The organism is Cuspidothrix issatschenkoi CHARLIE-1, from assembly GCF_002934005.1.
Lineage (GTDB): Bacteria > Cyanobacteriota > Cyanobacteriia > Cyanobacteriales > Nostocaceae > Cuspidothrix > Cuspidothrix issatschenkoi.
The window spans coordinates 1-44,065 of the sequence record NZ_PGEM01000066.1; the positions used below are offsets into that span (position 1 = coordinate 1).

Annotated in this window: 34 protein-coding genes; 19 read left to right on the forward strand and 15 right to left on the reverse strand. The window is 34.7% G+C overall.

The genetic code is table 11. The features are described from left to right. The first annotated feature begins 477 nt into the window (after positions 1-477). The 3 genes from CUN59_RS09700 to CUN59_RS09710 are packed head-to-tail and all read left to right on the forward strand — an operon-like array spanning position 478 to position 1,788. Positions 478-972: a DUF4365 domain-containing protein gene (locus CUN59_RS09700; RefSeq protein ID WP_104387658.1), complete on the forward strand. Its 495-nt coding sequence runs from the start codon at positions 478-480 to the stop codon at positions 970-972. Further along, on the forward strand, positions 969-1,508 hold the full coding sequence (locus CUN59_RS09705; RefSeq protein ID WP_104387659.1) for a hypothetical protein: 540 nt from the start codon (positions 969-971) through the stop codon (positions 1,506-1,508). Before CUN59_RS09700 ends, CUN59_RS09705 begins: the two co-directional genes overlap by 4 nt. Next, positions 1,501-1,788 carry a hypothetical protein gene (locus CUN59_RS09710; protein ID WP_104387660.1) on the forward strand — a complete coding sequence of 96 codons (288 nt, stop codon included), beginning with the start codon at positions 1,501-1,503 and terminating at the stop codon, positions 1,786-1,788. The genes CUN59_RS09705 and CUN59_RS09710 overlap by 8 nt, the downstream gene beginning before the upstream one ends. A 218-nt stretch (positions 1,789-2,006) precedes the next feature. Here the strand turns inward: CUN59_RS09710 and CUN59_RS09715 are convergent, their stop codons facing one another. After that, positions 2,007-3,344 (reverse strand): serine/threonine-protein kinase, encoded by a 1,338-nt coding sequence (locus CUN59_RS09715; RefSeq protein ID WP_104387661.1) that lies wholly within the window; start codon positions 3,342-3,344, stop codon positions 2,007-2,009. A 583-nt stretch (positions 3,345-3,927) separates the two neighbouring features. Between CUN59_RS09715 and murJ the strand changes: the two genes are divergently transcribed. Beyond that, complete coding sequence (gene murJ / locus CUN59_RS09720) at positions 3,928-5,538, forward strand: murein biosynthesis integral membrane protein MurJ (RefSeq protein ID WP_104387662.1); 1,611 nt, start codon at positions 3,928-3,930, stop codon at positions 5,536-5,538. A 162-nt stretch (positions 5,539-5,700) separates the two neighbouring features. Here murJ and frp read toward each other — a convergent pair whose 3' ends face one another. Next, positions 5,701-6,042, reverse strand: a complete 342-nt coding sequence (gene frp / locus CUN59_RS09725) for a fluorescence recovery protein (RefSeq protein WP_104387663.1) — start codon at positions 6,040-6,042, stop codon at positions 5,701-5,703. Between the two features lie 79 nt (positions 6,043-6,121). Then, positions 6,122-7,081, reverse strand: a complete 960-nt coding sequence (locus tag CUN59_RS09730) for an orange carotenoid-binding protein (protein ID WP_104387664.1) — start codon at positions 7,079-7,081, stop codon at positions 6,122-6,124. A 522-nt stretch (positions 7,082-7,603) separates the two neighbouring features. Between CUN59_RS09730 and mgtE the strand changes: the two genes are divergently transcribed. Then, the gene (gene mgtE, locus CUN59_RS09735; RefSeq protein WP_104387665.1) at positions 7,604-8,953 is read left to right on the forward strand and encodes a magnesium transporter; all 1,350 of its coding nucleotides are present in this window, start codon (positions 7,604-7,606) and stop codon (positions 8,951-8,953) included. A 304-nt stretch (positions 8,954-9,257) separates the two neighbouring features. Here the strand turns inward: mgtE and CUN59_RS09740 are convergent, their stop codons facing one another. The 5 genes from CUN59_RS09740 to CUN59_RS09760 form a co-directional block, all read right to left on the reverse strand. Then, positions 9,258-12,146, reverse strand: coding sequence for a type IIG restriction enzyme/methyltransferase (locus CUN59_RS09740; protein WP_104387666.1), 2,889 nt, complete (start codon positions 12,144-12,146; stop codon positions 9,258-9,260). A 147-nt stretch (positions 12,147-12,293) separates the two neighbouring features. Continuing rightward, complete coding sequence (locus tag CUN59_RS09745) at positions 12,294-13,220, reverse strand: Bpu10I family restriction endonuclease (RefSeq protein ID WP_104387667.1); 927 nt, start codon at positions 13,218-13,220, stop codon at positions 12,294-12,296. 21 nt (positions 13,221-13,241) lie between these two features. After that, the gene (locus tag CUN59_RS09750; RefSeq protein ID WP_104387668.1) at positions 13,242-14,519 is read right to left on the reverse strand and encodes a DNA methyltransferase; all 1,278 of its coding nucleotides are present in this window, start codon (positions 14,517-14,519) and stop codon (positions 13,242-13,244) included. Positions 14,520-14,701: 182 nt separating this feature from the next. Then, on the reverse strand, positions 14,702-17,830 hold the full coding sequence (locus CUN59_RS09755) for a type IIG restriction enzyme/methyltransferase (RefSeq protein WP_104387669.1): 3,129 nt from the start codon (positions 17,828-17,830) through the stop codon (positions 14,702-14,704). Positions 17,831-18,064: 234 nt separating this feature from the next. Then, positions 18,065-21,880 carry a DUF7149 domain-containing protein gene (locus tag CUN59_RS09760; protein ID WP_104387670.1) on the reverse strand — a complete coding sequence of 1,272 codons (3,816 nt, stop codon included), beginning with the start codon at positions 21,878-21,880 and terminating at the stop codon, positions 18,065-18,067. 158 nt (positions 21,881-22,038) lie between these two features. Here CUN59_RS09760 and CUN59_RS09765 point away from each other — a divergent pair, with 158 nt between their 5' ends. Next, on the forward strand, positions 22,039-22,617 hold the full coding sequence (locus tag CUN59_RS09765; protein WP_104387671.1) for a Uma2 family endonuclease: 579 nt from the start codon (positions 22,039-22,041) through the stop codon (positions 22,615-22,617). Here the strand turns inward: CUN59_RS09765 and CUN59_RS09770 are convergent. Then, positions 22,614-23,342, reverse strand: coding sequence for a Uma2 family endonuclease (locus CUN59_RS09770; protein ID WP_104387672.1), 729 nt, complete (start codon positions 23,340-23,342; stop codon positions 22,614-22,616). The two genes, CUN59_RS09765 and CUN59_RS09770, sit on opposite strands and share 4 nt — an antisense overlap. Before the next feature lie 222 nt (positions 23,343-23,564). Here CUN59_RS09770 and CUN59_RS09775 point away from each other — a divergent pair, with 222 nt between their 5' ends. After that, positions 23,565-24,011 (forward strand): DUF29 domain-containing protein, encoded by a 447-nt coding sequence (locus tag CUN59_RS09775; protein WP_104387673.1) that lies wholly within the window; start codon positions 23,565-23,567, stop codon positions 24,009-24,011. Between the two features lie 21 nt (positions 24,012-24,032). Here CUN59_RS09775 and CUN59_RS09780 read toward each other — a convergent pair whose 3' ends face one another. Next, positions 24,033-25,199 carry a cysteine desulfurase family protein gene (locus tag CUN59_RS09780; protein ID WP_104387674.1) on the reverse strand — a complete coding sequence of 389 codons (1,167 nt, stop codon included), beginning with the start codon at positions 25,197-25,199 and terminating at the stop codon, positions 24,033-24,035. Between the two features lie 110 nt (positions 25,200-25,309). Between CUN59_RS09780 and CUN59_RS09785 the strand changes: the two genes are divergently transcribed. The 7 genes from CUN59_RS09785 to ilvN all read left to right on the forward strand — a co-directional run bounded on the left by CUN59_RS09785 (position 25,310) and on the right by ilvN (position 34,840). Then, positions 25,310-26,950, forward strand: a complete 1,641-nt coding sequence (locus CUN59_RS09785) for a DUF655 domain-containing protein (protein WP_104387675.1) — start codon at positions 25,310-25,312, stop codon at positions 26,948-26,950. A gap of 29 nt (positions 26,951-26,979) precedes the next feature. Further along, the gene (locus CUN59_RS09790) at positions 26,980-28,428 is read left to right on the forward strand and encodes a bifunctional orotidine-5'-phosphate decarboxylase/orotate phosphoribosyltransferase (protein WP_104387691.1); all 1,449 of its coding nucleotides are present in this window, start codon (positions 26,980-26,982) and stop codon (positions 28,426-28,428) included. Between the two features lie 180 nt (positions 28,429-28,608). Continuing rightward, the gene (locus CUN59_RS09795; protein ID WP_104387676.1) at positions 28,609-29,181 is read left to right on the forward strand and encodes a GNAT family N-acetyltransferase; all 573 of its coding nucleotides are present in this window, start codon (positions 28,609-28,611) and stop codon (positions 29,179-29,181) included. Positions 29,182-29,221: 40 nt separating this feature from the next. Further along, positions 29,222-30,415, forward strand: a complete 1,194-nt coding sequence (locus CUN59_RS09800; RefSeq protein ID WP_104387677.1) for an NAD(P)/FAD-dependent oxidoreductase — start codon at positions 29,222-29,224, stop codon at positions 30,413-30,415. A 141-nt stretch (positions 30,416-30,556) separates the two neighbouring features. Beyond that, positions 30,557-31,210 carry an HAD-IA family hydrolase gene (locus tag CUN59_RS09805; RefSeq protein ID WP_104387678.1) on the forward strand — a complete coding sequence of 218 codons (654 nt, stop codon included), beginning with the start codon at positions 30,557-30,559 and terminating at the stop codon, positions 31,208-31,210. A 133-nt stretch (positions 31,211-31,343) separates the two neighbouring features. Continuing rightward, positions 31,344-34,118 carry a pentapeptide repeat-containing protein gene (locus CUN59_RS09810; protein WP_104387679.1) on the forward strand — a complete coding sequence of 925 codons (2,775 nt, stop codon included), beginning with the start codon at positions 31,344-31,346 and terminating at the stop codon, positions 34,116-34,118. Positions 34,119-34,321: 203 nt separating this feature from the next. Beyond that, complete coding sequence (gene ilvN, locus CUN59_RS09815) at positions 34,322-34,840, forward strand: acetolactate synthase small subunit (RefSeq protein WP_104387680.1); 519 nt, start codon at positions 34,322-34,324, stop codon at positions 34,838-34,840. A gap of 106 nt (positions 34,841-34,946) precedes the next feature. Here ilvN and hisA read toward each other — a convergent pair whose 3' ends face one another. The 3 genes from hisA to CUN59_RS09830 all read right to left on the reverse strand — a co-directional run bounded on the left by hisA (position 34,947) and on the right by CUN59_RS09830 (position 36,418). Continuing rightward, positions 34,947-35,720 carry a 1-(5-phosphoribosyl)-5-[(5-phosphoribosylamino)methylideneamino]imidazole-4-carboxamide isomerase gene (hisA, locus tag CUN59_RS09820; protein ID WP_104387681.1) on the reverse strand — a complete coding sequence of 258 codons (774 nt, stop codon included), beginning with the start codon at positions 35,718-35,720 and terminating at the stop codon, positions 34,947-34,949. A gap of 66 nt (positions 35,721-35,786) precedes the next feature. Beyond that, complete coding sequence (locus CUN59_RS09825; RefSeq protein ID WP_104387682.1) at positions 35,787-36,086, reverse strand: DUF3593 domain-containing protein; 300 nt, start codon at positions 36,084-36,086, stop codon at positions 35,787-35,789. Beyond that, entirely contained in the window at positions 36,083-36,418 is a 336-nt protein-coding gene (locus CUN59_RS09830) for a DUF2499 domain-containing protein (RefSeq protein WP_104387683.1), read from the reverse strand. The genes CUN59_RS09825 and CUN59_RS09830 overlap by 4 nt, the downstream gene beginning before the upstream one ends. Positions 36,419-36,512: 94 nt before the next feature. Between CUN59_RS09830 and csaB the strand changes: the two genes are divergently transcribed. Together csaB and CUN59_RS09840 are read left to right on the forward strand one after the other, a co-directional pair. Continuing rightward, on the forward strand, positions 36,513-37,562 hold the full coding sequence (gene csaB / locus CUN59_RS09835; protein ID WP_104387684.1) for a polysaccharide pyruvyl transferase CsaB: 1,050 nt from the start codon (positions 36,513-36,515) through the stop codon (positions 37,560-37,562). A gap of 565 nt (positions 37,563-38,127) precedes the next feature. Beyond that, positions 38,128-38,403 carry a TM2 domain-containing protein gene (locus CUN59_RS09840; protein ID WP_104387685.1) on the forward strand — a complete coding sequence of 92 codons (276 nt, stop codon included), beginning with the start codon at positions 38,128-38,130 and terminating at the stop codon, positions 38,401-38,403. Between the two features lie 297 nt (positions 38,404-38,700). Here the strand turns inward: CUN59_RS09840 and CUN59_RS09845 are convergent, their stop codons facing one another. Continuing rightward, complete coding sequence (locus tag CUN59_RS09845; protein ID WP_104387686.1) at positions 38,701-39,111, reverse strand: YggT family protein; 411 nt, start codon at positions 39,109-39,111, stop codon at positions 38,701-38,703. Positions 39,112-39,198: 87 nt separating this feature from the next. Beyond that, positions 39,199-39,354, reverse strand: a complete 156-nt coding sequence (locus CUN59_RS09850) for a lmo0937 family membrane protein (RefSeq protein WP_104387687.1) — start codon at positions 39,352-39,354, stop codon at positions 39,199-39,201. 234 nt (positions 39,355-39,588) lie between these two features. Between CUN59_RS09850 and CUN59_RS09855 the strand changes: the two genes are divergently transcribed. The 3 genes from CUN59_RS09855 (at position 39,589) to thyD (ending at position 43,474) form a co-directional block, all read left to right on the forward strand. Further along, on the forward strand, positions 39,589-39,861 hold the full coding sequence (locus tag CUN59_RS09855) for a hypothetical protein (RefSeq protein ID WP_104387688.1): 273 nt from the start codon (positions 39,589-39,591) through the stop codon (positions 39,859-39,861). 239 nt (positions 39,862-40,100) lie between these two features. Then, positions 40,101-42,521, forward strand: coding sequence for a heavy metal translocating P-type ATPase (locus tag CUN59_RS09860; RefSeq protein WP_104387689.1), 2,421 nt, complete (start codon positions 40,101-40,103; stop codon positions 42,519-42,521). Between the two features lie 35 nt (positions 42,522-42,556). Continuing rightward, positions 42,557-43,474 carry a thylakoid membrane protein ThyD gene (gene thyD, locus CUN59_RS09865; protein WP_104387690.1) on the forward strand — a complete coding sequence of 306 codons (918 nt, stop codon included), beginning with the start codon at positions 42,557-42,559 and terminating at the stop codon, positions 43,472-43,474. Positions 43,475-44,065 lie beyond the last annotated feature (591 nt).

Below are 44,065 nucleotides of genomic sequence, written 5' to 3' on the forward strand. Positions count from 1 at the left end.
GCCTTGTCACCCGTTAAGGTCTGAATCAGGATATCCAGGATTAAAGGATATCCAGGATGTTTAACTATGGTTGGGCTGATGAGTTTTTGGGGATGTTTGATATCTGTTTTTCTTTACTATATATGGCGACACAGATTCCCACTATAATTTAATGATAGGGTAAATTCAGAAATTTGTCAAGGGGTAGTTAAGGATAATCTTGACAATTTGGAGATTATAAAAATCCTGGACATCCTTAGAGGATGTCTGATAAGTGTCATATTTGATCGAGATCCCCCCTTACCCCCCTTAATAAGGGGGGAATAAATTTATCAAAGTCCCCCTTTATAAGGGGGATTTAGGGGGATCTACAAGTGTTGGATACCACATAAAAAAGTTTTCAGACATCCTCTTACATCCTGGGTATCCTGATTCTGACAAAAGAATTTTTGGGGTATTATTGGGAGTGTTTTAATTTGAGTTTAAATTTCTAATTTAATGGATATTAACCAACAAAAAGAACAATTTAGCATCACTTATGTTAGAGCGATTGCCGCTGTATCAGGTTATTCTATATACAGACCAGAAATAGACAATGATAGTGTAGATTTAGGTATACTTAGCAGAGGTGGAACAGGTAAAATCTTTTCTCCCAGACTGGAATTACAACTTAAATGTACTGCTAGAGATGTTCTTGAAGAAAACTCTATTAAATATCCCCTAATTATCAAAAATTATCATGATTTAAGAATAAATTCTCTTGTTCCGAGAATTTTAGTAGTTGTCTTAGTTCCTGAAAAAATCACAGACTGGATAAAACAAAAAGAAGGGGAACTGTGTCTGAGATATTGTGCTTACTGGGTTTCATTACACGGGATGCCAAATACCACAAATACAACAAATGTTACTATTGAAATACCTCGTAGTAATCAGTTTACACCAGATGCACTACAAACCATCATGCAACGGATTAGTTTTGGAGAATTGCCATGAAAGTTACCATCAAAGATAGTCAAACACTCAAAACAGTTCAACCTGATGTGATACAAGCACACCTCCAAGCTACAGGATGGCAGGAAACAGGAAGAATTTATAATGATGCTGGGGCAATTTGGCGTTTAAAAAAAGATACCGTAGATGAATATGAAATTTTGCTACCTCTTCAACATAATTTAGGAGATTATGCCCAAAGAATTAGCGATATTTTAAAAACATTAGAGATAGTAGAAAATAGAGATCAATTTGATATTTTAAGCGAATTTATCACTAATTATCCTAACTTTACTGTTCAAGGTGTTGTCATGCAAATCTCTACTCCAGAAATTGATAAACTGAGAGGAGAAATTACATTATTAGGTGCAGTGTTTGAGAAATTACAAGAGATTAAAACAGTTCTAGGTAATCAGGATTATATCTTAGCTATTAAGGCTTATCAAGAACGGTTGCAAATTCACTGTATGGGTGATTTAGTGAAAGAAGATAATCATTTTATTCTCAAAAATGCGAAGAATTTACAAATTGATGGATGACACCAATCAAGAACTAGAAATAATCATCCTTTATGATATAGGACTTACGCAAAATAGAGCGAAAGTAGGGGTAATTCATGAATTACCCCTACGAAATAATCAGGGTTTCAGTTACATCTTGCGTAAGTCCTATGATACTGTAGAATCACTCACACTAACACCTGAAGAATTAGGTTATCCGGCTGATTTTTTCCGAGAAACCGCAGGAAAATGGGAAGGAGAACCTTTAATTAGAGGAGAGCAAGGTGTGTGTGATCATAGAAATTGGGATTTATTATGATTTATTTACTGGATACTAATACCTATTTAATTTGTATAATTATTGCGGGCAAGACTTGTACTGAGTTTGCCGTTCGCGTAGCGTGGCGTTAGCCATAGTATGCCCGCACTACAAAAAATAACAATATTAGGATTATTGGATCTAGCTGCGTAACAGCTTATTTAGAAATTCCCTAAGATCCCCGACTTCTCTAAGAAGTCGGGGATCTGATTCTCAACTTACTTATTAATTTCTAATGATTTTATCATCTCTTCCACCGTTGGTAAAAACCGCTCATAATCTTTTTCTGATGTGGTGTAGGTAATGCGATAGGCAGTAGTTCCTCTTAACGTTAGTAAATACATATTTTTGATTTTTTCACCATCATCTTTTTTAGCAGTAACAACGATGATTTTACCTGGTTTATTGGCAATAATAGTATCATCTTGTTTAATTATATCTGCCATATCTAAGGATACTTCCAAATCCTTAACTTCTGATGTTTGGTAATTATCTAAATTCTGTAAATATTCAAAAACATTAATAATCAACTTGGCCTTTTGATCAGGTTGAATAAATGTTACTATTTTACCGTAAGGATCTTCTGAATCATCCCGTCTCCAACATTGAGGATATGCAATATTTACTTGATGTCCCTCATGAGAATATGGTGATGTTGATCCTCCACATTCAGGAAGAGGACGTTTAATAAACAAAAATATTGCTAATCCTGTAACTAGTAAAAAACTACCTATAATTATCCACCATAAATTTAATTTATTACCACCACCTCTTAAATCTTTTAAGACTTCTTGTACTGTTTGATAACGTTCCGTAGGATCATCACTGACCATTTTATCTAAAATATTGGCCAATTTATGACTAACTTTGTCACTACTTCGCCAAATTATTTTTTTTGTAATACTATCTTTTTCTAAATTTGCAGCATTAATTCCTGTTAATGCTTGAATACCAATGATTCCTATAGAATAAATATCACTATTCAGTTGTGGTCTTTTTAGTAGTTGTTCTGGTGCCATGTATACAGGAGTACCGATAATTGTTTGTACTGGATCTCCTACTTGTTTAACAGCACCAAAATCAATAATCACAATTTTATTATCTTTGGTTCTTCTTCTAATATTACTAGGTTTTAAATCTCGATGAATGATATTATGTTGATGAATTATTGCTAATACTTCCAGAATATCTATTAATAATTGAATGACAAAATTTTCCTGAATGGGAACACCAGGATGTTTTGATAATTCCTCTGTTAAATCATGTCCTTCAATGTATTCTTGAATGATGAAAAAATCTTGATTTTCTTGAATATAGGCTAAAAGTGTGGGAATTTGATCATGTTTAGGAAACTTTTGTAATGTTTCAGCTTCTCTGGCAAATAACTCTGTAGCTTTTTTTAATACTTCTGAATTTGTACTTGATGGGGTAAAACGCTTAACTATGCAACGATATCCGGGTAAGTCGTTATCTTTTGCTAAATAAGTAGTACCAAATGCACCTTGCCCTAAAAGGCTGATAATTTGATAGCGTCCTTTAATGATTTTGCCGATCACTGTGTTAACCCTGCTAACCTGTGTTGGATGTCTTTAATATCAGGACTTACGCAAAACATCACGAAAGTAGGGGTAATTCATGAATTACCCCTACGAAAGAATCAGGTTTTTGATTGCTTTGTGCGTAAGTCCTAAATATATCTTTGGATTAAGGTTATTGGTAAATCAAGCAAATATTTTAATATTTGTGTATTTCAGATGACTTCCTCTACTCAGGGTGATATAGCAGTCGCCAGGAAGGTTAGGACATAAATTTAGGGGATGGGCGAAGCATTCGGGCAAAAAATATCAGGGTAAGAGCCATAAATTATCTGCCCGAATGCTTCGCCCCTACTGTCCTAACCGATGTGGCGGTTGCTATAATTGCTGTTTATTGACAATAAGTTTTGAGTCCATTTTTAAGAAATTACCCAATAGTCGTAGCCGTAGGGTGCGTCAGACATTATAAATTATGTAAATAACCAGATTGTTGATATCTGACACACCTTTTAAGAAATTACCCGATAGATGGTAGAATCTGTCGGTTAAATATTCTCAGACGTTTACTCTGCAAGGGTTAATTAACGGTTTATAGGTATTATTCGTGACTGAACAAAAACAAGATCAAAAACCTGGTCGTTCTTTTGCTGGCATTGCTGGTATTGTAGCCGCAGCAACATTAATTAGTAAAGTATTTGGTTTAATTAGACAGCAAATAATCGCGGCTGCCTTTGGTGTGGGTGCGGCGGCCACAGCTTATAGTTATGCTTATATTATTCCTGGATTTCTGTTGATTTTACTTGGTGGTGTCAATGGGCCTTTACATAGTGCCATTGTCAGTGTTTTGGCTAAACATAAGCAAGAAGAATCTGCACCTATTGTAGAAACAATTACAACTCTTGTCGGTGGGTTGTTGCTGGTGGTGACAGTTGCCCAAATTTTTTGTGCTGAGTATATTGTTGATATAGTTGGTCATGGCTTAGAAGCAACTACAAGAGCGATCGCTATCCGTCAAATCCAAATCATGTCCCCTTTAGCCTTATTTGCTGGTTTAATTGGGATTGGTTTTGGAACTTTAAATGCAGCAAATCAATATTGGTTGTTATCCATTAGTCCTTTATTATCAAGTATTACCGTTATCATCGGTATTGGTATTTTAGCCCTCCAATATGGTAAAGCAATTATTAGTCCTGAATATGCTTTCATCGGGGGTATGGTATTAGCTTGGGGGACATTAGCGGGGGGAATTTTGCAATGGTTAGTCCAGTCAATTGTCCAATGGCGCTTAGGTTTAGGAACATTACGGTTAAGATTTAATTTTAAATCTCCTGGAGTCCAAGAAGTAATTAAAATCATGACTCCAGCGACAATATCATCAGGAATGATGCCCATTAATGTTGCTACTGATCTTTATTTTGCCAGTCCTATTCCTGGGGCAGCCGCAGGTTTTAACTATGCCAATCTTTTAGTACAAACTCCCTTGGGTATTATTTCTAATATTATTTTACTGCCTTTATTACCCACATTTGCTAAACTTGCTGGTCCGGAAAATTGGGAAGAACTAAAATTACGTATTCGTCAAGGACTTTTATTAACTGCCGTTACCATGTTACCTTTAGGGGCTTTAATGGTATCTTTATCCGTGCCAATTGTGGAGATAGTTTATCAACGGGGGGCATTTAAACAAGAAGCCACTCAGTTAGTATCTTCTCTCCTAATTGCCTATGGAATTGGGATGTTTGTCTATTTAGGCAGGGATGTTTTAGTCAGGGTATTTTATGCTTTAGGTGATGGACAAACACCATTTAAAATTAGTACATTTAATATTGTTCTCAATGCTGTATTAGATTTATTATTGGTTGAACCTTTTGGTGCGCCTGGGTTAGTTTTAGCTACAGTTGGAGTTAATTGTAGTTCAATGTTGATGTTGTTATTCTTACTCAACCGCAAACTTAATGGTTTACCTTGGCGAGAATGGGTACTCCCAATTTTCGGTTTAACTATTGGTAGTATTGTCTCTGGTGTAGCTAGTTTTGGAACTTTAATGGTTTCCCAGCAAATGCTAGGTAAACAGAATTTAATTAGTTTACTAATAGAATTATCTATATCGGCTTTAGTAGGAATTGGGGTATTTGCCCTCCTTGCTTCCAAAATGAATATTCCAGAGGTGAATATGTTTGTGATGAAGATGGGACAAAAGTTTTTGAAGAAATAAATTACAGCAGGAGTTCAGGAACAAGAAAAATCCTCCTGCTTCTACTTCATCAAGTACCCAAAGCCCATCTATTGCAAATTGATCTACTACTAAAACATAGTAAATCTCATGGAGTCACAGGCAAGATGCCCACAAAATTGGATAATTTATTTTTTGTGTTCCCTAATTGAAGTTTTGCATACGTGCAAGAGCCTCTATTTTAATTAGTTTATCTTTGGCCAATCCTTCTAGTTCATTGATATGCAACCAACCCTCATTAAGCAATCTAGCAAAGACAAATATCAAAACTGAATAACGGTAATCATACTTACCATCTAATTCGTGCCTCCTGGCGCTCAAGAAATCGTGTAATTCCCATAGATGATTCAGATCGGAAATTACACTTGCTTGTTGACAAACTTCTTTAATTAAAGTATTGACTTCCCGAATATAAGCTTGATCAAATGCTTTCCTAGCTACATTTTTCTCTGTATTAGACCATTCTACTTCATTCACTTGTACCATTCTCCGATATTTACTGAAAACAAATAAGCGCTCTCCAATAAAGAGCGCTTAGATCATGATTTAGTTTTTCAAAAGCACTTTAGCGAATCAGATTTAACAGTTCTTTGGGAGATGCTAGTAAATCAATTGCTACAAAGAAAATTTTGCCTTCAGGATTGAGCAAAAATCTCCAAGCCATATTCATTCCTACCGCAGCACCAAACCAAGGAGTTTGTACTTTACCAGTGACTTTTATCTGAGTAAAACCCTCTTCTGCTGCTTCGGAAACTCCTCGTTCTGGAAGTAAATTAAGGTTCTGACATTCTTCTTTGAAAAATCTCAGAATTGCATCTTTACCAATGATTGGTTTTTGGAAAGGAGGTTGCAAAGCACCATCATTTGCGAATAACTGAATCAGACTACCAAAATCATTGGCATTCATGTTATTCATGTAACTTAATACTACTGGATTAGTAACACCTTCAATAGAAACCTGACTTCGTTGTGATATTTCCTTGGGTGCAACAATAGGTTCACTAACTCTAGTGTAGTCGCCTAACTTGTTGATGTCATAACCCATATCAACTACAGAACTGCGTAAAACAGTAATTTGTTGACCTTGATCTAGTTCTCTAACCGCTTGCAAAACTGCTTGAGCGTTAGCAGAAAGTTGATAATTCGCGGGGATGGGAGTAACGATACCTTGATCCATCCATTGTCCAAGTTGATACCAAAAGCCTAGTTTGATATTGGCAGACCAAGCAGCATAGGTGCGACAAATCCGGGTATCGGACTGATTAGCTAAATCACACATTACTTGTGATTGTTCATCAAAAGTCATATTCCGAATTTCATTTAATGTTGGTTCTGCAAATTGCATACTAGCAGCACCAGGAGCAGCTATGGTGATTGTTTTACCCATTTCTAGATAAGCAAACCAAGTCCATGCTAATTGATCCTCTACACTAAGCTGCTTAAATCTAGCAATAGTCGCGGGTACAGCGTCAGCAGATAAGGTTTTGGGGAAAATACTCCGGGCTGAGTCAATGGTAATGGACATTATGTGTAAACCTTCGGTGTTTAGATTAAATTTGTAACTGGCGAAAATATGGTAAGGTACGAAACCTGGATAATTAAGCTTTTGTGTACCCTGTTACAATATCACAAAAGTTTACAATAGTTAACAAATATTTTCATCATTAATTCTTATCAATACCATAATCAAACAAGAGTTACTAAGCGGAGTAATATACAATAGGGTTTGTTTATAACCTAAAAGCAAGTCAGGGATACTTATTATTAACGATTGTGAATAAATAATAAAACCCTCTCAGGGCTAAGGCCGTACTCGTCGTTGATTTTTCTGTCACAACTGGTGCAAGGGACAACAATATGACCCAGCATCTATCGGAAAACTCAATTCCGGGCTAAACTTATCATTTAGCAGTGCTTTTTCATTCCCATACTGATATCCAATTTTACAAAAGGTTATGGACAAAAGTCCAATAGATGGCAGTAGTATCCTCCTCTAAGCTGGTGAGAAAGCCTCCCAGCGCGGGGGAGACTTTAGGAGATTTTAATTATGCTTACCCAGGAAATTCGCAATTCCTTAGATATTGCTGACTTAAATCAGCTTAAATATAATCTTAATTGTTTGCAACCTGTAGATGTGGGGGAGTACATCAGCCAATTGCCTGAAAAACAAAGGGCGATCGCTTTTCGATTACTCAATAAAGATCAAGCAATAGATGTATTTGAATATTTACCCACAGAAGTACAGGAAGAACTGATTAATTCCCTCCATGATGCCCAGGTAGTCCATTTAGTTGAAGAAATGAGTCCCGATGAACGGGCGGAATTATTCGATGAACTGCCAGCAGGAGTAGTCAAACGCCTATTACAACAACTCAGCCCCGAACAAAGACAAGCCACATCCACCATTCTCGGCTATCCAGAAGGGACTGCGGGACGGGTAATGACCACAGAATACGTCCGGTTGCGGCGAGGCTTAACTGTAGGTGAAGCCCTCAGTAAAATCCGCCTACAGGATGAGGATAAGGAAACAATTTACTACGCCTATGTTACGGATGATAATCGCACTTTAGTCAGTGTTGTTTCTTTGCGTCAGCTATTATTTACCTTTCCCGATGTATTAATTAAAGATATTGCCAGTCCCCATGTTGTGAAGGTAAGAACAGAAACCCCACAGGAAGAAGTTGCCCGCATCATGCAGCGTTATGATTTAATCGCTATGCCTGTAGTGGATAGAGAAGATCGGTTAGTCGGTATTATTACGATTGATGATGTAGTAGATATTTTAGAAGAAGAAGCCACAGAAGATATCCAAAAATTGGCAGGGGTGAGTGGGGATGAAGAAGCTTTATCTCCTGCACATATCACCATTCGCAAACGCTTACCTTGGTTATTGGGGATTATGGGATTATATATTGGTGCGGCCAGTGCGATCGCTCCCTTTCAACAAGTCATCGCTGCTGTACCTGTCCTCGCTGTGATTATGCCCATATTTTCTAACACTGGGGGAACTGTAGGTATACAAGCCTTAACCGTAACTATTCGGAGTTTAGGCGTAGGGGAAGTTACACCGGGAGACACCGCAAAAATCCTCCGCAAAGAACTGTTAGCAGGTTTAGGTACAGCCTTAGCATTAGGAATGACAATGATCGCCCTTTCCTTAATTTGGGCTAAACCCCAGGAAAGATGGGTAGCTTTAATTGCCGGTGCAGTCATGGCTACTAATACAATGGTAGCGGTTACTTTAGGAACTTTGTTACCAATGGGTTTAAAACGGTGGAAATTAGATCCCGCTTTAATGAGTGGTCCGCTAGTCACAACCATGTTAGATACCATCGGTTTTTTAACCTTTCTGAGTATGATTTCTCTGGCGTTAAATGTATTTCATTTACAAACATGAAATATAATTTTCAGCATCAGATATTGGGTAGATGGGGTTAACGTTAGAGGGTGTCTGATAAGTGTCATATTTGATCGAGATCCCCCCTTACCCCCCTTAATAAGGGGGGAATAAATCTATCAAAGTCCCCCTTTATAAGGGGGATTTAGGGGGATCTACAAGTGTTGAATACCACAGAAAAAAGTTTTCAGACATCCTCTTAGGAAACCCAACATTTTCAAGCATTTGTTGGGTTGCGCTGTTGCTTAACCCAACCTACAAACCCTAATTAATATCAGAAGTTGGGGATATGGATAAAGCGATTTTATTGAGAACTTTCTATAATTTCAATTTCCTCTGCTGTTAAATTATATAGTTGATAAACCATTTGATCAATTTTTGTTTCTAATGCGGTTGTATCTGCATTGGGATCTGATTTTTTAACAGCAAGAATGTTATTAACTAATCCTGATAAAATTTCTTGTATATCTACATCAATAACTTTAGGAATAGGGATTCTGGAAGTTGTGGTATTATCAAAGTGCATAGTTCTGATAGATTTGGCAAAAATAAATCTATAAATATACCAATTAATGCAATTAGAATGCAGAATACTCCAAATTAACTCAGGATTGAAATTTCCATTTAACTGAATTTGATTAATAGTATCAGCTAAAATATAATCATTTCTGTTGGGAATGGCCGCAGTTATTTTGATATGATCATTAGGATTTTCAATATGGGCTATTATATTTTGTACTAATAGGGAATTTTGATGAATAAATGCTTTATTTTCATTGACATTTTCTAAATAGATCTTACCCTTAATACCTTTAATTCCATATTTTTGTACTTCAGCACCACCAATAACATCTCTATCACCCTGATCAGAAATTAAATTCTGAATCATAGCACCTCTTTGATTTGTAGATATATCATTTAAGGTTTGACAAGTTGCTAAAATTTTTAAACCTATATTTATTTCTTCTATACTTAATCCATTAGGTAAAAAATTAAATCTTTTAACTAAATCTTTATCTAAATAACATTGAAATATAATTTCACAATTAGCTGCTGTAACTTTATGTGAACTATAAGTTAGGGTTTCGGATATCTTAGTTAAAATGAAAATACATACTTCTAGTTTTACATCTGGCCAAACTTTACCCCCGTCAGCTAAACTAATTAAATTATTAACAGTAAATTGTCTAATTTTCTCATAATTAGAAGCAAATGTATATGATTTGGGAATTATATAGGATTGATATCCATGCTGGTGTAATAAATCCCATCCTTTTTTAATAAATAAAATCGCTGTTTCTGTGGTATTAAATTCATATATTTGATTTAAGATTGCTTTTTCTATTTTGCTCAATTGTACTCCATAGGGAGGATTACCAATAACCACATCAAAACCAACAAAAACACCCTCATCATTTAACACTTCAGGAAATTCAAAACGCCATTCAAAAGCATTTTCATAAATTTTACCACCTTCTATATCCTCAATCTCAACCCGTAACTTATCCATCTCATTATTTAACTTAGCAATTTTTTTCTCCCGCTTAGTTTTCTCAGCTTTAGTTTCTGGAATCAGAAAAGTTTGATTCTCCAAATTCTCAACCTCACCCTCTAGCTTTCTTAACTTAGTTTTATTTGGATCACTTAATCCCAATGTAGTTTTAAAATTACCCTTAATTTCCTGAATTAATCTTTCCATTTTCCGCTTTTGCTCCTTATTCTCAGCATTGCGGTAAGTTTTCACAGCATTTTTATAATCTTCTATAGTGTATTTCTTCTTACTTAAAGCAACTTGCAAATTAGCATCTAACGAAAAACGACTAATTAAAGAATTACCACATTTAATATTAATATCAATATTGGGTAAAGTCTCCAATTCAGTGTAATTACTATCGGTTTTATAATAAGCATTTTTTAAAAGTTCAATCCACAAACGCAACCGACAGATTTTTACAGAATTGGGGTTAATATCCACACCAAATAAACAACTTTCAATAATCGTTTGCTTCTCATGAAATAGAGTTTCCTGTACTCGTTGACTTTCCTGATTTTTCGGGTTATACTCAAATAATAAACCATCCTCATCAGTCACAACTAACTCATCATTAGCAACCTCAAAACTATATTCCTTTAATCTCTTACCTTGTCTATCCAGTAAAATTTTTAACTCACTTTTAATCGCAATAATTTCATTTAAAGCAGAAACTAAAAAATGTCCTGAACCCACAGCAGGATCACATATTTTCAAACCATTAATAATATCATTAGCTGCTTTTTTATCCTCTATTTTATCATATAAATTATCAATAGTTTCACAATTCCAACCTTTAACATCATTAAACTTTTGGATAACCGCTCTTCTAATGGTTTCCCGACACATATACATAGTAATAAAACCGGGAGTAAAGAAAGAACCATCTTTATAACCATTAATTTTCTCGAAAATCAAACCCAACACAGAAGCATTAATTAACCTTTTATTATCTTCCTGAATTTCTTCCCCGGTGTCACTACTAAAATTGTAAGCATTGAGAAAAGCGAACAGATATTCTAAGGTATTAATTTCTCCAGTCAGTTTTTTACCGTTATTGTCTTTTAAAATAGTACCAGTAAAAATGGGTAATTTCTCATTTCTCAAATTGCTAATACAAATAGTTTCTTGTTCAATGTCTGTCGGTTCAAACAAAGAACTATTCAAATAAGGAACATGAGCAAATCTTTCTTGTAATTTTTTTTGTAAATTCTGACTTCTTTCCTGTGGTTTACGAGCTAATACACTAAAAAATAGACTATTGAGATCATCATAATTTGTAACTTTTTGTAAATTCAAAAATCCCCAAGACGGATCATTTTTATGATATCTAATTAATTGAGCTTCTAATAATTTTAAAAACAATATTCTATTTATCCAAGTAATTGCTAATTCTAAACCTAGATTAAAAAGTTGTTCTTGATAAGTTTCTCCAAATAGTTCCGGTTTTTCTAAACGAGAGATTTTATCTAAACTATCAACTTGGGAAATAGCATTTTCTATTAATGAACCCATATTTCTATCATGTTCTTTTTGACGTTGAATCAGCTTTTTACCACCTTCCTTAGTTTCTACCAAACCGATAATATGTAGTAATTCACTGTAAAAACCTTTATCAAGAGTATTACTATCATTAGTAAAAGGTAATTTTAATAAGTTCATTTTTTCACACCTTGATATTGATGAAATTTAGCAATATAGGGAACAGAGAACAGAAAAGAAGAAATCAAGGTATACTGAGTTTGTTAAAAAATCAAATAGGAGTCCTATATCATAGATGAAAGTAATTTTTAATCACCGGGACTTTATTCAAAAATAACCAACCTCCAAAACATTACTCTCATCTAAACCTTCATTATTTAAAAGGTTACGAATATTATTAATAAGATGCTGAAAAACTTCAATTCTAAATGGATTATTTTCTAAGTATTGAATATAATAATCTCGATAATCTAAACGACCTTGATAAGTGGCGAAATGTGTTCTAATATTAGAATTAATTCTTTTGGCTTTTCTTAACAAAATGACTTCATCAATATCTGTGGGAGCAGTGCTAATGGGAGACATATCTAACCATTCACATACTAGAAAATATTTTGCTCCAGGAACTGCGGTTTTGACATCATGTGCGGTTGCACATCCTTCTTGAAACATGGTTTTATCAAGATTGGTTTTACATTCTACAGCAATATAAGCCAGATTAGTAATTATACTTTTTTCTTGTGTAAAATCTGGAAAATGAGATGCTTTTAAATAGAGTTTTCTAGTAATTGCAAAATCTTGGTTTTTGCTTCTAATACTTAAACCACCTCCTAAAGCTGGAATTGTTAAACTAGACTCAAAATAAACAGAAGAAAATGCTTTAATAGGTCCAACCTCGGCATCTAATTTTTCTATTTCTGGTATAATAATGGGATTAATCAGATATGGTAAAAATTCCTCAATTATCGTATTATCTAATTTTAATTGCCCCTTTTGTCTATATAAAAAATCATTAGGACTATCAAAAATTAATTTGATATCTATATAATTTTTGTAATCAATCAACAAGTTTAATAGAGTATTGAACATTTGTTCTGATGTCACTTGAGATATTATAGCTTGTCTTAAATTGTTAATCCATGTTTCATAAATGTCCATTGCTTCAGTAACTCTAGGTTTATCATTAACTGGAAGTTTAGAATTATCCAGTAAAGCTTTTAGTTTTTCAAAATGTGGGGTAGAATAAGTTTTCATAACTTAAAAAGTTAATCTTAGTTAATCTTGGGTAACGTTATTGTCAGCTTTAAATATAGGTGATTTTTGTACCAAATTAGCACGGTTTTTAGCATTAATTATTTCTTCATAAATATCTCCTTCTATATTTTCTAAAGCTGTTGTTAAAAACTCCTTTGCTAATTCTATCGCTAAAGTGTCATCTGCTATGTGAGGATTTTTTTCAGGGACTAAATGTAAAATATCTTCATAAATTATTTTACCAAATTTATTTTTAAATTTTCTTTCTTGAATTAAATCAATTTTAAAACCCGCACCTTGAACAGCTAAATTAGCTAATAATGTACCATTTTTAAAAGGTACACCACGTATATTTGATTCTCTGCCAATTACAATAATTACTCTACCATCTTGTTTAATTAATCTGTGAATTTCTTTCAACACATCCAGTATATCTAGAGCGTATTGAATAACAGTTAAAAACCTATTTTGACGATGTTTCCTATTAGCACCTATTTCTGATTTCGCTACTGTTAGTAAATTCCAACCTAACATTTCCATTGTTATACGATTGTTTTGATGATAATTAAATACATTAATATATGGAGGAGATGTGATCACGATATCTATGCTATTATCTGATAAAGGAATATTTCTAGCATCTTGATGAATAACTTGACAGGGATGAGGAGAATAGGGCAGAGATTTAATAATATTGATATGCTTTTGTAATGCTTTTTTAAAGGTGATTAATTCTCTTGGTTGATTTTGTTGATGGTAGTTAATAATTGCATTGATCAGTAAATTTTTTAATATCTGTTCATTATCACATTCTTGTAAGATTTTAATAATAAAATTTTCTTCGATTTCTTGTTTATCTAAAGATGTTTGTTTTTCAGAAAAGCCATAAAAAAATAAATCTCCTGCAAAGGGTAATAAATGTTTATCAATAATTTCCTCAGCTAATTTAATTAATTTTTGTCTTTTGGTGGGTTCTATATTGACAAAATGAGCAGTTTTAGCCATTTCTACAGCAGCAGGATTTATTTCAGTACCATAACAAGATAAACCTTGACGTGCAGCTTCAAATAAGGTTGTTCCACTACCTGCAAATGGGTCTAAGACGACATCATTAGGATGAGCATAAACTTTGAGAAATAGTTCTATTAACTCAGGTGAAAATTGACCTCTCCAGGGTAAAATACTTGTTCTATTTTTATTTTGCAAGTCTAATTGTTCTGGAGAAAGGGATTTACAATTATTAGAAATTGTTTGCACTTGACTAAAGATATCAATTATGGAAATGACTGATGTTAACAATGGTTTATTCTCCTATTTTATTCACTATTTGTTATCGAGGAAATATTTAATAAAATCCTGATTTATTTATTGTCAGAATCAGGATACCCAGGATTTAAGGATGTACAGGATATTATACCATTTTACGAACATCCTGATATTGATTAATTAATCCTAGGGGTAAGGTGCATTGCGCTTTACCCCTACCCGCTAGAACTTTCGATAATTTCAATTTCCTCTGCTGTTAAATTATATAGTTGATAAACCATTTGATCAATTTCTGCTTCTAATGCGGTTGTATCTGCATTGGGATCTGATTTTTTAGCGTTGAGGATTTGATTAACAAGTTGAATAAATGGTTTTTGTAAAGTTGAACTAACTATTTTAATTGGTAAGTTCTCAAAATATTGTTTCGTGCAGGTAATATATCCACCTCTAAATTTATTACTTTCTCTATATAAAACAAAAAATAGCATCTTTGAATTTAATAAAGATAGTAAAAATCTCTTATCAATAGATTGATTTTTAATAGAAATACTAAATCCACCACCAGCCATGAGAGTATATTTACCATCTTGAGGAGTTAACGTAAAAATACCTTTATCTGCTAATAATGGGATTAATATATCTGATTTATTGTGATTGTTGAGACTCCTAGCTGCGCTATAAGCATACCATTTTTTAATTTGTTTTCTTTCTTCAAGTTTTGTTTTATGATTAAGCAAATATTGATAAGTTTTTGGATATTCTTGTTTGAATGTATCTTCATCTAAAAGATGATACTTTTCAGTATTAGTAAAATAAGGAAAAATCAGATAAGTATTAATATTATTTCTAAATAGATAACGGCTAAAATGTGTTGCATAAATTGGTTTAATTAAAATATCATTTTCTAATTCAATATATTCTCCATACCCATTGATAAATCCCTCATTTTCTTGAGTTAAAGTAAATATATTATCATTACCTGTACTCGAACCTCTACAAATATCACAGGGTAAATCTTTGAGTTGAGCAGAATTATTTTTAATTTTTTCTACTAGTTTAATACTGGTATTACTGTCAAATACCCAAGTTTTACCAAGAAGATCAGAATAGGAAATATTATTTTTGACATATTCTTGATTAAGAACTTTAGATGGTTGAGTTCTGCAAAAAGACAATGATGATTTTTCAAATTTATTAATAAAAACTATACAGGTATAGGTTGTCGCAGTATCAAATACCTGATGATCTTCAAAATCAATAATTTCATAAATTAATTTATTTTCAAGTAAATACTGACGAATCAGTTTACCATAATCCGTTGTTAAAAATTTACTAGGTATAATAAAAGATGAATTTGAACAGCTACTTGTCAGCGAGTTAATTCTTTCTAGGAATAGAATATAAATATCAAATGTTCCCTGTTTGGCTGATTTAAAGTTATTACGATAATAGTCAACTACATTTTTATCGGTTTTGTTTAAATCTTGAATCGAAATATAAGGAGGATTTCCAATTATAACATCAAAACCAATAAAAGCACCTTGATCGTTCAACACTTCAGGGAACTCGAAACGCCATTCAAAAGCATTGTTGTAAATTTTACCAGTTTCTATTTCTGCAATTTCTATCTTTAATTTATGAATTTCATTCTTTAATTGAATAATCTTTATTTCCTTTTCTTTCTCATCTTTTTTTGTTTTCTCAAATAATTCTAACTCTTGTTGATTTTCTAGGCTATTTAGTTCTGCTTCTAACTTATCTAACTTTGTTTTTTTGGGTTTATAACCTATTTCTTTCAAAGAATCATTAAAATTTTTCTTGATTTTAATAACTTCTTGTTCTGCTATTTTCTTATCTTCCCTACTCTTTGCATTGAAATAATTTCGTACAGCACCTTTATATTTTTCAATATCAGATTGACTTTTCTTTGAGATTAAAATTGTTTTTAAATCTGTATCTACTCCAAAACGACTAATTAAAGAATTACCACATTTAATATTAATATCAATATTGGGTAAAGTCTCCAATTCAGTGTAATTACTATCGGTTTTATAATAAGCATTTTTTAAAAGTTCAATCCACAAACGCAACCGACAGATTTTTACAGAATTGGGGTTAATATCCACACCAAATAAACAACTTTCAATAATCGTTTGTTTCTCATGAAATAGAGTTTCCTGTACTCGTTGACTTTCCTGGTTTTTCGGGTTATACTCGAATAATAAACCATCCTCATCAGTCACAACTAACTCATCATTAGCAACCTCAAAACTATATTCCTTTAATCTCTTACCTTGTCTATCCAGTAAAATTTTTAACTCACTTTTAATCGCAATAATTTCATTTAAAGCAGAAACTAAAAAATGTCCTGAACCCACAGCAGGATCACATATTTTCAAACCATTAATAATATCATTAGCTGCTTTTTTATCCTCTATTTTATCATATAAATCATCAATAGTTTCACAATTCCAACCTTTAACATCATTAAACTTTTGGATAACTGCTCTTCTAATGGTTTCCCGACACATATACATAGTAATAAAACCGGGAGTAAAGAAAGAACCATCTTTATAACCATTAATTTTCTCAAAAATCAAACCCAATACAGAAGCATTAATTAACCTTTTATTCTCTTCCTGAATTTCTTCCCCGGTGTCACTACTAAAATTGTAAGCATTGAGAAAAGCGAACAGATATTCTAAGGTATTAATTTCTCCAGTCAGTTTTTTACCGTTATTGTCTTTTAAAATAGTACCAGTAAAAATGGGTAATTTCTCATTTCTCAAATTGCTAATACAAATAGTTTCTTGTTCAATGTCTGTCGGTTCAAACAAAGAACTATTCAAATAAGGAACATGAGCAAATCTTTCTTGTAATTTTTTTTGTAAATTCTGACTTCTTTCCTGTGGTTTACGAGCTAATACACTAAAAAATAGACTATTGAGATCATCATAATTTGTAACTTTTTGTAAATTCAAAAATCCCCAAGACGGATCATTTTTATGATATCTAATTAATTGAGCTTCTAATAATTTTAAAAACAATATTCTATTCATCCAAGTAATTGCTAATTCTAAACCTAAATTAAAAAGTTGCTCTTCATAGTTTTCTCCAAATAGTTCCGGTTTTTCCAACCGAGAAATTTTATCTAAACTATCAACTTGGGAAATGGCATTTTCTATTAATGAACCAATATTTCTATCATGTTCTTTTTGACGTTGAATCAGCTTTTTACCACCTTCCTTAGTTTCTACCAAACCGATAATATGTAGTAATTCACTGTAAAAACCCTTATCAAGAGTATTACTATCATTAGTAAAAGGTAATTTTAATAAGTTCATTTTTTCACACCTTGATATTGATTAAATTTAGTTTAACCAAAGCTAAATTATTCAGCAATATTTACAGATAAATTTAGCTTGTTTTTTTTACAAATCTTATAATTTGTTAGGACACCATTTAATTTTAGCCTTAAATTGTCAGAATCAGATATTGCGTAGGTTGGGTTGACGTTAGGAAACCCAACATTTTTAAACTAATAAATATCAGAAGTTAGGGATATGAATAAGGTGATATTATCTAGAACTTTCGATAATTTCAATTTCCTCTGCTGTTAAATTATATAGTTGATAAACCATTTGATCAATTTCTGTTTCTAATGCGGTTGTATCTGCATTGGGATCTGATTTTTTAGCGTTGAGGATTTGATTAACCAATGATTCAATATTTTTTTGATATTCTTCATCAGCAATTCTAATAGGTATTGGTGAAATAAACTGCTTATTTGCTTCAAAGAAACCATTATCTTTAGGTTTACCAATTAATTTAAAATAGAAATTTGCAAGCTTAGAATTTAAAATGCCTAATAAATATTTTATATTTACTTCATTTTCATTAATAGGTTTAATACCATTGACGCGCACATTATTTAAGAAAAATTTGCCATCTTCATCAAGGAAACATTGTAAATCTGATACTGTTTGTGCTATACCTATTTTTGATAATGTTTGCTTATCAAGGTTTTTAGGATAATTATATCCATACCATAAATCAGTATTCATTTTATTATTTTCTCGACTTCTTAAAATTGATTCATTTGTTTTTAGATACTCGAAAGCTTTGGGGTAATTACTTTTTAATATATCAAGATTAAGTAAGGTAAAATCATTAATTGTTTGATAAACATGAAGCAAGTATTTATCAGTATTAGGAATTTTATATCGTTTGGCTTCTGTTCCTGAAATAAGTGGTTTCATTATAGAATCTTCAATTTCAACTTCTCTATCTAGTATTTTTGAATAGTATATTCCTGATGAGATTTTTCTTAAATGATAAATATTATCAGCGCTAGTTTGAATCCCCACAAAAATTTGTGCTATTTCACCCAAAGATTTTGAGTTTGATTCTATTTTTCTTTTAATTTTTAAAATATTTTCTTCTCCTAAACTCCAATTGTTTTCATTTAATTGAGCAAATAAAATTCTTGACCATTCTTTAAACTGAAGAACTTGAAATTTATAAGATTCTATTTTTAAATATTGGAAATAATCCTTTTTTTGTTTACTAAATTGTTGACAGGCTGTATAAACAGTTGCGTCAAGAAAAACTTGACTAGAACCAAAATCTAAAAATCTTGATAAATACTTAGATTTAATAATTAAACTTCTTAATGGTTTTCCATACTCATTATAAATCCAAAGAGAAGGCATAATAAAATCAACTAAACCTGAAGAATTTAATAAATCTAATGCTTTTTCTACAAAAAGAAGATAAATATCAAAGTTTCCTTTTCCTGCTGTTTGATAATTTATAGAATAATAATTACAAACTAAGAAATTAGATTTTTTTAAATCCTGTATAGCAATATAAGGAGGATTACCAATAATCACATCAAAACCAACAAAAACACCCTCATCATTTAACACTTCAGGAAATTCAAAACGCCATTCAAAAGCATTTTCATAAATTTTACCACCTTCTATATCCTCAATCTCAACCCGTAACTTATCCATCTCATTATTTAACTTAGCAATTTTTTTCTCCCGCTTAGTTTTCTCGGCTTTAGTTTCTGGAATCAGAAAAGTTTGATTCTCCAAATTCTCAACCTCACCCTCTAGCTTTCTTAACTTAGTTTTATTTGGATCACTTAATCCCAATGTAGTTTTAAAATTACCTTTAATATCATTAATTAATCTTTCCATTTTCCGCTTTTGCTCCTTATTTTCAGCATTGCGGTAAGTTTTCACAGCATTTTTATAATCTTCTATAGTGTATTTCTTCTTACTTAAAGCAACTTGCAAATTAGCATCTAACGAAAAACGACTAATTAAAGAATTACCACATTTAATATTAATATCAATATTGGGTAAAGTCTCCAATTCAGTGTAATTACTATCGGTTTTATAATAAGCATTTTTTAAAAGTTCAATCCACAAACGCAACCGACAGATTTTTACAGAATTGGGGTTAATATCTACACCAAATAAACAACTTTCAATAATCGTTTGCTTCTCATGAAATAGAGTTTCTTGTACTCGTTGACTTTCCTGATTTTTCGGGTTATACTCAAATAATAAACCATCCTCATCAGTCACAACTAACTCATCATTAGCAACCTCAAAACTATATTCCTTTAATCTCTTACCTTGTCTATCCAGTAAAATTTTTAACTCACTTTTAATCGCAATAATTTCATTTAAAGCAGAAACTAAAAAATGTCCTGAACCCACAGCAGGATCACATATTTTCAAACCATTAATAATATCATTAGCTGCTTTTTTATCCTCTATTTTATCATATAAATTATCAATAGTTTCACAATTCCAACCTTTAACATCATTAAACTTTTGGATAACTGCTCTTCTAATGGTTTCCCGACACATATACATAGTAATAAAACCGGGAGTAAAGAAAGAACCATCTTTATAACCATTAATTTTCTCAAAGATTAAACCCAATACAGAAGCATTAATTAACCTTTTATTATCTTCCTGAATTTCTTCCCCGGTGTCACTACTAAAATTGTAAGCATTGAGAAAAGCGAACAGATATTCTAAGGTATTAATTTCTCCAGTCAGTTTTTTACCGTTATTGTCTTTTAAAATAGTACCAGTAAAAATGGGTAATTTCTCATTTCTCAAATTGCTAATACAAATAGTTTCTTGTTCAATGTCCGTCGGTTCAAACAAAGAACTATTCAAATAAGGAACATGAGCAAATCTTTCTTGTAATTTTTTTTGTAAATTCTGACTTCTTTCCTGTGGTTTACGAGCTAATACACTAAAAAATAGACTATTGAGATCATCATAATTATTAACTTTTTGTAAATTCAAAAATCCCCAAGACGGATCATTTTTATGATATCTAATTAATTGAGCTTCTAATAATTTTAAAAACAATATTCTATTCATCCAAGTAATTGCTAATTCTAAACTCAGATTAAAAAGTTGTTCTTCATAGGTTTCTCCAAATAGTTCCGGTTTTTCTAAACGAGAAATTTTATCTAAACTATCAACTTGGGAAATGGCATTTTCTATTAATGAACCAATATTTCTATCATGTTCTTTTTGACGTTGAATCAGCTTTTTACTACCTTCCTTAGTTTCTACCAAACCGATAATATGTAGTAATTCACTGTAAAAACCCTTATCAAGAGTATTACTATCATTAGTAAAAGGTAATTTTAATAAATGTTCTGGAGAAAATAGTTTAAACAGGGAAATTAACTTATGTTCCTCTGGATGTTTACCAGGGTTTAAATATTCCTGATAGTCTCGAATATCAAAATGGGTAAAGGTAATTTTATCAGCAATTTCAGAAATAGCAGGTTGGGCAATTTCCTTATAGAAAAATTCAGTTTTTTTGCTGGTTAATCTCCCTGCTTCAAAATCAGTAAATTGTTTAACTAAAGATTTATTTTCCATAAATAATTTCTCAAAACTCTGAGCATCAAAAATAAACCATTCATAAATATTAGTAGCGATTAAATATTTAATTTCTAAATTTTTTTCTAGAATACGTTCTCGCAAGAAATACAAAACTAATTCCTGAAATGCTTTAGTATTGAGATTATCAACCTTCAACATTTCCCCTTTATTATTTGGTTTTTTAAATTCTAAAATTACCCCCACACTACTTTTAGCATCTTTACCATTATGAATAACTAAATCATTGCGTCCCTTGGTATTAATAAAATTATTTGCACTATAAAAAGTATTTTTTAAAAAATCCACAATAAGATTTTTATGAAATTCCTCAGATTCCGATTTATTGATTTTATCAAGTAGATTTTGCAGATGAGTTTTAAAATTTTCAATGTCATTTCTAAAGGGGTTAATTTTCAGGAATGCTTTATTTAAAGCTACTCTAGGTTGTAATTTCTGTGGGTTCATTTTTTCACACCTTGATATTTATGGTAGTTTTTATTGATTTCTATTCGTCATAAGGATCTGATATTTTCCTATATCATCCCGCTTATGCAGAAACATTAAGTAACTTGAATAAAAAATATTATAATACAATGGAGGGTAAATATTTACTATAATTAACTATGCAAAGCACAGAGTCACCCTTACAATTGCGGCTGTGGACTGTTGAAGAATACCACAGAATAGCTGAAGCAGGAATATTTGATCCCAGTGAACGGGTCGAATTATTAGAAGGGAAAATAATTTGGATGGTTGCTAAAGGAACATCCCACCGTTCAGCAGTGGGAAGAACATATAAACTATTAGAACACAGAATAGGTCATAAGGCTTGTATAGCTATTCAAGACCCTGTAAAATTAAATGAAAGGTCTGAACCTGAACCAGATATTGCTGTAGTGAAAATAGATCCTTTAGACTATGCAGATCATCATCCTACCCCAACAGAAATTTATCTAATTATCGAAGTTGCAGATAGTAATCTAAAACTAGATACAGAAATTAAAGCTAAAGCTTATTCTCAAGGAGGAATTAAAGATTATTGGGTGTTAGATGTAGTCAAACGCGAATTAATTGTATTGAGAAATCCCACAACAGAAGGTTATCAAAATCAAGAAATTGTCACAGAACATCAAAAAATATCTCCTTTAGATTTTCCTGATTTAGAAATTGTAGTTACCCAGATGCTACCACTTATCTATTAAATATCAGGTTCAACACCCAGATTTCTTAACTGTTCTATCAACCTTTCCTTCTGTCGTCTTTCTTGTTCCGTTGGAGTTAAAACCCAATTACTAGAAGCATCATACCACCGTAACCAAGGCTGCTGAATATTATTATATGTTCCCTCCCAAACACCCAAACCTAATTCTATTTCTGGTATCCAAAAACGAGAATTTGATGATGATAAATCTATTTCTGCATAACGACCACCATCTAATTTAAACATTCTAAATTCATACTTGTAACGGGCAAAAATAGCATAATAGGGAATCCTTAAAATCTGTTCATATACTTCCCATTTTGTTGGCGGTTTTTCCACATCTCGTAAAGTCTGTCCTAAATCTTCCTTTTCTGTTCCTGGTGATAGTAACTCCACGATAATAAAGGGAGTAATTCCCTCTTGCCAAATTACATAACTTAAACGTAAATCGCCATTTTTATATAGGGGAGAAACACCCACAGAGACAAACCAATCTGGTCTTTTGTACCATGTTGGATGATTTGGATTATAATATAAATTCATATCACTAGCAGTAAATATTTTGTTGCTAGGATAGACAGGAGAATTAAAAGTTTCGTCTAATAAACGAGGTTGTAATAAATGAAATTGATCAGGCAAACCTTTTTCCTCTGGATCTTCACTTTTGAGATCATACATCGTTGGTAAAACTTCTTGGGGAGAACGGGGAGGATCAGTTTGATACATAGTAATAGTCCTCTTAAAAAACTCTTCTCTATTATATAGGACTTACGCAAGATGTAACTGAAACCCTGATTATTTCGTAGGGGTAATTCATGTATTTTGCGTAAGTCCTGTTATATTAGAAATTATGTAGGATAAATTACGCTGTCGCTAAAATGCTATATGGTCTTGATCAAATACCCAAACATCTTGTATCATAATAATAGAGCGTCAAAAATAAACACCATGACTAAATCACCAGTTCAAAATCTTTATCAAACAGACTTTGCACTGTGGATAGAGAAAACAGTCAATAGATTAAAATCTCAAGATTATAATCATGTAGATTGGGAAAATTTAATTGAGGAGATAGAAGCATTGGGGGGAAGAGATAGAAGAGAATTAGAAAGTCGGTTAATTACATTATTTGAACATCTTCTTAAACGTCATTATGTCAACTTACCCGAATGTTATCGTGGTTGGGAAGTAATAGTTAATAGTACCCAGCAGGAACTAAAACGTATTTTTCGAGACTCTCCAAGTTTACGTAATTATTATTTGACTATTAAAGATGAATGCTACCAAGATGCAGTTACCAACATGGGGAAAGAATATGATACTAAATTTCCTGAAGATTCTCCTTTTTCTCAAGATATAGATAGGCTATTAACTGAAAGTTTTGATCATCTTTAAACTATGTCTAGAGATGATAAATCATAAACTAATTACTAATCCTACATTAATTAACCTCTGCAAAACCTGTTTCAAAACCATTCCTGTCCAATCAATATCCGCTTCCGTTGTCTGTTTTCCTAAAGTTAATCTAATGCCACACAAAGCCGCTTTTTGAGAATATCCCATAGCTAATAAAATCGGACTGGGGTTTAATTTACCACTATTGCAAGCAGCACCAGCACTAATACCAATTCCCGCTAAATTTAACTGACGTACCAAAGTTTTACCAGTGATTTTTTCCCCGTCGGCAAATTCTAAATAAAAACTGAGATGATGGGGTAAACGGTGAATTCTGTCACCTGTGGGAATTAAACCAGGAACATCTGCTAAAATGGCAAAAAGGCGATCGCGCAATAATATCAATCTTTCTGTTTCCGTCTCTAATTCCTGTGCTGCTAACTGTGCAGCTACCCCAAACCCAGCAATAGCGGGTGTTGCTTGCGTCCCTGAACGCAGTCCGGCCTCCTGTCCACCCCCACCCAATAGCGGCATTAATTTCACCCCTGGACGCACATATAACGCCCCCGCACCCAAACCACCATATAATTTATGACTAGATAAACTCAATAAATCTACTGGTAAAGTCTGCACATCTATGGGTAAACGTCCAGCAACTTGCACTGCATCAGTATGAAATAAAGCACCATGATTTTGAGTAATTTTCCCTAATTCGGCAATGGGTTGGACTGTTCCCACTTCACTTTGTCCATAAATCACAGATACCAACACCGTGTTATGTCGCAAAGCTGCTTTTAAATCTTCGGGGTTGACTCTTCCTTGATGATTTACACCCAAACGGGTAACTTCCCAACCCCAACTTTCTAACATTTTCGCCGGTTCAGAAATAGCCGAATGTTCTACACAAGAAATGATGATATGTTGGGGGACAAGATAACATCGCGCTACCCCGATAATCGCTAAATTGTCCGCTTCCGTTCCCCCCGAAGTGAAAATAATTGATTCGGGAACAGCGTTAATTAACCCCGCAACTTGCATTCTCGCAGTTTCTACAACCAATGCGGCGCGGTTGCCCCATTCATGTAAACTGGAAGGATTACCCCACTGTTGAGTTAAGATTGTTTGGATAATTGCGATCGCTTCTGGACGAGTGGGAGTAGTTGCACTATAATCTAGATATACTTGCATAAAAATTAACAATTAAGTGGGCAAATATTTACTTTTCTACATAATTTAATAGGTCACATTTTGGGAATAATAGTTTATGTATAACCCTTATCTAATTTTATCAGATTACCGTGTTCATTTTCCCACAAATGCGCTATTTTTACTATATCTTTTTATTGCTATTCACTCTGACTAGTTGTGAACAAATTCAATCATCAAAACAACGTTTAGCACCATTACCCCAAGATTCTTTAATTCAAGTTTACTTCAATAATTCCGAATCTTCAGAATATCAAGAAACCTATCGTCAGCAAACCCGGTTAGGGGATGATTTAGAAAAGCAGATTATTGACACTATTTCCCAAGCTAAATCTTCTGTAGATGTAGCTGTACAAGAATTGCGTTTACCAAAAATTGCCCAGGCATTAGCAGAAAAACACAAAGCAGGGGTTAAGATCAGGTTAATCTTAGAAAGTAATTATTCTCGTCCTTGGAGTAGTTTTACTTCTACAGAAATAGCGAAGTTAAAAAAAAGAGAACAGGAACGATATAACGAATTTCGGAAATTTGTGGATAGCAATCAAGATAATCAAATCACACCAGAGGAAATTAGTCAACGGGATGCTTTAGCAATTATTCACAATGCCAAAATTCCTTGGATAGATGATACTGCCGATGGTTCAAAGGGTAGTAGTTTAATGCACCATAAATTTGTTGTTGTTGATAATCGTTTTATAATCATTACTTCTGCCAATTTTACCTTTAGTGATACGTCAGGTGATATTAGTAACCTTAGCAGTTTAGGCAATACAAATAATTTATTAAAAATAGATAGTTCTGAATTAGCAAATCTACTCACAGAAGAATTTAATATTATGTGGGGTGACGGAGTAGGAGGAAAACCAGATAGTAAATTTGGAGTTACAAAACCTGTTCGTAAACCACAAACAATTACATTAGATAATAGTAAAATCACAATTCATTTTTCTCCCACATCTCCTAGTCAACCTTGGAGTAATTCTACTAACGGGTTAATTGCCAAAACCTTATCTGCAAGTACAAAAACCGTAGATTTAGCATTATTTGTATTTTCAGATCAACAACTTGCCAATATTCTCGAAGAACGACATAATCAAAATGTGCAAATTCGGGCTTTAATTGAATCACAATTTGCCTATCATCCCTATAGCGAAGTTTTAGATATGATGGGATTTGCTTTAAGTGATAACTGTAAATATGAAGTTGATAATCGTCCTTGGAAAAATCCCATTTCTACCGTTGGAGTCCCAATGTTAGCTAAGGGTGATTCATTACATGATAAATTTGCTGTAATTGATAACCAGACGGTAATCACAGGTTCACATAATTGGTCACAAGCAGCTAATAATGGCAATGATGAAACATTAATAGTGATTGAAAATCCCGCAATAGCAGCACATTATCAACGGGAATTTAATCGCCTTTATGGTAAAATAAAACCCGGACTACCAGCAAATATTAAATCTAAAATTGATGCCGAAATTCAAAAATGTCCGCAAATCAAACAACCATCATCTTTGGTAAATCCAATTACTAGTAAAATTAATCTCAACACCGCAACTCAAGCAGAACTAGAAACTCTTCCTGGTGTGGGTAAAAAGTTAGCACAGAAGATAATTATAGCCCGTCAACAGCAAAAATTTACATCTTTACAAGATGTTGATAAAGTACCAGGAATTAGTGATAAAATATTGGCCAAATGGCAAGGAATGATCACATTAACCTCAGATTAACGCATATACGGATAATCATGTTACCATTAATGAAATTTTACGATAAATTGAATGGGGCGATCGCCCACAATCAGAGTTTACTATTTATAGGACTAGATCCTAATCCGGAAATGCTCCCTGAGCAATATTGCCAGAAATCACATCCCCAAAGTATGATTGATGGTCTGTGGGATTGGTTGGAATTTACTATCTCCCAAACCACTGATTTAGTATGTGCCTATAAACCAACCCTGGGATTTTACGCAGCTTTAGGTATTCCGGGATGGGAATTACTACAACGAACCTTAAAAGCTATTCCTGCCCACATTCCGATTATATTAGATGCTAAACATAGCGATCTTAATACTAGTACAATTCTCGCTAAAACTGTTTTTGAAGAATGGCAGATTGATGCAATTACATTGAGTCCTTATGCAGGACAAGATCACGTAGCACCCTTTTTAGTTTATCCCGATAAAGCCGTTTTTATTTTGTGTACAACTTCTAATCCATCTGCGGCAATTTTACAGCAATACCCTACAGCGGAATCACCTTTTTATTTACAAGTAGTCAAAGAAGCAAAAAACTGGGGAACACCTGAACAACTAGGTTTAGAAGTAGGAACTATTCAGCCAGATATTTTAGCAAAAATTCGCAAAGAAGCACCAGAAAGAGTAATTTTAGCCCGCAGCATCTGGTCTGAAGGTGGTAATCTTAAAAACTTGCTATCAGCGGGATTAAATTATAATGGTGATGGGTTACTTCTTCCCGTTTCTCAAGATATGTTAGGAAGTGAAAATCTATCTACACAACTGCAATCTTTAAGGGCGGAAATTAATCATCTCAGAACTGAAATTTCCCAAGAAAACTCCACCTGTTCCGTCTGGTTTCCTGATGTTTGTTTGTTAAATCAACACCCACTTTTAGATTTAATTCTACAACTTTATGACATTGGTTGTATCATGTTTGGTGAATTTGTCCAAGCTTCTGGAGCTACATTTCCCTATTATATAGACCTCCGCAAAATCATTTCCAATCCCCAAATATTTCATCAGATAGTAATTGCTTATGCAGAGATTCTTAAAGACCTAACTTATGATAGAATAGCCGGTATTCCTTATGGTTCCTTACCTACTGCTACCGGATTATCATTACATCTAAATTCCCCGATGATTTTTCCCCGCAAAGAAGTAAAAGCACACGGAACCCGTAAGGTAATAGAGGGTAACTTTAATCCTGGAGAAGTTGTTGTCGTTGTTGACGATATTCTGATCAGTGGTAAAAGCGTAATGGAAGGAGCAGAAAAGTTAAAATATGCAGGATTAAATGTCAATGATATTGTAGTATTTATGGATCATGAACAAGGTGTAAAAGACAGATTGCGAGAAAATGGTTATCAAGCACACGCAGTTTTAACAATTTCTGAAATTACAGAAACTTTATATGCAGCAGGACGTATTAGTGAGGAACAATTTAAAACTTTATCTGAAATAAATTAGACATTTATTCTCAAGATCAAAATGTGAATTAAATAAGGTATAAAAGTAGGGTATGTTAGCGACAGCGTAACGCACCATTCCAGGTGTTCTCTGTGTCTCTGTGGTTCGTTCCTTTCTAAAATTGGTGCATTTTTATACAGAATTGGTATTAATTTAGTATAACAAAAGTTACATTAAGGAATGTTGATTATCAAAAATGAAATTACTATTCGTCCCATGAAAGATAATATCCATGATTATCAATTAATGGAAAAATGGCGTAGTGATGAAAAAGTATTACAATTTTATGGTGGTAGAGATAACCCTTATGATTTAGAAAAAGTTATAGAAACCTATCAACCCAGAATAAAAGGAGAAGAAGCATTAATTTCCTGTATTTTTTCTTATCAAAATCAAGAAATTGGCTATTTACAATATTATGATTTGGATAAATTACCAGAAAATATCAGACAAATGTATTGTCTAGAAAAAACAGATCATGTTTATGGTGTTGACTTATTTATTGGGGAAACAGAATATTGGCATCAGGGAATTGGTACAAAAGTGCTTTTATCTGCCATAGACTATATTTTTAATCAACTGCAAGCTGGTAAAATTGTCATTGATCCTAATGTTAAAAATATCCCCGCTATTCGCTGTTATGAAAAATGTGGTTTTGTAAAAATCAAGCTTTTACCAGGTCATGATTTACATGAAGGTAAATATCAGGATTGTTGGTTAATGGTAATAAATCGTAATAATTCGTTAAACTAAGAATAAATTACCTGCTGGAATTTAGCTTGCTATAAAAACCATGACTCAACCAACTACAAAAATTTGTATACTAGGTGGTGGCTTTGGTGGACTTTACACCGCCCTCCGTTTAAGCCAATTACCCTGGGAATCTACACCCAAACCTGAGATTATTTTAGTAGATCAGAGCGATCGCTTTGTCTTTTCTCCCCTCCTTTACGAACTCCTCACCAGAGAACTCCAAACCTGGGAAATAGCACCACCCTACTCAGAATTACTCCAAGGAACAGGTATCCAATTTCACCAAGCGGCTGTTTCCGCAATAGACATTAACAAAAAAACAGTCCAATTAGCAGATAAATCAGAACTGAATTATGACCGTTTAGTATTAGCATTAGGTGGGGAAACACCCCTAGACCTAGTTCCCGGTGCTGCTTCCCACGCTTACCCCTTTCGTACTATTACTGACGCTTACCGATTAGAAGAACGTCTGAGGGTTCTCGAAGCAGCAAACCCCGAAAAAATCCGTGTCGCCATAGTTGGTGCAGGTTACAGTGGGGTAGAATTAGCCTGTAAACTAGCAGATAGAATTGGCGAAAAAGGACGTTTCCGCCTCATCGAAATCGGTGATCAAATTTTACGCACTTCCCCAGAATTTAACCGTGAAGCCGCTAAAAAAGCGTTAGATAGTAAAGGTGTATTTATTGACTTAGAAACCAAAGTAGCAGCAATTGATCAAGATAGCATCTCCCTAGAGTATAAAAATCAAATAGACACCATTCCTGTAGATTTAGTAATTTGGACAGTGGGAACAAAAGTTTCCCCAGTTGTCACAGTCCTACCCCTCAAGCAAAACCAACGCGGACAAATCACCACCACACCAACATTACAAGCCATAGAACATCCCGAAATCTTCGCTTTAGGCGATTTAGCCGACTCCATAGACGCAGAAGGAAAACAAGTACCCGCTACAGCCCAAGTTGCGTTTCAACAAGCTGATTATACCGCCTGGAATATTTGGGCTTCTCTTACCCATCGTCCTTTACTTCCTTTCCGTTATCAACCATTAGGCGAAATGATGGCTTTAGGAATAGATAACGCTACCCTCACCGGTTTAGGTGTGCAACTAGACGGTTCTTTTGCATACGTAGCCCGTCGTTTAGCCTATCTGTATCGTTTACCCACATTAAATCATCAGTTAAAAGTAGGTTTTAACTGGTTAGTTAGCCCTATCATAGAAGCCATTTCTAGGTAAGTTTCCTAGTAGGGGCGGGGTTTACCCGCCCAACTTTCTCCGTCTAAAATATTTGATGAGAAATTGCCATTGGGATTTTCACAAATTCAGATATGATTGCTATATATTTTCTGACTAGTGACTACTTAGATATTAATTTTTATGAAAAAACCCAAAGTTATTTTTTTGGATGCTGTAGGAACTTTGTTTGGTGTTAAAGGTAGTGTGGGTAAAGTTTACAGTCAAATAGCCCAGGATTTTGGTGTAAAAGTTTCCCCCCAAGTTTTAGATCAAAACTTTGCTAAAAGCTTTAAATCAGCACCACCTCCCATATTTATTGATGCACATATTAGAGACATTCCCCAACGTGAGTATGATTGGTGGCGGATAATTGTTTTAAATACCTTTGAAGGTGCAGGTGTTCTCCAGGAATTTTCTGATTTTTCGGCTTTCTTTAGCGAACTTTACATCCACTTTGGTACTCCTGAACCTTGGTATATTTATCCTGATGTGCCTTTAGCTTTAATGAACTGGCGACGCTTAGGAGTTAAACTAGGTATATTATCTAATTTTGATTCTCGTTTATATTTAGTTTTGCAAGGTTTAGGACTAAAGGAATATTTTACTTCTGTAACCATTTCTACCCATTGCCGTGTAGCTAAACCAGATCCAGAAATTTTTAAAATCGCCTTAAATAAGCATAAATGTTTACCTGAAGAAGCATGGCACATCGGCGACAGCATCAAAGAAGACTATGAAGCTGCCAAAGCCGTAGGAATGCGAGGAATTTGGATTAACCGAAATCCCAGTGTCTAATACCGTAATTATACTATCAATATAGATTTAGGGTGTAAACTTTTCTTGCAAAGATAACACATCTCGCCATATTCATAAGTTATCGCTGTTACCCTAGAAGTTAGATTCTTGATTAATTTGGGTAGTTCAATAAATGAAAAAATCTCTATCAGATATTTGGTATCAATTGCGTCCATCTTTATCATTCCTCAACAGTAGCAATACCACTCCCGAAACTAATAAAGCAGTTTTAGCAGCAGCAACCATTCCAGAAAATTCATCTTCTTTATTAGCTGTTTTATGTTCACCTTTAACCGAAATTATCAATGGTGAATTATCATTTTTATCCTTGGGATTAACTTTACTGCAAATTAACCGTGATATTTCCCAACCAGCGTTAAGTTTAGAAAACTACACAGCTATTATTAGTCAAGCTGCTTATTTAGAAAGTATCCGCGACATTTTATCTTTATATCCTGCTTTAAACTATAATCAACCTGGGGAAAATGAAGAATTAGCACCAATTTTAGATAATATCAATAATATTGAATTAGATGCACAAACAGCAATCCAAACTATTGAATGTTTTCATGAATCTCCATTAGCAACAGCATTCAATCACCTATTATCTACAAGATTAATTTCCCCCCATCTGAGTAATTATCCTGCGAGACTGTTAGCTAAAAGAATAGCTGTTAATACTCACCGCTATATTATTCAAGCTTTGATAGCTTTGGATGATGATATCCAAGCATTTATCCCAGATAGTCACCAGCAATGGCAAAAAGAAGCTGAAAATCTCGAAAATCTGCAAATTTATCTCAATAATCAAATTGGTAGTCAATTATCTAATCAGGTTTTTGATCAAACTTGTGTATTTAAAGATATTTATATTCCCCCTCAAGCTAAACCTGTAAATAAATATGGAGAAATAGATATTAATGCTGCTGCTTTTGATATAGAAGCATGGGTAAAGAAAAACATCTTAACGGAAAATAAATCAGAAAAAGTAATATTTATTCAAGGTAAAATTGGTAGAGGTAAAACAGTTTTTTGTCAAGTATTTGCCGATTGGGTTAGACACCATTTATATCCCTTATGGACACCAATTTTAATTAATGTTAAAGATATTAAAATTCTGTCACCTCGGTTAGAAGATACATTAAAAGCTAACCTAGATATAAGTTTTATCCAGAGTGATGATGACTGGTTAAAAAATAAAAATACCCGCTTTATTTTCATTTTTGATGGTTGGGATGAATTACCAGGTACAGTGAGAAATAAACATATTCTAGAAACATTCATTCAACAACTTGCCGAATTTCAGCAACGATGTCAAAATGATGAAAACATGAAACACAGGGTATTAATTACCAGTAATAATATCCCGCTATCAACTATTTCTAATTTACCGACCAATTTAGAAAAAGTAGAAATTCTGCCTTTTGATCAACAACAACAAATAAAATGGCTAGAAAAATGGCAATCTTTACCAGATAATCAAGGAGAAAAACCAAATTTACAGGAGTTATTAGCTAGTAATAAATGTCCAGCAATTGTTAAAGAATTAATTGGTGAACCTCTACTATTATACTTGATTGCCGGAATGTATAGAGATGATTACATAGTAATTGATGATTTAGTCGGTCATAATTATCGGACTGGAACAGCGTTTATTCATGAATCTGCCATCAATTGGTTAATTACTAAATTAGATCATAATTTTCATGATAAATCACCACATTTAAGATATATTATCACCCAAAATGCTGTTGATTTTGTCCAATCAGATGGACAATTTAACCCTAGTGCAATTAATGGGGAAAAGATCACCACACCTTGGGCAGATTTTTATATTGGTGCTACTCATGAATCAGATCATCAGATAAAATCTAACTATCAATGTTTAACTAATTTTCTGTTTGCAGAACAGTTAAAATTTAGTTTGATTAGTTGGACAGAATATCAAGAAACTGCAACTGGTAAAGAACTCATTACCACCGAAGCTGAAATGAATTGGCAAATTTATGATTTGCTGGGTTTCGGGATTCTTAGTAAAGATATAGTTGAATATTTGCTGGGTTTAATCATTGGGATTGCTGATTTTCGCTGGATACAATTATATAGACGGTTAGAGAACTTTTATAGTAGTTGGTGTCAAGGTAAATTTATTGATACTGCTGAAGAAACTTTAGCCCAAATCAAACTCAAATCATTACAAAATGCTGGTATTTATCAATTAGGTCAGCGTCAAGTAGATATTTATGCTGGGTTAAATGTGATGATTTTACTATTATCTATCCAGCGTTATGCCCAAGAACATGAGGTACTCAAAGAACATATAATTTTTTATCCCTCTGGTCAACTAGAAGGAAATAATTTCACCTACCAATTACAAAATATTATTCATTACAGTAATTGTTTAGATCATGAAAATTTCCGCAGTTTGGTGGGTCAATTTCTAAGTGGTACTCATTTACGGGGTGTAAGTTTATTACAAATAAATCTCAGTTATACAGACTTGACAGAAGCAGACCTCAGCCGTGCTAGTTTATATGGGGCAAATTTCAGCCATGCTAATCTACATTGTGCCTATTTCATTGGTACAGATTTAGAAAAGGCCAATTTTACAGCCGCAAATTTAAGTGAAACCTATCTTAGTGGTGCAAATCTCAGTGGGGCTAATCTACGTGATGCTAATCTTAAAGATGTAGATTTGAGTCGTGCAAATCTCAGTGGTGCGGACTTGCGAGGTGCAAACTGTGATGGTGCAAACTTTATGGGCGCTATCCTAAGTGATGATGTCTATGGTGATGTGCGTTGGGATAAGAAAACTAACTGGAAAAATACGGACGGTTTAGAAATTGCCAAAAACGTGCCACTAGCTTTAAAAAAACGACTGATGACGCTTAATGCTACTTCTGAGTAAAATATAAATTCTAGATCTCTAATCTCCATCTATCTACAAATAGAGATATAATTTCACTCGAAAAGTTTTTGGGTTTTGATTCTGTGGGTTTTCAGCCTACTTTCTTATAAAATAAAAATTCAGACCGACAATTTAGCGTGGTAGAAAATCGCTTCGCAGTCATAAATGCCGGTCTGCGTTTATACCATGCTCCTTGATCCAAGATGAAACATACGTTATCAGTTATTGTTGAAGATGAAGCGGGGGTTCTATCCCGCATTGCTAGTTTATTTGCGCGTCGAGGTTTTAATATAGAAAGTCTTGCGGTTGGACCGGCGGAGCAGGAAGGTGTATCCCGAATTACAATGGTTGTACCTGGTGATGATCGCATCATTGAGCAATTGACTAAACAACTATATAAGTTAGTTAATGTTCTCAAAGTCCAAGATATTACGGAAATTCCTTGTGTAGAAAGAGAATTGATGCTTTTGAAGGTAAATGCTACTAGCAGTAATCGTTCAGAAATTATTGAATTATCTCAGATTTTCCGAGCGCGAATTGTGGATGTGGCTGAAGATTCTTTAACGTTGGAAGTGGTGGGTGATCCTGGTAAAATGGTAGCCATTGTTCAAGTCCTACAAAAATTTGGACTGAAAGAAATTGCTCGCACAGGTAAAATATCTCTGACTCGTGAATCGGGTGTAAATACTGAATTATTGAAGTCTTTGCAAGCAAAATTATAACATGGTTTAACCCCGGTTATTAGGAAGTAATTCCCACAACGGAGAAAGTAGGTTGGGTTAAGCAGCAGCGCAACCCAACAACAGAATTATTTGATTGTCAGAAGTTTTAAGCAAAACTAGAAATACCAAAATCTGGTGGTATATCTTGCAGCCTTCCTGGTCCAATAGCTTGTAGTCCTTCTTTGAGGATAATATCACCCGTATACAAGGCTTTACCCACTATCACACCGGTGACACCTTGGGGTTCTAAAGCCAATAAACTTAACAAATCAGTGACCGAACTGACACCACCGGAAGCAATTACGGGTATGGAAATTGCCGCCGCGAGTTCTCGCAATGCGTCTAAATTAGGGCCTTGTAGTGTACCGTCACGGTTAATATCGGTGTAAATGATTGCTGCTGCACCTAATTCTTGCATTTGGGTCGCTAGTTGGGTGGCTAATACTGTTGATGTTTCTAACCAACCGCGAGTTGCAACTAAGCCGTTACGAGCATCTATACCAATAATAATTTGTTGAGGAAATTCTTCACAAAGTTCTTGGACTAACTGGGGTTGTTCTACAGCGACAGTTCCGAGAATTGCCCAATTGACACCCAGATTAAATAATTGTACAACACTGGAGCGATCGCGTAATCCTCCTCCCACTTCAATGGGTATCTCCAGATTATTTCTAATGGCTTCAATGGCGGCTAAGTTGACGATTTTACCAGCTTTCGCGCCATCCAAATCAACTAAATGTAATCTAGTTGCGCCTTGGTCTGCCCACATTTTCGCCATTTCCACGGGGTTTTCGCCAAATACTTGCGATCGCTCGTAGTCTCCTTTATATAGTCGCACACAGCGACCTTCTAATAAATCAATTGCGGGTATTACTTCCATAATTGTTGACTTTTGACGGTTGACTTTTGACGGTTGACTTTTGTACGGGCGAACGGCCGTTCACCCCTACTGCCTCTTAACTGTCACCTGTTCCTGTACTGCTTGGCGAAAACCTAAGACTAGCAAGATGTTAGCAAGGGTTAAAAAAACTTCCGCGCCACCATGTAACCAGTCTATATTGGCGAGTTGTTCTTGATAAGCGACTTTGGCATAAATGCCGGCGGGAATAGTGACAGCGACAAATACCAATGTGCCGTAAAATCCATATAAGGCTAAACGTGGCATTTGGGGAACGCGGCTGATAAACCACAAGAAACCCAAATAAGGAAACAGAGAGAGGGCAAAGAGGGTTTCTTTTGATATCATGATTCTGATTTAATAGGTTCTGGTTCAATGCTGCTTGCAGACTTTGTGGAACGCCAAATGAGATAAGCTGCCGCCCAAAGGGTAAAATTACCAATTAGTGTCATGGTAGCTTGTAGGGTTACTAACCATTCTAGAGATTCGGAATTGTCGAAATAATGCCAGGTACAAGCACACATTGCACTAATTAAAGCAGGTAACATACCAAAGGATAAGCCCCACCAACTACAATTTTTACTAAGTTCACCGTATATCCAGATTAGCCAAATTGCGGCTATCCACTCAATAACGCTAGAAATATGAATTATCCAGGTGGGAATTGAAAGGGCGTGCATAATTAATAGTCAGTTGTCGGTTGTCGGTTGTCAGTGGTAGATAATTTAGTTTAAAAAAAATTGGTAATCCAAAATCCAAAATCTAAAATTCAAAATGGGGAAAATGCGGGTTTTATTGTCTGGGTATTACGGTAAAGGTAATGGTGGTGATGAAGCCTTGTTAGCCACACTTCTGCAAATGCTACCATCTGATGTTACTCCTGTGGTGCTTTCTGGAAATCCTGAAGAAACTCATCGGCGTTATGGTGTGGAATGTTACAACCGTATGGCGTTTTTCCAGGTGATCAACGCTTTGCGTTCCTGTGATGCTTTTATTTGGGGTGGTGGCAGTTTAATTCAAGATGCGACTAGCACTATTAGCCCTTTTTATTATGGAGGATTAATGGCTTTAGCTCAAGTGATGGGTTTAAAAACGATTGCTTGGGGACAAGGTATCGGTCCATTGTTGCGTTCCCAAACTCGTTGGTTAGCAAAGAGTAATTTTGCAGGTTGTACTCAAGTCAGTGTACGCGATCGCTCTAGTTCTGGTTTATTATCACATTGGAGTATATCCCATATCCTTGCACCTGACCCGGTTTGGGCGTTGGAATCGAAACCAGTACCGGAATTAGTAGATTTACCAAAACCGAGAATTGCAGTTACTTTAAGAAATCATCCCCAATTAACAGAAAATAGGTTAACAACATTAACGCAAGCTTTAGTTAATTTGCAGAAAGAAACTCAGTCCTTTATTTTATTATTGCCATTTCAAAAAAGTGAAGATTTAGGAATTGCCGAAAAAATTCATACTCAATTAAAAGATGTGAGCAGAGTTATTTGTTCGGAAGATCCACAAGTTTTAAAAGGTGTATTTCGTAATGTGGAAATGTCCATAGGAATGCGTCTACATAGTTTAATTATGGCAGCAAGTGAAGGTTCTCTTTGTTTTGCTTTGAGTTATGACCCAAAAGTAACCCGATTAATGGAAGATTTAGAAATACCAGGTTGGGATTTAAAGGATTTACCAGATGATGTAGATGTAATTAGCAAAGCTTGGATTAATTATTATTACCATGGTGAATCTTTATCAGATGAGAAAATTCAATTCTTAGTAAATGAGGCTTATTTACATCGAGAGTTGTTGAAAACAGCTTTAAATATGTAAATTTAATTGTCATAGACAATAAAAAGGCAAAATCAATATAGGAAAATCCCCTTGGTTGTAGGTTAGTTAGAATGATGTGAGGCGATAATATCCCCAGCTTTTTTTATTTATTATCTCCATAAGTAGAACGTAATAATACCATATCTGGATGAAGTTGTAGAGACGTTCCAGTGGAACGTCTATAGCAAATTTATTTGGTGCAGCCTCACATAAAATTGGTATAAATAATTCAAAATTTGTAGTCAGGAATTTATTCCTCCTTTGAGGACTGATATCCTGACTACGAAATGATCTCCAGGTTTTTTTTACAATAAAAGCGTTATTAAGGGAATGTGAATTTCCAAAATATCCGGATCTGAGAATAATAAATCTGTAGAAAAGTTAATGTCATACTATTTTGACCAATCTTCATGTCAGTTGTATCTCACAATTGACAAAGATTATCCATGATATTTTTTGGCAACATTTTCTATATCTTATAACACCTAACCAGTATATAACCATCCTATCTAACAAATCAGTACCTAAAATTATATCTTTTAGATATCAAGGAGTATCAATAAATATGACTAATATCAATCCATCTCATACTACTAAACAATTATTAGCAGGTTATGCAGGAATTATATTTGGTGGATTTGGAATACATAAATTTATTCTTGGTTACACTTCAGAAGGTTTTATTATGTTGTCTATTTCCATAATTGGTGGTTCTTTTACCTACGGATTTACATTAATAATTATGCAGCTTGTGGGTTTAATTGAAGCGATGATTTATTTGAATAAACCCCATGAAGATTTTGTCAATACATATTTTGTGAATAAACAAGGTTGGTTTTAGGCTTTTGATTAAGCAAGACGAATATGCAAATTCTCAAACATAAACAGATACACTTACTTATTTTGCTCATGATGAGCATGGGATATTTTACCGTAGTATCCAGTTGGGAAATAAATTATTTCTACAAAAGTCTAATTTTTATGTTGCCAATACAATTAACTACTGTAATTTACAGCAATAAAATTAAGCTAAAGTAGTCATTAATCATCAATTAAATTTTTTTCTGTGGTTACTAGTCTACCAAACTTTAAAACCCTTAATTTCTATAATTAAAGGCTGTCATTTTCCAACTTTTATCTATCGAGCATAGAGAAATTTTACCAGCCATATACCCAGCCACCCTAAGAGAGCATACACAACGATTGCCATTAGAATATTAACATCAAAAACGTTTGCTCCACCACTAGCAACAGGACTAATCAATAAGCTGGAAAATGGCGCAATGAAGGGAGCAGAAAGATTATAAATAAACTGGGCAAAAATATTTTGCGTATTTGCACCAGAAAAACGTAAAAAGAAGCGTAACATCAGCAAAACTTCTAGCAATCCGACTAGAAGATAAATGCTATTAATAATCCAGGCAAATGTAGAGCTTCGTCTGCCAGATTCAAGTCGTCCCTCTTCCTGTTGCAGTCGGAAATTTTCTTCTTCACGGTGAAGTTCTTGTCTTCGATCATAATTACTTTGTTCACGAGGATTTCTATTCATTTTGTATAAGTGTGAGATGTTTAATAATATGGCTATAACTTCGGTGCTAGTCTTCAAACCTCAGCTACAGCCCTGCATCCTCGAAAATTAGACTATGCGGCGACCAATTAGTAAATTGTAAACTATTCCCATTAGAGCTAAAACTAAAAGCAGATGAATTAAGCCACCTCCAACATTAACGGAGAACCCTAACAGCCAGAGGATAAAGAGTATAACAGCAGCAGTCCAAATTAGATTAATCATATTTTCCTTTTCTATTTAGATAAAAGTGATGAATATTTAATATAGGCAAATACAGGTTACAGTCTGTTTTGAGAGTAGGCATTTGGTTATGTCAACATCTTATCTGAATCTTATTGGCTCTCAATCCTCAAGAAGAAATAGTCCAAACGAAAGAGAACAAAATTAAGCAATTAGATACTTGAAAACAGATTTACCTGAACGTTTTAATATTTTAAATAATTGGCATTAACAATAATGGAAACTCTATTAGTTGATAAAATATTTCGTGACAGCAATGGCAAAATTGTTATCGCTCAGGTGCCAAACTTACCGCTTATTGTTTGGGTATTAACTAGTTTACTATCTCTAATTTTTACAACTGGAAAAATCAATACAGTGTTCAGCTTACTGGCAAATGGCTTTTTATTTACTTGGGGGTGGATAGAATTATTTCAAGGTGTTAATTATTTTCGTAGAGGGCTAGGTCTTGCCGTATTTATTGGTATGATTGCATTAAAAGTTATGTAGTTTGATTGTCGAATATTTACAGGCTTGCAAATCTCTGAAAATTATTGATACTTAGATACAACTAAGTAATTGTGCCAAATAAATTGTACATTTAGGAGCAGTCCGGTATCTTCAAAAAGGGAATCTAAAGAAATTTAATATTCTTTCACTTGGTTAAAGTGGCAGATTTAGCTTAACCTCAAAGTAGAGACGTTAGTTACCAAGCGTCAGACTAACAAGAGCGAATCTAGAAACTAGCTATGCAACTGATCCCAAAGACTGAAATAGTATCCGAATCTCCCACAACCCCAACAACATTGGACTCAGAGAAAATTATTTTAGATGTTGGCGGTATGAAGTGCGCTGGATGTGTGAAAGCAGTGGAAAAACAGCTTCTGCAATATCCAGGAGTAAAAAGTGTCTGTGTTAACCTGGCTACAGAAGTGGCAGTTGTGGAAGCAGAACGTGGTACTGTAGATGCAGAAGCACTAGCTCAGAAATTAACAGAGACGGGCTTTCCCAGTGAGTTACGTAGAAATAAAAATGCTGGTGATAAATCTGATCCTGCCCGGAACTCGGCTACCAAGCAACGCCAAGAAATACAAGGGACAATTAGACAGTTAGTAGTTGCTATTTTATTACTGGTATTATCAGGAATTGGCCATGTTGGTGATCTTGGCTCTTCTATTTTCCCTTTTTTAAATAATATTTGGTTTCATTGTGGACTGGCGACGGTAGCTATTATTGTCCCTGGTAGACATATTTTAATAGAAGGTTGGCAGGGTTGGCGACGGGGTGCGCCAAATATGAATACTCTCATCGGTTTGGGAGTGCTAACGGCCTATACTGCCAGTTTGGTGGCGTTATTGTTTCCCCAAATGGGTTGGGAGTGCTTTTTTGATGAACCGGTGATGATGTTGGGTTTTATTTTGTTGGGGAGAACTTTAGAAAGACAAGCGCGAGGACGTGCTGCATCAGCATTTCGCCAATTGTTGGCGTTAAAACCGCAAACAGCGAGATTAATTATTAGTCCTGACCCGGAAAAATTAATTTCTGGGGCAAATATTATAGAAATTCCGGCGGAACAAGTGCGTGTGGGTGAATGGTTGCAGGTGCTTCCAGGGGATAAAGTTCCGGTAGATGGTGAAGTTCGCTTTGGCCAAACTACCGTAGATGAGTCCATGCTGACTGGGGAAGTTGTACCCGTGATGAAGCAACCGGGGGACACTGTGACTGGGGGAACTTTGAACCAATCAGGGGCGATCGCTATTCAATCTACCCGCACAGGTGATGATACAACTTTAGCACAAATTGTGGCTTTAGTAGAAGCTGCCCAAACTCGCAAAGCACCAGTACAAAAATTGGCTGATAGAGTGGCTGGTTATTTTACCTACGGTGTATTAACAGCTTCTTGTTTAACATTTGCCTTTTGGTATTTGCTGGGAACTCAACTCTGGCCGGATGTAGCTATATCTGGGGGGATGGAAATGGCTCATGATATGGGGCATACTGCCCAGCATTTACTACCCCACACTCAATATTCTGAACTATTAATTAGTTTAAAATTAGCGATCGCTGTCATGGTGGTTGCTTGTCCCTGCGCGTTGGGACTCGCTACCCCTACAGCTATTCTCGTAGGAACGGGTATGGGTGCAGAACGGGGACTATTAATTAAAGGTGGGGACGTTTTAGAAAAAGTCCACAAATTAGACACGGTAGTTTTTGATAAAACTGGCACTCTCACTACAGGCAAGCCCACGGTAACTGATTGTATAGTCTTGGTAGAATCAGTTTCGCCATCATCATTAATTCAACTAGCAGCGGCAGTAGAAAGTGGCACTTATCACCCCCTATCTACAGCTATCCAACAAGAAGCTAAATTTCAAGAGTTAACCATTCCCAATGCTGTGGAGTTCCACACAGAACCAGGTCTGGGCGTATCTGCTGTCGTAGAGGGAAAAAATGTCCTGTTAGGTAATTGGGAATGGTTAAATTACCACCAAGTGAATATTCATGACAAAGTACATCAACAAGGACACAAACTAGCCAAAGCCGGAAAAACCGTCATTGGTGTAGCTGTGGATGGGACTTTAAGCGGCTTAATTGCAGTGAGTGATACCCTCAGACCAGATGCCCAAATTGCAGTAGACAAATTACACCAGATGGGTTTACGGGTAATGCTGCTCAGTGGTGATAGACCAGAGGCAGTTCAAGCGATCGCCAAACAACTAGGAATAAATAACGACGATATTATGGCAGGTATCCCTCCAGCCCAGAAAGCTGCTACCATTCAATCTCTTCAGTCTGAAAAAACTAAATCCGTTGTGGCCATGGTAGGCGATGGTATAAATGATGCTCCTGCTTTATCACAGGCAGATGTGGGCATCGCTTTACACTCTGGTACAGATGTAGCAATGGAAACTGCGGAAATTATCTTGATGCGAAATTCTCTTACCGATGTTGTAAAATCAATTCAGTTGAGTCGTGCCACTTTCAATACTATCCGGCAAAATTTATTTTGGGCTTTTGCCTATAATACAATAGGTATTCCCCTAGCTGCTGGTGTATTATTGCCTAGCTGGGGTTTTAATCTGGGGCCTTCTAGCGCCGCAGCATTAATGGCCTTTAGCTCCGTTAGTGTTGTTACCAACTCAATTTTATTGAGGAGATTTGCTCCCTAATATAGCGAAAGGCAAGATAAACAATAACTAGTAACATGAAAATAGCAATTAGTGGTGCAACAGGATTTGTGGGTAGTCCGCTAGTAAAAAGACTACATAAAGAAGGTCATACAATATTAGTCTTGACTCGAAATCCTAATTCTGCTCAAAGGGTTTTTCCCCCATCAGTTTTTGAGAATTTAGAAATTATTGCTTATACCCCTGGTGTATCCGGTGCTTGGCAAAATGCGATCGCAGGTTGTGATGCAGTAGTAAATTTAGCCGGAGAACCCATTGCTGAAGAACGCTGGACACCAGAACGCAAGCAAGAACTTCTCAACAGTCGCAAACTGGGTACACAGAAAATTGTGGAAGCTATAGCCAAAGCTAATCCTCGCCCCACTGTATTAGTTAATGCTTCTGCTATCGGTTACTACGGAACGAGTGAAACCGCAACTTTTGATGAAAATAGTCCCCCAGGTCAAGATTTTCTCTCCGAAATTTGTCAGGAGTGGGAAGGGGAAGCGAGGAAGGTTAAAGATGCTGGTGTGCGATTAGTAATTCTGCGCTTTGGCATTGTTTTAGGTAATGGTGGCGCGTTGGGAAAAATGATTACCCCCTTTAAACTTTTCGCAGGTGGACCAATTGGCAGTGGTCGCCAGTGGTTTTCTTGGATTCACATAGACGACATTGTGAGTTTAATTATTCAAGCTTTAACAAAACAAACTATGGATGGCGTGTATAACGCCACCGCACCCAGTCCTGTCCGCATGAACGATTTAAGCACAACCATGGGGGAAGTAATGAATCGTCCTTCCTGGTTGCCTGTACCTTCTTTTGCCTTGGAAGCGATGTTAGGAGATGGGGCAAAGGTAGTATTAGAAGGGCAACAGGTTCTACCCAAACATACTTTAGAATCCGGTTTTCAGTATCAATATTCTAATTTAGAATCGGCATTGAGGCAGATTTTATAAAAGATCATGAGTAAATCTTCCCGAAAATATAGATTGAAATTGACAATCATTAACAAAGCCGCCCTAATTCGTTTATCTATTTTGATAGATTTACCAGAGTTGTTAATGCTTTAACAATACTATTGCCAATTTTCCCAAATATGTCTGAAACCCAATAAAATCGTAACGATATCAATAGGGTTTCAGGGTTTTGGCAATAGTATTGGGTTTAGTGGAGGTAATTAGGGTTTGCTGAATAAAGCTATAACCGTTTATTAATAGGGGTTTCGCGGATTTTAAGAACAAGTAAGTGCAAGATTTTGGCAAATGGAGTCTCAAAACAGTTGCATTTTTCCTTGTCGGGTCGGGTCGGATATGAGAAATTGAGGATATTCAGATAGTTGAAACTGTTCCCTGTTCCCTGTTCCCTGTTCCCTCTCCTCACAGACAACTTTTTCAGCAAACCCTATCTACAGTTATGTTATAATTGCAGTCAGCACTTGTGAAACGAAAACTTCACGTTTGTCTTGGAGAGGTGTCCGAGTGGTTGATGGTGACGCACTCGAAATGCGTTTTGGGGCAACTCAACGGGGGTTCGAATCCCCCCCTCTC

Bases quoted from the DNA above. Each gene is read 5' to 3' on its own strand.
- CUN59_RS09755 (WP_104387669.1), bottom strand. From the start codon at position 17,830: ATGAACTTATTAAAATTACCTTTTACTAATGATAGTAATACTCTTGAT.
- CUN59_RS09740 (WP_104387666.1), bottom strand. From the start codon at position 12,146: ATGAACTTATTAAAATTACCTTTTACTAATGATAGTAATACTCTTGAT.
- CUN59_RS09770 (WP_104387672.1), bottom strand. From the start codon at position 23,342: ATGTATCAAACTGATCCTCCCCGTTCTCCCCAAGAAGTTTTACCAACG.
- CUN59_RS09830 (WP_104387683.1), bottom strand. From the start codon at position 36,418: ATGCACGCCCTTTCAATTCCCACCTGGATAATTCATATTTCTAGCGTT.
- CUN59_RS09855 (WP_104387688.1), top strand. From the start codon at position 39,589: ATGGAAACTCTATTAGTTGATAAAATATTTCGTGACAGCAATGGCAAA.
- CUN59_RS09795 (WP_104387676.1), top strand. From the start codon at position 28,609: ATGTTGATTATCAAAAATGAAATTACTATTCGTCCCATGAAAGATAAT.
- CUN59_RS09845 (WP_104387686.1), bottom strand. From the start codon at position 39,111: ATGAATAGAAATCCTCGTGAACAAAGTAATTATGATCGAAGACAAGAA.
- CUN59_RS09775 (WP_104387673.1), top strand. From the start codon at position 23,565: ATGACTAAATCACCAGTTCAAAATCTTTATCAAACAGACTTTGCACTG.
- CUN59_RS09810 (WP_104387679.1), top strand. From the start codon at position 31,344: ATGAAAAAATCTCTATCAGATATTTGGTATCAATTGCGTCCATCTTTA.
- thyD (WP_104387690.1), top strand. From the start codon at position 42,557: ATGAAAATAGCAATTAGTGGTGCAACAGGATTTGTGGGTAGTCCGCTA.
- CUN59_RS09745 (WP_104387667.1), bottom strand. From the start codon at position 13,220: ATGAAAACTTATTCTACCCCACATTTTGAAAAACTAAAAGCTTTACTG.
- CUN59_RS09790 (WP_104387691.1), top strand. From the start codon at position 26,980: ATGAAATTTTACGATAAATTGAATGGGGCGATCGCCCACAATCAGAGT.
- CUN59_RS09840 (WP_104387685.1), top strand. From the start codon at position 38,128: ATGACTAATATCAATCCATCTCATACTACTAAACAATTATTAGCAGGT.
- CUN59_RS09860 (WP_104387689.1), top strand. From the start codon at position 40,101: ATGCAACTGATCCCAAAGACTGAAATAGTATCCGAATCTCCCACAACC.
- CUN59_RS09710 (WP_104387660.1), top strand. From the start codon at position 1,501: ATGGATGACACCAATCAAGAACTAGAAATAATCATCCTTTATGATATA.
- CUN59_RS09700 (WP_104387658.1), top strand. From the start codon at position 478: ATGGATATTAACCAACAAAAAGAACAATTTAGCATCACTTATGTTAGA.
- CUN59_RS09765 (WP_104387671.1), top strand. From the start codon at position 22,039: ATGCAAAGCACAGAGTCACCCTTACAATTGCGGCTGTGGACTGTTGAA.
- CUN59_RS09805 (WP_104387678.1), top strand. From the start codon at position 30,557: ATGAAAAAACCCAAAGTTATTTTTTTGGATGCTGTAGGAACTTTGTTT.
- CUN59_RS09780 (WP_104387674.1), bottom strand. From the start codon at position 25,199: ATGCAAGTATATCTAGATTATAGTGCAACTACTCCCACTCGTCCAGAA.
- ilvN (WP_104387680.1), top strand. From the start codon at position 34,322: ATGAAACATACGTTATCAGTTATTGTTGAAGATGAAGCGGGGGTTCTA.
- CUN59_RS09760 (WP_104387670.1), bottom strand. From the start codon at position 21,880: ATGAACCCACAGAAATTACAACCTAGAGTAGCTTTAAATAAAGCATTC.
- CUN59_RS09850 (WP_104387687.1), bottom strand. From the start codon at position 39,354: ATGATTAATCTAATTTGGACTGCTGCTGTTATACTCTTTATCCTCTGG.
- csaB (WP_104387684.1), top strand. From the start codon at position 36,513: ATGGGGAAAATGCGGGTTTTATTGTCTGGGTATTACGGTAAAGGTAAT.
- mgtE (WP_104387665.1), top strand. From the start codon at position 7,604: ATGCTTACCCAGGAAATTCGCAATTCCTTAGATATTGCTGACTTAAAT.
- hisA (WP_104387681.1), bottom strand. From the start codon at position 35,720: ATGGAAGTAATACCCGCAATTGATTTATTAGAAGGTCGCTGTGTGCGA.
- CUN59_RS09825 (WP_104387682.1), bottom strand. From the start codon at position 36,086: ATGATATCAAAAGAAACCCTCTTTGCCCTCTCTCTGTTTCCTTATTTG.
- CUN59_RS09730 (WP_104387664.1), bottom strand. From the start codon at position 7,081: ATGTCCATTACCATTGACTCAGCCCGGAGTATTTTCCCCAAAACCTTA.
- CUN59_RS09800 (WP_104387677.1), top strand. From the start codon at position 29,222: ATGACTCAACCAACTACAAAAATTTGTATACTAGGTGGTGGCTTTGGT.
- CUN59_RS09705 (WP_104387659.1), top strand. From the start codon at position 969: ATGAAAGTTACCATCAAAGATAGTCAAACACTCAAAACAGTTCAACCT.
- frp (WP_104387663.1), bottom strand. From the start codon at position 6,042: ATGGTACAAGTGAATGAAGTAGAATGGTCTAATACAGAGAAAAATGTA.